Here is a 56,661-nt window from a genome sequence, read left to right on the forward strand (position 1 = left end):
GCGAGGACGACTCCTCCCAGCCTCCGTGCAAGGCCGACCCTCCACCGGCTCCGAGCCAGCCCCCTCTACCGATTCACCCCCATCTGCCTCTATCAGTGCACCCCCGCTGCGGGCTCGGCGGCTTCGCCCGCGGGGTGAGGCGGCGCTATCACCCCCTCGGGCCCCGCCGGAGGCACCGGCCCCGCCGGTCCTGCCCGAGACCTAACCTCCGCGGTGAATGGCCCTCGTCCCGCCGCGACCCTGACGTCCGAGATCTCGCCGTAGACGGCACACCGCACGATGCGGGTGCCTTGGGCCCGCGCCACCCGGTCCGCCCGGGCGCAGGCCGCCGTACCGCCCTCCATCCAGTGGTCCGCCGCCGCGAGCGCCGCCAAGTCGGCGGCGCCGCCCGCATGGTGACGGGTCATCACCGCTTGACTCATCGCGAGGATGACGCTGAAGAAGACGCACAGCACCGCGATCACGCCCACCGCCGAGACGGTCGCCGAGCCCCGGTCCGAAGCGAACGCTCTCCTACGCGAAACCCACCATCCCTCGCTTCCCCTCGTCATCCGCCCGCCCCCACCGTCTCCTCGGCCAGGGCCACGGCCTCGTGCTCCAGGTCGAGGGCCAGCGCGTCGGGGCCCGGCGGCTTCGCCGTGACCCGCACGCGCACCAGGTCGCCCTCGCGCCGAACCGTGACCTGTGCCCCGCTCGGCGCCGTCTGCAGGGCCACCGTCGTCACCGTGCCCGGTGGGTCCTGGCGGGCCGCCGCACGTGCCCCCGCCCGGGCCGCGTCCACGCACTGGATCTGCGCGGACACGGCCATCAGGGCCCAGACCAGTGCCAGCGTGAACGCGACCAGCACGGGCAGCACCATGGCCGCCTCCGCCGTCACGAACCCTTGGTCCCCGCCCATACGCAGGCCCAGGCCCCGGCCCCGTACCGGACGGGCCGCCCGCTCCTCAGAACTGGCCATTGAGCGCTCGCTCCACGATGTCCTGCAGAGCTCCCTTGACCTGCCCGCTGGTCAGCACCTCGTAGAGCAGCGCGGCGAAGCCCACCGCCGCAATCAGCCCCATCGCGTACTCGGAAGTCACCATTCCGGCATCCCTCCGCGCCGCCGAAGCCCTCCGCACCACCCAGGCCGTCGGCATCTCCCACGTCCTGCCCATCAGCGCCTGCACCTTGCCGGCCCGCACTCGTACCCGCATTGCCTTGCTCATTCGAACCCCCGTGTAGATCCGCTCTGTCGACTCGTTCCACGAGTTCGACTCATTCACTTCGTCCAGCCCCGCTGGACCCGTTCCGTTCATCGCTCGCCCTTCATCACGTCTCGCTCGTCATCCACCACCTCCCAACACCCCGCCCGCCAGCCCGATCACCACAGGCAGCACCCCGATCGCGATGAACGCGGGCAGGAAGCACAGCCCCACCGGCGCGGTGACCATGACGGCCGCCCGCCGCGCACGAGTGGTGGCGGTACGTCCCCACTCCGCGCGGGCCTCCGCGGCGAGCCGCCCGACGGGACTCGCCGCCGGTACGCCCGACTCACCCGCCCGCTCCAGCAGCCGGGCCAGTGCCCGGGCGCCGGGCAGCGCGGCCAACCCCCGCCACGCCTCGGCCGGTTCACCGCCGAGCCGCACCTCGGCCGCGCCCCGTGCGAGCCGTTCTCCCACGGGCCCTTCCAGCGCCTCTCCCACGGCCTGAGCCGCCGCCACGGGACTGGCGCCAGCCACGATGCAGGCCGCCAACAGATCGGCGGCAAGCGGCAGTTGCCGCTCGGCCAGTCCCGAGTCGGACTCCTCCGCCGGCGTAGGCCTTCGCTGCCACCGCCTCACCCCGAACCCGGCCACGAGCCCCACGGCGATCCCGGGAACGCCGCCGACGAACACCCAGCAGGCGCTGACGGCGCCCACCACCGGCAGCCACTTCCGCATCGGGGCCCGAACGTCGAAGCGTCGTCCGGTGGGCGTCGGTGCCACGACCAGCACCGCTCCCAGCCGTCTGCGCACCCTCCGCTCCCGCCGCGCCGCCCCCAGGGCCCACACCAGCGACCACAGCCCCGCCATCAGGCACAGGGCCACCCCCAGCCTGTGGACAACCTCCGTACTCATCCCGCCTCCGCCTTCCGTACGATCCGCAGCGCCCACCACAGCCCGACGCCCTCCAGCGCCCCGCCGACCAGCAGACAGCCGAGGCCCGCGCCGGTGTGCAGCACGACGTGCAGCGGATCGGCGCCGAGCGCGGTGCCGAGGAGCAGGCCCAGCAGGGGCAAGCCCGCGAGCAGCACCGCCGTCGACCGCGCCCCCGCCAACTGGGCGCGCAAATCGGCCCGTTGATCCCGCTCCGCACGCAACGCCGCCTCCAGCCGGTCGAGCCCGGCCGCGAGTCCGGCACCCCGGTCCACGGCGACCCGCCAGCACGCGGCGAGGCCCAGCAGTCCCTCGGCGCCCGGCCGCCGTGCCGCATCGGTGAGCGCGCCGGGCACGTCCCCGCCGAACCGCGCCGCCGCCAGCACCACCGCCTGCGCATCGCCGAGCCCGCCCGAGTCACGAGCGGCCCGCAGCAGCGCCTCACCCGGCTGCCGCCCGGCGCGCACCTCACCCGCGAGCGCCCCGCACAACGCGATTACCGCATCAGCCCACCGCTCCCGCGTACGCCGCGCCTGACCGGCCCGCCGAGCCCGCCTCACCAGCGGCACCCCGAGCGCGCCCACGACGAGCGGCACCACGGACGCCCCCAGCAGGGCGATCACCGCTCCGGCGACCAGCGACCACCACTCGCCCCGAAGCCGATGCAGCCGCCGTAGCCACTCCACAGCCGGCGCGACCCGCTCCCGCGCCCTTCGCTCCCACGTCGGCGGTCCGGCCCCCGCCAACCCGCCATCCGCACACAGCAGTTGCGCCCGCCGAGCTCCTGGCCCTTGGCCACTCATCAGCCAGGCCGCCGCCCCGGCACACACCATCGCCGCGCCCACCGACACCTCACCGACCCCCGTCACAAGCCCTCACTCCTCTCACCGAGCAGCCCTCGCAGCCGCTCCCACCCCCGCTCGTACGCGAAGGCCTCCGTGCCCCAGCGCAGTGCCGGCATCGTCACCACCAGCCCCGCCGGGTCCCGCTCCAGCACATGAACTTCGGCGATCCGCCGCCGCCCGGCCCGGTCGCGTACGAGATGGAGCACCACCGAAAGGGCGGCCGCCACCTGGCTGTGCAGGGCGGCCCGGTCGAGCCCCGCCGCCGTGCCCAGCGCCTCCAAGCGGGCGGGCACCCCCGCTGCGGCGTTCGCGTGGACAGTTCCGCATCCGCCCTCGTGGCCGGTGTTCAGCGCGGCCAGCAGATGGACGACTTCGGGCCCGCGCACCTCGCCGACGACCAACCGGTCCGGCCGCATCCGCAGGGCCTGGCGCACCAGGTCCTGAAGGGTGACGAGTCCGGCGCCCTCCTGGTTGGCGGGTCGGGATTCGAGGCGTACGACATGGGGGTGGTCGGGTCGCAGTTCCGCCGAGTCCTCGGCGAGCACGATCCGCTCACCCGGTCCGATCAGCCCCAGCAGGGCACTCAGGAGCGTCGTCTTGCCGCTGCCCGTACCGCCGCTGATCAGGAACGACAGCCGGGCGTCGAGCAGTGCCCGCAGCACTCGGTCGCCGCCCGGGGGTACGGTCCCCGCAGCCACCAGTTCGTCGAGTGTGAACGCCCGCGGACGTACGACCCGCAGCGACAGGCACGTCGAGCCGACCGCGACCGGTGGCAGCACGGCATGCAGACGCGTGCCGTCCGGAAGCCGCGCGTCGACCCAGGGGTGCGCGTCGTCGAGCCGCCGCCCGGCCACGGCCGCGAGGCGCTGCGCGAGCCGTCGTACGGCCGTCGCGTCCGGAAAGAAGACTGCCGTCAGTTCCAGGCCGCCGCCCCGGTCCACCCACACCCGGTCGGGTGCCGAGACCAGCACATCGGTCACCAAGGGATCGGCGAGCAGCGGCTCCAGCGGGCCGGTCCCGACCAACTCGGAGCGCAACCGCTCGGCGGCGCCGAGCACTTCGGCGTCCCCCAGCACCCGCCCCTGGTCCCGCAAGGCCTGCGCCACGCGCGCCGGAGTCGGTTCTGCCCCACTCTCGGCCAGCCACTGCCGCACCCCGTCCAGCAGCTCCCCATCGCCGGGCCGACCCACGCCCGTACGTCCACCGGCCGGCCCCGCAACCCCAGACCGCCCCACTCCCACACGCTCGCCCAACGCCCCAGCATCCACAGGCGAACCCACCCCCGTACGTCCACCGAGCCCTCCGGCACGCACGCGCGTGCCCCCGCTCATACGCCCCCTCCCGCAACCGCGGCCCGCTCCCAGAACGCCGAGCAGAAGCGGGCAAGCGGCCCTCGGGCGTCTGTTCCGGGCGGAGCCCCGCGTTCCTGGGCCACCGGCAGCCCCGCCTCCACGGGGACCTCGCCCGCCAGGGGCAGCCCGAGCAGTCGGGCCACCTCCTTGTCGTCCAGGCCGGGTGCGTACGGCCCTCGTACCGCGACCCGTAGATCGCGCAGGACCATGCCGATCACGGACGCCACCCGTCCTGCCGCCGCGACGGCGCGCAGCTCGGCGGGGACCACGAGGAGCCCGAGGTCCAGCTGGGCGAGAACCTCCGCGCCCCCTTCGTCGATCCGGCGCGGCAGGTCCACGACCACCGTGCCGCCCCGCCGTCGGGCCGCGGCCAGCACCGCCCGCACAGCCTCGGGGGCAATGACGACGGAGTCGCCGCGATCCCAGCTGAGGACCCGCAACGCGTGCAGCTCGGGCAGCGACTCCTCCAGGGCGCCACCGCCGACCCGGCCGCGCGAGGCGGCGAAGGCAGGCCAGCGCAGGCCCTCGGCCGTCTCGCCGCCGAGGAGTACGTCGAGTCCGCCGCCCAGCGGATCCGCGTCCACGAGCAGTGTGCGCCGCCCCTCACGCGCCGAGGTGACCGCGAGCGCGCAGGCGAGCGTGGAGGAACCGGCTCCGCCGCGGCCGCCGATCACGCCGACGGTGAGCGCGGGCGGGCCGACTCCTTCAGCCACGTCGGCGATCCGGTCGACCAGCCATTGTTCGCCATCGGGCAGTAGCAGAACATGGTCGGCGCCGATCTCCACAGCCCGCCGCCACACCCCCGAATCGTCCTGATCCCGCCCTACCAGCACCACTCCGCGCCTGCGCACGGCCCCGCGCACCCGCCGCGCGGCATCATCGCCGACCAGCACCAAGGGCGCCGTCTCCCAGCCGCCTCCGCGCTCCGGCACCCCGTGGTGGACCTCGGGCCTGGCGCCCGCCGCGGCGCACAGCCGCAGCAGGTCGTCCAGCAGCTCCACGTCCTCCGTGACGATCAACGGCCCGCCCTGCCGCCCCTCGGCGGCCGACGGCCGGTCGTATGTGATGGCTCCCGCCACGATCTCCATCCCCCTTCGCTGCTTCCTCGCGAAGCCCCCGCGGCCCCGCGAATCCCGCCCGCGCACAAGAACCGGCAACCGGTCCTCCATATGAACCGCCGATACGAACCGGCCATAGCCGCCGGACAAACCGAACCGGCCATGAACTCGCACCCGGCAGCACGCGCTGGAATCACGGTGCAGCGATCCCGGAAATCGTGTGGATCTTGCTCGATAACTGTGGACAACTCGATGGTTGTGAATATCGCGTTCACCCAAACCGGTGACCCTTGTACGACTTCCACAGAGCAGCGCAGCGACTACACACAGTGACGGATCATGCGTACGCGCGTAGAAACGCCGAAGCCCGCACAACAGGCCCGGCGCTCAGTGAAGGAAAGGAGAAAACCCACCCGGACATGCGACGACCCCCGCCGGGGGGGAGAGCGGGGGTCGTCCCCACGGCCGACTCGGGGGGGGAGGAGCCGGACCGGGTTAGCACGGTCGCGAACGATCCGTGACTTCCATGGTGTACCCGAGAGCCCTCTCAGGCAAACCCACGGGCCTCACCTTACGCCGAATGGTGGGCACCTATGCTCAGGCTCGTGGAAAACCACTCCCTGCCCCGCACCGCGGCCTTCTTTGATCTGGACAAGACGGTCATTGCGAAGTCGAGCACGCTCACGTTCAGCAAGTCGTTCTACCAAGGTGGACTGATCAACCGCCGGGCTGTGTTGCGTACCGCATATGCCCAGTTTGTCTTCCTCGCGGGCGGCGCCGACCACGACCAGATGGAGCGGATGCGCGAGTACCTGTCCGCGCTGTGCCGCGGCTGGAACGTCCAGCAGGTCAAGGAGATCGTCGCCGAGACGCTTCATGACCTGATCGACCCGATCATCTACGACGAGGCGGCGTCTCTCATCGAGGAGCACCACCTCGCCGGCCGCGATGTCGTGATCGTCTCCACGTCGGGAACGGAGGTCGTCGAGCCGATCGGTGAACTGCTCGGCGCGGACCGTGTGGTGGCGACCCGCATGGTCGTGGGCGACGACGGCTGCTTCACGGGCGATGTGGAGTACTACGCGTACGGTCCGACGAAGGCCGAGGCGATCAAGGAGCTGGCCGCGTCCGAGGGGTACGACCTCTCGCGCTGCTACGCCTACAGCGACTCGGCGACCGACATCCCGATGCTCGAAGCCGTCGGCCGTCCCCACGCCGTCAATCCCGACCGTGCGCTGCGCCGCGAGGCCACCATGCGCGCGTGGCCCATACTCGACTTCCACCATCCAGTGCGACTCAAGCAGCGGCTGTCCGTGCCGCCTCGGCCGGCCCTGGTCGCAGCCGCGGCGATAGGCGCGGCAGCGGCCACCGCGGGCCTGGTCTGGTACGCGAGCCGGCGCCGTTCGGTGGTGGGCTGAGCCTGCTGAACGGCCCGTGACGACATGGGTGACCGATTCACTCCTCTTTGCTCCCAAAAGTAAAGAAGCGCAGCAAGGGCTTCCGCTTCCTCCGGTCCAGGAGTACAAAGAAGTTAACGGCCCGCGAGACCAAGGAACATCCGAAAGGATCACCTTTAACCGCAACCAAGGCCCCACGGACCGAGCATGAACACTGGGCACCCACGCGACGTCGACCCGTCGATTACGGGCCAGCCGCACCAGGAGACGGGCAAAGTTCCGACCTGATGGGCAATATCTCGAGGACGCTTGGTAACCCGGTGAACATGCCAGCGGCGGTACGAACTCTCGTACCGCCGCAACCCTGTTCAGGGAGTTTTTCGCCCTCCTAAGAGGCTCATTTCCGAGCCCGGAGCACAAAGGCCTGCACCAAGAGGCCGAATGTCACGCTGCCCCGCGCTGCAGCGCCTCGCACACCGCCGTCGACTCCCGCGCACCCAGCTCAACCGCCTTGCCACAGTGAGCGATCCAGGTCGCCATGCCCTCCGGGGTGCCAGAGACGTAGCCTTCGAAGGCTGCCAGATAGGCCGCGCGACCCTGTTCCGCCTGGCCGACCTCGGCCGGGCAGACGGACTTCGGGTCGAGGCCGCTGCCGACCAGGACGATGCGTTCGGCCGCGCGCGCGACCAAGCCGTTGTGGGAGACGAAGGGGCGCAGGGCGAGGAGTTCGCCGTGCACCACGGCGGCGGTCACCAGGGCGGGGGCGGAGCTGCCCGCGATGATCAGCTGCGCGAGACCGTCGAGACGGCCCTCGACCTCGGCTGCGTTGGGCAGCGGCACTTCGATCAGAGGCTCGTCGACGGGTTCGCCGTCCTGACGTGGCCGCCCGACCTCCTCCCCCTTGTCCGCGGCCGCCACCAGGTGCAGCCGCGCCAGTACCCGAAGGGGCGACTGCCGCCAGATGGACAGGAGTTGGCCCGCCTCGGCGGTCAACCGGAGGGCCGCGCCCACCACCCGGGCCTCGTCGTCACCACTGAAGTCGGTGCGCCGGCGCACCTCTTCGAGGGCCCAGTCGGCGCCGGACAGCGCAGCGGAGCCGCGCGCGCCACGCAGCGCGGCCTCGGAGGTGACCTCGTTGCTGCGGCGCCGCATGATTCGGTGCCCGTACACCCGGTCCACGGCCTTGCGCACGGACTCCACGGATTCGGCGACGCCGGGCAGCGAGCCCAGGGCAGCGAGCGGGTCGGCGTTCGCACCTGTCGTACTCATGAGTACGACCCTACGCACCACTGTGACCATCCCCACGATGGAGTGGTCTTCTTCACGTTTGGCGGCGACCATACGTGGTTCGACCACTAGGCTTACTGAACATGAAAATTGCTTTCGTTGGGAAGGGCGGCAGTGGCAAGACCACCCTGTCCTCGCTCTTCATCCGTCACCTCGCGACCACGGGATCGCCGGTCGTCGCGGTGGACGCCGACATCAACCAGCACCTCGGGCCCGCGCTCGGACTCGACGAGGCGGATGCCGCCGCACTGCCCGCGATGGGCGACCGTCTTCCGCTGATCAAGGACTACCTGCGCGGCTCCAACCCGCGTATCGCCTCCACCGAGACGATGATCAAGACGACACCGCCCGGCGAGGGCTCCCGGCTGCTGCGGGTGGTCGAGAACAATCCGGTGTACGACGCCTGTGCGCGAGCCGTGGAACTCGACGGCGGCGCCGTCCGTTTGATGGTCACCGGCCCGTTCACCGAGGCCGATTTGGGAGTGGCCTGCTACCACTCCAAGACCGGTGCAGTGGAGCTCTGCCTGAACCATCTCGTCGACGGCCAGAGCGAGTACGTCGTCGTCGACATGACGGCGGGCTCGGACTCCTTCGCGTCCGGCATGTTCACCCGCTTCGACATCACGTTCCTCGTCGCCGAGCCGACCCGGAAGGGGGTCTCCGTCTATCGCCAGTACAAGGAGTACGCGCGCGACTTCGGCGTCACCCTGAAGGTCGTCGGCAACAAGGTGCAGGGCCAGGACGACATCGACTTCCTCCGCGCCGAAGTCGGTGACGACCTCCTGGTGACGGTCGGGCACTCGGACTGGGTGCGCGCCATGGAGAAGGGCCGCCCGCCCCGCTTCGAGCACCTGGAGGACGCCAACCGCCGCGCCTTGCAGGCACTCCAGGCTGCCGCGGACGCCACGTACGAACTGCGCGACTGGGAGCACTACACGCGCCAGATGGTGCACTTTCACCTGAAGAACGCGCAGTCCTGGGGCAACGAGCGGACGGGTGCCGACCTGGCCGCCCAGATCGACCCCGCCTTCGTACTGCGTGAGGCCGAGGCCGCCACGGCGTGACGGTTCGCACCGGCGTCCCGGGCGCTACGGCTTGGCCGCCGGGGCGCCCGGGACGCCCGGGACGCCCTTCAAGGCCGGAGCGGGCCGGGCGGAGAGGAACGGCGTCCAGCCCTGCGTCGGGGCCTGGCCGACCTTGAGCGTGCGGAGCTTGGCCAGTGTCTGCGGGTCCTGGGCGTCGAGCCAGTCGGCGAGTTGTCGGAAGGAGACGCAGCGCACCTCAGGCCGGGTGCAGACGCGCTCGATGGTCTCCTCGACGGCGCGCATATAGGTGCCGCCGTTCCAGGACTCGAAGTGGTTGCCGATGATCAGGGGCGCGCGGTTGCCGTGGTAGGCGCGGTCGAAGCCCCTGAGCAGGCCGTCACGCATTTGGTCGCCCCAGTACTCGCGCTTGGCCCGGTTGCCCCGGGACGTGGTGCCCGACTGGTTGACCATGAAGTTGTAGTCCATGGCGAGCGTCTCGAAGTCGCGTCCCGGGAAGGGGACAAGCTGCATCGACAGGTCCCACAGGCCCTGCTTCTTCTTGGGCCAGACCTGGTCGTTGACGCCGCTGGTGTCGTAGCGGAAGCCCAGATCGCGGGCCGCGAGCAGGAAGTTCTCGCGGCCCTCCAGGCATGGCGTGCGGGCGCCGATCAGTTCCTTGTCGTAGTCGAAGGGCAGCGGGGAGGTCTGCCTTGTGCCTGTGTTGGTCTTCCAGGACTTCACGAACGACTTGGCCTGGGCGATCTCGCTCTTCCAGTCCTCGGCCGACCACTCGCCGACGCCGCCGCTGCCGCAGAAGTGGCCGTTGAAGTGGGTGCCGATCTCGTTGCCCTCGAGCCAGGCGCCGCGCAGCTGCTCCACCGTGTCCCTCACGCCCCGCTCGTCATTGAAGCCGATGTCGGAGCGGCCGGGTGAGCGCCGTGGGGGACGATAGAGGTCGCGTTTCTCGTCGGGCAGCAGGTACACGCCGCTGAGGAAGTACGTCATCGTCGCCTTGTTGTCCCGGGCCACCTCGCGGAAGTGGGAGAACAGCTTCTGGCTCTCCTCGCCCGCGCCGTCCCACGAGAACACCACGAACTGCGGCGGTTTCTGACCGGGCCTCAGCCGCTCTGGGCGAGGCAGCTGCGGCTGCGCGCCGGTGAAGGCGGTGGAGCCGTCGCCGATCAGACGGACCGCGCTCTTGGGCACCGGGGCGCCTGCCTCGGCCCTCTTGGGCACCGGGGTGCCCGCCGTCTTCTTCGCGCCGGCGTCGCCGGTCGCACAACCCGCGAGCGCCACCGCGCAGACCGCGGTGACCGTGACGCCCATGGCGATTCTCTGGGTGGCGCCCATCATCCGCCCACCTACTTCCTTCAGATCCGGGAAAACCCGGGCGAACACCGACAGCGCCGCCAAGGTCGCACGGAGATCCGAAGGAACTAGCGCGACAAGCCGATGAATGCACTCATTAACTCGCCAGGGTGATTCACTAGCCCATTTATGCCAGTTTTCCCCACTGATCATTTACTCTCCGTTACCATCTATTTACCGAGAGTTGATAAATTCCGCCGCTGCAACGCCGTGACCCACGACCGCACCCCTAGCAACCGCGTAGCCCCGAAGGAGACGGGAACGACATGTCTGCCTGCACCCCCACCCAAACCGACGACTCTTCGCATCTGCCCGACGACAGGCGGCCGCACAGCCCGCCCTCGCCCCGCCGCCGCGGTCCCCGGATCGCGGCCGCCGACCTGTCCGCCTCGATCGCCGTCTTCCTGATCGCGCTGCCGCTGTCCCTCGGCATCGCCCTGGCGACCGGGGCGCCGTTGCAGGCGGGCCTCGTCGCCGCCGCCGCGGGCGGACTCCTGGTCGGCCGGCTCGGCGGCGCGCCACTTCAGGTGAGCGGGCCTGCCGCCGGGCTCACGGTGGTCACCGCCGACCTCATCCAGCAGTACGGCTGGCGTACGACCTGCGCCATCACCGTGCTCGCCGGGCTCGCCCAACTCGGCCTGGGCTTCCTGCGGGTGGCGCGCTCGGCGCTCGCCGTGAGCCCCGCGATCGTGCACGGCATGCTGGCCGGTATCGGCATCACCATCGCTGTCGCCCAGTTGCACATCGTGCTCGGCGGCTCACCGCACAGCTCCGTCGTCGACAACGTCCGCGAGCTGCCCGCCCAGTTGGCCGAGCCGCATCTGGCGGCGCTGTCGACGAGCGCCCTGACGCTGGCCGTACTGCTGCTGTGGCCGCGCATTCCCGGGCGGACAGGGCGAGTGGTCCGTGTGGTGCCGGCGGCGCTCGCCGCGGTCGCGGCTGCCACAGCCGTGGCAGCGGTCGCCGAGCTGCGTCTGGACCGGGTCGACCTGCCCTCCTGGAGCAGCCACTCCCTCGCCGGGCTGCCCCAAGGGCCCGCACTGGGCATTGCCGCGGCCGTGCTGACTATCGCGCTGGTCGGCAGCGTGGAGTCGCTGCTCTCCGCGGTGGCCGTGGACAAGCTGGCCGCCGCCCGCAAGCAGGGGCCGCGCATCCCGCGCGCGGACCTCGACCGGGAGCTGCGCGGCCAGGGCGCGGCGAACATCGTCTCCGGGGCGCTGGGCGGACTGCCCGTCACGGGCGTCGCGGTGCGCAGCGCGGCCAACGTCCGGACGGGTGCCGTGAGCCGCAACTCCACGATGCTGCACGGCCTGTGGATCGTGGTCGCCGCCCTGCTGCTGGTGCCCGTACTGGACCTGATCCCACTGGCCGCGCTCGCCGCGCTGGTGGCGGCCGTCGGCGTACAGATGGTGTCGCTCACCCACATCCGCACCGTCACCCGCCACCAAGAGGTCCCGGTGTACGCGGCCACGACGATGGGCGTGGTGTTCTTCGGCGTCCTCGAAGGCGTCGGGATCGGCGTCGCCGTGGCGGTGGCGGTCGCGCTGCATCGGCTGACCCGTACGCGCATCACCCACGAGGAGGACCAGAACGGCGTCCACCATGTGCGCGTACGCGGGCAGTTGACGTTTCTCGCCGTGCCGCGGCTCAGCCGCACGCTGCATCTGGTGCCCCAAGAGGCCGATGCCGTCGTGGAGTTGGACGGCTCGTTCATGGACCACGCGGCGTACGAGTCGCTGCACGACTGGCAGAGCTCGCACACCGCGCAGGGCGGATCCGTGGAACTGACCGGGCGGTCAGGCGCCCGGATCACCGAGCCCGCGGGCGCCGCCCACTGCCACTGCCGGCCCTGGACGCCCTGGCGCAACCACCAGTGCGAGCAGCCGTCGCGGACCGCGCCGCCGGACGGGGGTGCCGGCGAACTGGCCAGCGGCATCAGCGCGTTCCAGCGCAACACCGCTCCCCTGGTGCGCGGTGAGCTGGCCCGGCTGGCGCAGGAGGGGCAGCGGCCCTCGCAGCTCTTCCTGACCTGCGCCGACTCCCGGCTGGTCACATCGATGATCACCTCCAGCGGCCCCGGCGACCTCTTCGTCGTACGCAATGTCGGCAATCTCGTGCCGCCGCCCGGTGAGGAGAGCGGGGACGACTCGGTGGCGGCCGCGATCGAGTACGCCGTGGAGGTGCTGCAGGTGAGATCCATCACCGTGTGCGGGCACTCCGGATGCGGGGCGATGCAGGCGTTGCTGCACAGCGAACCCACCGGCGCCCGGACGCCGTTGAAGCGGTGGCTGCGGCACGGGCTGCCGAGTCTGGAGCAGGTGGCCGCGAAGGACCGGCCAGGGGCGCGGATCGCCGGACGGGCGCCCGCCGACGCCATCGAACAGCTCTGTCTGACCAACGTGGTGCAGCAGCTGGAGCATCTGCGGGCGCACGAGTCCGTGGCACGAGCTCTGCGGGAGGGCGCGCTCGAACTGCACGGGATGTACTTCCACGTGGGCGAGGCCCAGGCGTATCTACTCACGGACCCGCCCGAAAGCCAGGAGTCGCCCGACAACCAGCGGACACCGGACGATCCGCAGGCGCCCGGCGACCGGTCCGAGACCGAGCCCAGCGGCATGGTGTTCGACCGGGTAGGGGCGAGAGAGCTGTACGAAGTCGGGGCCTCAACCCACCCCGCAAACAGCCCTTAACCGCCCGCAAACACCCCACCCCGGCCAGGCTCTCCCCACCTGCGAGCCTGAACCGCACGCCTCCCCCGTCCGTGAGAACGTGTGGCCCCCGTACGCGGAGCCACCACCACCGCCCCAACAGGTCTAAACCAATTTCGGCGACGGCCCTTGTCACCAGGGGTCCGCGTCTGATGAGCTGGCCTGGGACACAACGGACACCCTGGGAAAGGGAGATGTCGTGAGCAACGAAAGCCTGGCCAACCTGCTTCGTGAGGAGCGCAGGTTCGCGCCGCCCGCCGACCTGGCCGCGAACGCCAACGTCACTGCGGAGGCGTACGAGCAGGCCAAGGCTGACCGGCTCGGTTTCTGGGCCGAGCAGGCGCGCCGGCTGACCTGGGCCACCGAGCCGACCGAGACGCTGGACTGGTCGAATCCGCCCTTCGCCAAATGGTTCGCGGACGGAAAGCTGAACGTCGCGTACAACTGCGTCGACCGCCACGTGGAGGCCGGACACGGCGACCGTGTCGCGATCCACTTCGAGGGCGAGCCCGGCGACAGCAAGGCCATCACCTACGCCGAGTTGAAGGACGAGGTCTCCCGGGCCGCCAACGCCCTTACGGAGATCGGAGTTGAGAAGGGCGACCGGGTCGCCATCTACCTGCCGATGATTCCCGAGGCCGTCGTCGCGATGCTGGCCTGCGCCCGCATCGGCGCCGCGCACTCGGTCGTCTTCGGCGGCTTCTCGGCCGACGCCATCGCCACCCGTATCGAGGACGCCAGCGCGAAGCTGGTCATCACCGCGGACGGCGGCTACCGCCGCGGCAAGCCCTCCGCGCTCAAGCCCGCCGTCGACGAGGCAGTCGCGCGGGTCGACGGGGTCGACAAGGTGCTCGTGGTGCGCCGTACGGGCCAGGAGGTCGCCTGGACCGAGGGCCGCGACATCTGGTGGCACGAGATCACGCAGAAGCAGTCCGCGGAGCACACGCCCGAGGCGTTCGACGCCGAGCAGCCGCTGTTCATCCTCTACACCTCGGGGACGACGGGTAAGCCGAAGGGCATCCTGCACACCTCCGGCGGCTACCTCACCCAGGCCGCGTACACCCACCACGCCGTCTTCGACCTCAAGCCGGAGACCGACGTCTACTGGTGCACGGCCGACATCGGCTGGGTGACGGGCCACTCGTACATCACGTACGGGCCGCTCGCGAACGGCGCGACGCAGGTGATGTACGAGGGCACGCCGGACACCCCGCACCAGGGCCGCTTCTGGGAGATCATCCAGAAGTACGGCGTGACGATCCTCTACACCGCGCCCACCGTGATCCGCATGTTCATGAAGTGGGGCGACGACATCCCCGCGAAGTTCGACCTGTCCAGCCTTCGCGTACTGGGGTCGGTGGGCGAGCCGATCAACCCCGAGGCGTGGATCTGGTACCGCAAGCACATCGGCGCCGACAAGTGCCCGGTCGTGGACACCTGGTGGCAGACCGAGACCGGCTCGATGATGATCTCGCCGCTGCCGGGCGTGACGGAGGCCAAGCCCGGCTCCGCGCAGCGCGCGCTGCCCGGCATCTCCGCGACGGTCGTCGACGACGAGGCGAACGAAGTGCCGGACGGAGGTGGCGGCTATCTCGTCCTCACCGAGCCGTGGCCGTCCATGCTGCGCACTATCTGGGGCGATGACCAGCGCTTCCTCGACACGTACTGGTCGCGGTTCGAGGGCAGGTACTTCGCCGGTGACGGCGCCAAGAAGGACGAGGACGGCGACATCTGGCTGCTCGGCCGGGTCGATGACGTGATGCTCGTGTCCGGGCACAACATCTCCACCACCGAGGTCGAGTCGGCGCTGGTCTCGCACCCCTCCGTCGCCGAGGCGGCGGTCGTGGGCGCGGCGGACGAGACCACCGGCCAGGCGATCGTGGCCTTCGTGATCCTGCGGGGCTCGGCGGCGGAGACCGCGGACCTGGTGGGCGAGCTGCGCAGCCATGTCAGCAAGGCCCTCGGCCCGATCGCGAAGCCGAAGCGGATCCTTCCGGTGGCCGAGCTGCCCAAGACACGCTCCGGCAAGATCATGCGCCGTCTGCTGCGCGACGTCGCCGAGAACCGCGAGCTCGGTGATGTCACCACGCTCACCGACTCCACGGTGATGGACCTGATCCAGACGAAGCTCCCGTCGGCGGCCAGCGAGGACTGACAGCCCTGCGTACGACGAGAAGGGCACCCGGCAGCGCGCCGGGTGCCTTTTTCTTCATCACCGTTTTCTTCCGTACCGTGAAGATCGCCGGATAAGTCCGATCGCATCTTAGGTAGGCTAAGGAAAGCGTCAACAACGCGATAAGAAGCCTGAGGTGCGCCGGGAAGTCTGGTCGGCATGTGCTTTGCCCTGCCTACCCGACCGGAGGTCGACTCACGTGCCCGCGCCCGCACCCGCTCCCACCGCCAGCAAAGACCGCAAAGTCCTCGGACGGCTCTCGCTCCCCGAGCGGAACTTCGTCGCGGACGCCCTGCGCACCGAAACCGTCGGCGGCGTGCTCCTGCTCCTCGCCGCGATCGCCGCGCTGATCTGGGCGAACAGCGGCCTGAAGGAGAGTTACGAGTCGGTCCGTGACTTCCACCTCGGGCCCGCCTCGCTCGGCCTTGACCTCTCGATCGGGCACTGGGCCGCCGACGGACTGCTCGCGGTCTTCTTCTTCGTCGCCGGTATCGAGCTCAAGCGCGAGCTGGTCGCCGGTGATCTCAGGGACCCCAGGGCCGCCGCGCTTCCGGTCGTCGCCGCGCTCTGCGGCATGGCCGTGCCCGCGCTCGTCTACACGCTGGTCAGCGCCACCGGCGGAGGCTCGCTCGCCGGCTGGGCCGTGCCGACCGCGACCGACATCGCCTTCGCGCTCGCCGTCCTCGCCGTCATCGGTACGTCCCTGCCGAGCGCCCTGCGCGCCTTCCTGCTCACCCTCGCGGTAGTCGACGACCTCTTCGCGATCCTGATCATCGCGGTCTTCTTCACCGACGACCTGGACTTCGCGGCCCTCGGCGGCGCCGTCGTAGGCCTCGCCGTCTTCTGGCTGCTGCTCAGGAAGGGCGTACGCGGCTGGTACGTGTACGTCCCGCTCGCCCTGGTCATCTGGGGGCTGATGTACAACAGCGGCATCCACGCCACCATCGCCGGTGTCGCCATGGGTCTGATGCTCCGCTGCACCACGCAGGAAAACGAGGCGCACTCCCCCGGCGAGCACATCGAGCATCTCGTGCGTCCCTTGTCGGCGGGCCTCGCCGTGCCGCTGTTCGCCCTGTTCAGCGCGGGGGTCGCGGTGTCGGGCGACGCGATCGGAGAGGTGTTCACGCGGCCGGAGACGCTGGGTGTCGTGCTCGGGCTGGTCGTCGGCAAGGCGGTCGGCATCTTCGGCGGTACGTGGCTGACGGCCCGCTTCACCCGGGCGGAGCTCTCCGAGGAACTGGCCTGGCCGGACGTCTTCGCGGTGGCCTCCCTCGCGGGCATCGGCTTCACCGTCTCGCTGCTCATCGGCGAGCTCGCCTTCGAGGGCGACGAGGTACTCACCGACGAGGTCAAGGCCGCGGTCCTGACGGGCTCGCTGATCGCGGCCGTCCTGGCGGGGACGCTGCTGAAGATACGGAACGCCAAGTACCGCAAGCTCTGCGAGGCCGAGGAGCTGGACGAGGACCTCGACGGCATCCCCGACATCTACGAGCAGGACAACCCGGAGTACCACCTGCGGATGGCCGGAATCTACGAGCGGAAGGCCGCCGAGCACCGGAGGCTTGCCGAAGTGATGGCCGGGGCAAGCGAGGAGAACGACGGTCCGGCATGATCTGACACGCACGCAAAACGCCCAGGAGCCGAAGAGCCCCAGGGCCCAAATGAACGTCCCAAGAGAACAGGGAGTACGCGATGAGCGCACCCGACGGCAGCCCGGTCGGCGCCGAACGCAGCATCGGCCAGCTGTTCGCCTCGGCGACGACCGAGATGTCCGCACTGGTGCACGACGAGATCGCGCTGGCGAAGGCCCAGCTCAAGCGCGACGTCAAGCGCGGTGCGGTGGGTGGCGGCGCGTTCGCGGCGGCCGGGGCGGTGCTGATCTTCTCCCTGCCGATGCTGAGCTTCGCCCTGGCGTACGGGATCCGCACCTGGAGCGACTGGAACCTCGCCGTCTGCTTCCTGCTGTCGTTCGCCGCGAACGTGCTGGTCGCGGGCGTACTCGCCCTGATCGGCGTCGTCTTCGCGAAGAAGGCCAAGCAGGGCAAGGGGCCGCAGAAGACCGCGGCCTCGGTCAAGGAGACCGCGTCCGTCCTGCAGAACGCGAAGCCGCACCCGCGGGCCGAACCGGTCGGTGAGGGCGTCAAGGCTGTGGCACGCTCGTCCTCATGACGGGCTCCTCCATCCCTGCGGGGCAATCACCCTCGGCGCTCTCCACCTCGGTCGTACGGCTCGACGTGCCCGGCGGGAAAGAGGTGCGTCACCGGGATGTCGCCGCCAACGGCGCGCGTTTCCACATCGCCGAGATGGGCGACGGGCCACTGGTCCTGCTGCTGCATGGCTTCCCGCAGTTCTGGTGGACCTGGCGGCATCAGCTGGTCGCGCTCGCCGACGCGGGCTTCCGCGCGGTCGCGATGGACCTGCGGGGCGTCGGCGGCAGCGACCGTACGCCGCGCGGCTACGACCCGGCGAACCTCGCGCTGGACATCACCGGGGTCGTACGTTCCCTCGGCGAGCCCGACGCGGCCCTGGTCGGGCATGACCTCGGCGGCTATCTGGCGTGGACGGCGGCCGTGATGCGCCCCAAGCTGGTGCGCCGGCTCGCGGTGGCCTCGATGCCGCATCCCCGGCGCTGGCGCTCGGCGATGCTCTCGGACATGAAGCAGACCAGGGCGGGCTCGTACATCTGGGGCTTTCAGCGGCCCTGGATCCCGGAGCGCCAACTCGTCGCCGATGAGGGCGCCCTGGTGGGCCGTCTCGTACGGGACTGGTCCGGGCCGCGGCTGCCGGACGACGAGGCCGTGGAGATGTACCAGCAGGCGATGCGCATCCCGTCGACGGCGCACTGCTCGGTCGAGCCGTACCGCTGGATGGTGCGCTCGCTGGCGCGGCCGGACGGCATCCAGTTCAACCGTCGGATGAAGCGACCGGTGCGGGTACCGACGCTGCATCTGCACGGCTCACTCGATCCGGTGATGCGGACGCGCAGCGCGGCGGGCTCCGGGGAGTACGTCGAAGCGCCGTACCGCTGGCGGCTGTTCGACGGTCTGGGGCACTTTCCGCACGAGGAGGACCCGGTGGCGTTCTCCACCGAACTCATCAACTGGCTCAAGGACCCCGAGCCGGATCGCTGAGGCCCGCACAGAACGCTCGAGCCGGGCCACCTGAGGCCCACACGGGCACCCTCGAGACGGACCACCTGAGGCCCTCACGGGAACACTTGTCCTACGAACTGCCAATGCCTCGCGCATAGGCCAATTGGGGGCCATGGGGGCGGTTATCGACCTTGGGGCAGGGGCAGACGTCGGGGTATGGGCTGGACGCACGACTACAGTGACGCAGCACGCAATCGCCGCTCGGCCGGTGGCCTGAGCTCCCACCAGAGGGGCGCCCCGCAGATGCAGGGCACGGACCCCCGGCTGGGCATCCCGCGCATTCTGAGGCGCCGGGCCCGCTGGGTCTCGGCGCGCCTGCGCCACCCCCGCGGCTGAAGCCGCCCCCAAAACGCTCGGTCACAGGGCGCAGCTGTCGCTGTCCACCTCCTGGTTGGCGGTGCGGCCCTGGGCGATGTCCTCCTGGACCTCGTCCGCGGTGAGCGCGTACCCCGTCTCCGGGTCGTCGAGGGACTTCGCGAAGACCACTCCGTACACCTTGCCGTCCGGGGTGAGCAGCGGCCCACCTGAGTTGCCCTGGCGCACGGTCGCGTAGAGCGAGTAGACGTCGCGGCGCACGGTGCCCCGGTGGTAGATGTCCGGGCCGTTGGCCGTGATCCGGCCGCGTACGCGCGCCGCGTTGACGGTGTACGAGCCGTTCTCCGGGAAGCCCGCGACGATCGCGCTCTCGCCGCTCGCGGCGTCCTGGGACGTGAACTGAAGGGCGGGGGCGCGCAGATCGGGCACGTCGAGTACGGCGATGTCGCGCTCCCAGTCGTAGAGCACCACCTTCCCGGCGTACCGCTTGCCCTCGCCGCCTATCTGGACGTACGGCTCGTCGACGCCACCCACCACGTGCGCGTTCGTCATCACGCGGCGCTGGCCGAAGACGAAGCCGGTGCCTTCGAGGACCTTGCCGCAGCTCTCGGCGGTGCCGGTGACCTTGACGATGGAACGCTGGGCGCGGACGGCGACCGCGCTGTTGGCCAGGGCCGGGTCGGGGGCCTCCACTTCCTTGATGGGCTCGTCCGAGAACGGGCTGAAGACCTGCGGGAAGCCGTTCTGCGCGAGGACCGAGGAGAAGTCGGTGAACCAGGTGTCGGCCTGGTTGGGCAGGACCTCCGACACGCCCAGCAGCACCTTGGAGTTACGGACCTCCTTGCCGACCGTAGGCATCGCCGTCGTCTGGGCCAGCATCGAACCGATCAGCCAGGCGACCAGCAGCATCGCCACCACGTTGACGAGGGCGCCGCCCGTGGCGTCCAGGGCGCGGGCCGGGGACCAGGTGATGTACCGGCGCAGCTTGTTGCCGAGGTGAGTGGTGAGGGCCTGGCCGACGGAGGCACAGACGATCACGACGACCACCGCGACAACGGCGGCGGCGGTGCCCACCTCGGCGTCCTCGGTCAGGGCGTCCCAGATGACGGGCAGCAGATAGACGGCGACGAGACCGCCGCCCAGGAAGCCGATCACCGACAGGATGCCGACGACGAACCCCTGGCGATAGCCCACGATCGCAAACCACACGGCGGCGACCAGCAGCAGGATGTCCAGCACGTTCACGCACGCCACCCTGTCATGAGCGCCAGTCGAGCGGGACCTGCTTCTCCCGGTCCCAAGGTCGTTCCCAGCCCGAGTAGTGCAGGAGCCGGTCGATGACGCCGGCCGTGAAGCCCCAGACCAGGGCCGATTCGACCAGGAATGCCGGGCCTGCGTGGCCGCGCGGGTGGATGGCCGTGGCCCGGTTGGCCGGGTCCGTGAGATCCGCCACGGGGACCGTGAACACCCGGGCCGTCTCGTTCGGATCGACGACACCCACCGGCGTACGTTCGCGCCACCAGCCCAGCACCGGGGTGACCACGAAGCCGCTCACCGGGATGTAGAGCGCGGGCAGCACGCCGAAGAGCTGGACGCCGCGCGGGTCGAGCCCGGTCTCCTCCTCGGCCTCGCGGAGAGCGGCCCGCAGCAGCCCGTCGGCCTTCGGGTCGCCGTCCTCGGGGTCGAGGGCGCCACCGGGGAACGACGGCTGCCCCGCATGCGATCTGAGCGAATGGGCTCGCTCCATGAGCAGCAGCTCGGGGCCGCGCTCCCCCTCGCCGAACAGGATCAGTACGGCGGACTGGCGGCCCGCGCCGTTCGCCGGCGGCAGGAAGCGGCTCAGCTGGAGCGGCTCCACCGTCTCCACGGCGTGCACCACCGGGTCCAGCCAGCCGGGCAGGCCGTCCTTGCTCAAGCCCAGTCGGCCGTTGTGCATATCGCTCGCGTGCGTCATCGACACCCCCGTTCTGCTGATCTCAACGCCCTTGGCCCGCCTGATCGTTCCGTCATCCCGCATCCGCTCAAGACGCGCTCGGCACGGGCGCCCCCAGCGGCGGCGCGGGGAGGCCGCCCGCGTCCAGGTATGCCTGCGGGGGCTTGAGGCGCTGGCCCGGGAAGCCGCCCTTCTCGTACTTGAGGAGCTTCCTGGCCTTCTCCGGGTCCGTCTCGCCCTCTCCGTACGCCGGGCAGAGCGGGGCGATGGGGCAGGCGCCGCAGGCGGGTTTGCGGGCGTGGCAGATACGGCGGCCGTGCCAGATCACGTGGTGGGAGAGGTCCGTCCAGTCGCTCTTGGGGAAGAGCGCGCCGACGGCCGCCTCGATCTTGTCCGGCTCCTTCTCGTCGGTCCACTGCCAGCGGCGTACGAGCCTCTGGAAGTGGGTGTCCACGGTGATTCCGGGCCGCCCGAAGGCGTTGCCGAGCACCACGAAGGCGGTCTTCCGGCCCACGCCGGGGAGCTTGACGAGGTCCTCCAGACGTCCGGGGACCTCGCCCCCGAAGTCGTCCCGCAGGACCTTGGAGAGCCCTATCACCGACTTGGTCTTGGCCCGGAAGAAGCCCGTCGGCCTGAGGATCTCCTCGACCTCCTCGGGGTTGGCCGCGGCCAGGTCCTCCGGGGTGGGGTACTTGGCGAAGAGCGCCGGAGTCGTCTGGTTCACCCGCAGGTCGGTCGTCTGGGCCGACAGCACGGTGGCGATCACGAGCTGGAAGGGGTTCTCGAAGTCCAGCTCCGGGTGGGCGTACGGGTAGATCTCGGCGAGCTCGCGGTTGATACGGCGGGCGCGGCGGACGAGGGCGGCACGGGACTCGTTCCGGGGAGGCTTGGTGGTGGTCTTCGTGGGGGCGGCCTTCTTGGCGGGGGCCTTGGTCGCCGTCCGGGCAGCGTTCTTGGCGGGCGCGGCCTTCTTCGTAGAAGTGGTCGCTTTCTTCGTGGTAGCCGTCGTCCTCTTTGCGACCCCCGACGCCCCTTCGACCGGTGCCGGATTTGTCACCTTTGCCGTTTTATTCGTTCCGTCGGGGCTCTGTTCGCCCACAGCGGAATCGCGACGTGCAGCCACCCGTCCAGCCCCCTTGACCTGTGCTCTCACCGGCGATTTGGACACCCGGCCAGCCTAAAGCCCACCACCGACATCCGCCCCGCCCCTCCGGGATCGGCCCTCAATTGGCCCCCTGCCGCACTGCCCGGGACGTGCGTGCGGCAGACTTGTGACTGATCACACTGTTTGGACCGTCCGGCAATATGGGGAGCACCGTCCCCTGATACACGGGGGAGCAAGATCCCCTGAGCAGGTCGACAAGGAGAGAACTCGTGGACGACGTTCTGCGGCGCGCCCCGCTCTTCGCGGCGCTCGATGACGAGCAGGCCGCGGAGCTCCGCGCCTCCATGAGTGAGGTGACCCTCGCGCGCGGCGACGCGCTCTTCCACGAGGGTGACCCGGGTGACCGCCTGTACGTGGTCACCGAGGGCAAGGTCAAGCTCCACCGCACGTCCCCCGACGGCCGCGAGAACATGCTCGCCGTCCTCGGTCCCGGCGAGCTCATCGGCGAGCTGTCGCTGTTCGACCCGGGCCCGCGCACGGCGACCGCCAGCGCGCTGACCGAGGTCAAGCTGCTGGGCCTGGGCCACGGCGACCTCCAGCCGTGGCTGAACGCGCGCCCCGAGGTGGCCGCCGCCCTGCTGCGCGCCGTCGCCCGGCGCCTGCGCAAGACGAACGACCAGATGTCCGACCTGGTCTTCTCGGACGTGCCGGGCCGCGTGGCCCGCGCGCTCCTGGACCTCTCCCGCCGATTCGGCGTGCAGTCCGAGGAGGGCATCCATGTCGTGCACGACCTGACCCAGGAGGAGCTGGCCCAGCTGGTCGGCGCCTCCCGTGAGACGGTCAACAAGGCGCTCGCCGACTTCGCCGGCCGTGGGTGGCTCCGGCTGGAGGCACGTGCGGTGATTCTGCTGGATGTGGAGCGGCTGGCGAAGCGGTCGCGCTGACGCTGGGTCTTGGCCGTACGTTAATGGGGTCCCGCCTTTGGAGGGCGGGGCCCCTTGTTGTCGCCCGCCGGGGGGCGTCCCGGGATGGTTCTCGCCCCCGCCGCCCCTACCCGTCCCCTCCCTGGGGCTGCGCCCCGGGCCCCCGCCAGGGGGTAGGGGGTGACAGGCGTGTCGCGGCTGCGGGTGCGTTGTGGCTGGGCGCGCCCACGCGGCGGAGCCGCAAATCGATACAGCCCCGCGCCCCTGAAAGACCTGGAGGCGGGCCTAGATAAGCCCGTGCTCCCGCAGATAGTCCACCTGCGCCCGCACCGACAGCTCCGCCGCCGGCCAAAGCGAGCGGTCCACGTCGGCGTATACGTGCGCCACTACCTCGCTCGGAGTGCGGTAGCCGTTCTCGACCGCTGTTTCGACCTGGGCCAGGCGGTGGGCGCGGTGGGCGAGGTAGTACTCGACTGCGCCCTGGGCGTCGTCCAGGACGGGGCCGTGGCCCGGCAGCACCGTGTGTACGCCGTCGTCGACCGTCAGGGACCTCAGTCGTCGCAGGGAGTCCAGGTAGTCGCCGAGGCGGCCGTCGGGGTGGGCGACAACCGTCGTGCCTCGGCCCAGGATCGTGTCGCCGGTCAGGACGGCGCGGTCGGCAGGCAGATGGAAGCAGAGCGAGTCGGCGGTGTGACCGGGGGTCGGTACGACGCGCAGCTCCAGGCCGCCCGTCCTGATCACGTCGCCGGCCGCGAGGCCCTCGTCGCCGAGCCGCAGCGCGGGGTCGAGCGCCCGGACCTTCGTGCCGGTCAGCTCCGCGAACCGCGTGGCGCCCTCGGCATGGTCGGGGTGCCCGTGCGTCAGCAGGGTCAGCGCGACCCGCTTGCCCGCCTTCTCCGCCGTATCGACGACATGGCGCAGGTGTACGTCGTCCAGGGGCCCCGGGTCGATCACCACCGCGAGCTCGGAGTCCGGCTCGGCGAGGATCCACGTGTTCGTCCCGTCGAGCGTCATCGGGGACGCGTTCGGGGCGAGGACGTTGATCGCACGCTCAGTGGCGGGGCCGTCGAGAACCCCGCCCCGTGGCTGGCCGGGAAGGGCTGCTGCGTCCGTCATGCGGGGGCTCCACCGGTCGGGATGTGCTTGGTGAACTCGTCGTGTCCCGGCCAGGAGAGCACCAGCTCGCCGTCTTCCAGGCGGGCCTTGGCCAGGACGGGGGCCAGGTCGCGCCCGGGTGCGGCGGCGAGGGCCTCGGCGGCAGTGGCGTACGAGCGGAGCTGACGCAGGGTCGCGATGGTGGGCGGCATCATCAGGAGGTCGCCCTTGTCGTACGCGTCCGCCGCCTCCCCCGGGCGGATCCAGACGGTGCTGTCGGCCTCCGTGGACGCGTTGCGGGTGCGCTGGCCCTCCGGGAGGGCGGCCACGAAGAACCACGTGTCGTAGCGGCGCGGCTCGAACTCCGGGGTGATCCAGCGCGTCCACGCCCCCAGGAGATCGGATCGCAGCACAAGCCCCCTGCGCTCCAGGAACTCGGCGAACGAGACGTCCCGGGCGACCAGGGCCTCACGGTCCGCCTCCCAGTCGTCGCCCATGGTGTCGCCGACCACGCTGTCCGGAGTGGGGCCGGCCAGCAGCACGCCCGCCTCCTCGTACGTCTCGCGCACCGCCGCGCAGACGATCGCCTGGGCGGAGGTCTCGTCGACGCCGAGCCGGGACGCCCACCACGCGCGCGTGGGACCCGTCCAGCGGATCTGCCGCTCGTCGTCCCTGGGGTCCACACCGCCCCCGGGATACGCGTACGCGCCTCCGGCGAAGGCCATGGAGGCGCGTCTGCGCAGCATATGTACGGCGGGAGTGCCGTCGGTGTCCTTGAGCAGCATGACGGTGGCCGCCCGCTTGGGGGTGACCGGTGTGAGCCTGCCCTCCGCGAGCGCTCGGATACGGTCCGGCCACTCCGGTGGGTACCACTGCCCATTCGCCATGCGCGGAGGCTATCCCGTAGGGAGCTGATGTTCGAGAGGCAACAATCGGCTGCTACAAGGGTCGCCCCGGACGAACCAATGCCCCTGGGGAGCCCCATCGTCGACTGACCGGCGCCCAGGAGGGCCCGACCGCCCCGGAGGACCCGATTTACGCCTCCGTCAGCTCCACCTGGATCTCGACCTCCACCGGCGAGTCCAGCGGCAGCACCGCCACCCCGACGGCGCTCCGCGCGTGTACGCCCTTGTCGCCCAGGACCGCGCCCAGCAGCTCACTCGCGCCGTTCACGACGGCGGGCTGGCCCGTGAAGTCGGCGGCCGAGGCCACGAAGCCGACGACCTTCACCACGCGCGCGACACGGTCGAGGTCACCCGCGACCGACTTGACCGCGGCCAGGGCGTTCAGCGCACAGGTGGCGGCCAGCTCCTTGGCCACCTCCGGAGTGACCTCCGCACCCACCTTGCCGGTGGCGGCAAGCTTGCCGTCCACCATGGGGAGCTGGCCGGAGGTGTAGACGTACACCCCGGACTGCACAGCAGGCTGGTACGCGGCCAGCGGCGGCACGACCTCGGGCAGGGTCAGCCCGAGTTCGGCCAGCTTGGCCTCGACGGCGCTCATGCCTGCTTCTCGCGCTTCAGGTAGGCCACCAGCTGCTCGGGGTTCGGCCCGGGCACCACCTGGACGAGCTCCCAGCCGTCCTCGCCCCAGGTGTCCAGAATCTGCTTCGTGGCGTGGACGAGCAGAGGCACAGTCGCATATTCCCACTTGGTCATGTGGCCGACTGTATCCGCTGCCACGCACGGCCTCCCGCGCGCCTTGCACCCGGCCTCCCGCACGCCTTACGGCCGGCCTCCCGCGCACGTTTTCCACAGCCTCCGCCCACCCGTTGTCCACAGCCTCCTGCGTAGCCCGGCCGCCGACTGGTTAGGCTCGAAGATGTGAGCAGGCTCCAGGTCGTCAGCGGCAAGGGCGGTACCGGCAAGACGACGGTCGCCGCAGCCCTCGCGCTCGCCCTCGCGACGGAGGGTAAGCGCACCCTCCTGGTCGAGGTCGAGGGCAGGCAGGGCATCGCGCAACTCTTCGAGACGGAGGCGCTGCCCTATGAGGAACGGAAGATCGCCGTCGCTCCCGGGGGCGGGGAGGTGTTCGCCCTCGCCATCGACCCCGAGCTGGCGCTTCTCGACTACCTCCAGATGTTCTACAAACTGGGGGGCGCCGGACGCGCCCTGAAGAAGCTCGGCGCCATCGACTTCGCGACGACGATCGCGCCCGGCCTCAGGGACGTACTCCTCACCGGGAAGGCGTGTGAGGCAGTCCGCAGAAAGGACAAGACCGGGCGGTTCGTGTACGACTACGTCATCATGGACGCCCCGCCGACGGGCCGCATCACCCGCTTCCTGAATGTGAACGACGAGGTGGCGGGCCTCGCCAAAATAGGCCCGATACACAATCAGGCGCAGGCCGTCATGCGGGTCCTCAAGTCCCGTGAGACCGCCGTGCACTTGGTGGCCCTCCTGGAGGAGATGCCCGTCCAGGAGACCGTCGACGGCATCTCCGAACTGCGTGCCGCGAAGCTGCCGGTGGGGCGGATCATCGTGAACATGGTGCGGCCCGCGATCCTCGACGAGGCCGACCTGGACCTCACGCGCGAGGCGCCGCGTACGGCCATCGCCAAGTCGCTGTCCGCGGCCGGACTCGGCGGCGCCCGCCGCGGCGGGGTCGCCGAGCGGCTCGTGGAACCGCTGCTCACCCAGGCCGAGGAGTACGCCGAGCGGTACGCACTGGAGCGCGAGCAGCGGGCCGTACTCCAGGCGTTGGGCCTCCCGCTGCACGAACTCCCGCTGCTCGCCGAGGGACTGGACCTCGCGGGCCTGTACGAACTCGCCACCGAACTGCGCCGGCAGGGGATCTCATGAGCTTGGACCCGGTTCGCGTCCTGGACGTCGACCCGCTGCTCGACGACCCGAAGACCCGCATCGTGGTCTGCTGCGGGGCGGGCGGCGTCGGCAAGACCACCACCGCGGCGGCCCTCGGACTGCGTGCCGCCGAGCGAGGCCGGAAGGTGGTCGTCCTCACCATCGACCCGGCGCGCAGGCTCGCCCAGTCGATGGGCATCGACGCGCTCGGCAACACCCCGCGCCGGGTGAAGGGCATCGACGACTCCGCGGACGGCGAACTGCACGCGATGATGCTCGACATGAAGCGCACCTTCGACGAGATCGTCGAGGCGCACGCGGACCCCGAGCGGGCCGCCGCGATCCTGAACAACCCCTTCTACCAGTCGCTCTCGGCGGGCTTCGCGGGCACGCAGGAGTACATGGCGATGGAGAAGCTGGGCCAGCTGCGGGCCCGCGACGAATGGGACCTGATCATCGTCGACACGCCTCCCTCCCGCTCGGCGCTCGACTTCCTGGACGCCCCGAAGCGGCTCGGGTCCTTCCTGGACGGCAGGCTGATCCGGCTGCTGACCGCGCCGGCGAAGCTGGGCGGCCGAGCCGGGATGAAGTTCCTGAACGTCGGGATGTCGATGATGACCGGCACCCTGGGCAAGCTGCTCGGCGGCCAGCTCCTCAAGGACGTCCAGACGTTCGTGGCCGCGATGGACACCACCTTCGGTGGTTTCCGTACCCGCGCGGACGCCACGTACAAGCTCCTCCAGGCGCCCGGCACGGCCTTCCTGGTGGTGGCGGCCCCGGAGCGCGACGCGCTGCGCGAGGCCGCGTACTTCGTGGAGCGGCTGGCCGCCGAGGACATGCCGCTCGCGGGTCTGGTGCTGAACCGGGTGCACGACAGCGGCGCCGCCCAGCTGTCCGCCGAGCGGGCGCTCGCCGCCGCGGAAAATCTTGCGGAAGCCCGCATTGTCGATCAGGAGGGTGGGAAAGCTGGACTTCGTAACTCTCCCGACACGTACGGCAGTTCAGAATCGCCCGCTTCCGCCGTTCCCGAGGCTCCCGCACCCGACGCAGGCTCCCCCGCCGCGGACCGGATCGACGCCGAAGGAGCAGGGACGGCCCGAACCGTCGACCAACTCACCGCGGGCCTGCTGAGGTTGCACGCCGAGCGCATGCGGCTGCTCTTCCGCGAGCAGCGCACGCGTGACCGCTTCACCTCGCTCCACCCCGAGGTGGCGGTGGCAGAAGTGGCCGCGTTGCCCGGCGATGTGCACGACCTCGCCGGCCTGCGGGACATCGGGGACCGGCTCGCGGCCGGTGTGTAGCCGGCCGGAGCTGCGTGAGCCTCTCGGGGTCGCGTGGCCCCCTGCTGCGTACGGGACCGCGCGGCCCTGGTCGCAGACAGCGTCGTATACGGCCCGTACAGCAGTCGTATACGGCTGTGTACGGTGCTTGTAGGTGCGCGCGACCGCGGCGGTTCGTGTGACGTGACCGCGGCGAGCGGTCAGCCCACCGCCGCGTAGTGCTCGTACACCTCTTCCTCGTCGAGGGGCAGAATGCCCGCCCCCCGCTCGTATTCCGTACGCGCTGTCTCGAGCAGCCTGCGCCAGGAGGTGACGGTTGGCCGCCTGCGCAGCAGTGCGCGGCGCTCCCGCTCCGTCATCCCTCCCCACACGCCGAACTCGACGCGATTGTCCAGCGCATCGGCCAGACATTCCGTGCGCACCGGACATCCGGTGCACACTGCCTTCGCCCTGTTCTGCGCTGCTCCTTGAACGAACAGTTCGTCCGGATCGGTAGTGCGACAGGCCGCCTGCGCACTCCAGTCGGTTACCCAGCCCATACCGGCGCCGTCCTCTCCCGAATCGAGGCTCCCCCACGGCGGCAGCGGCATATTCACCGCCGCCAGTTGAGGACGTTACGGAAGGTGGGCACAGTCAACCAGCCCCTGCGGGCCCAATCTTGAATGGCCCGAATGGACTATGGGTACGCGACAGATCACCCAACGGAGTGAGCCGACGGCATACGTAACCTTCCCGGCAAACCAGGACAGTTGAGCTGCGTCACAACGGACGCCAAGTGACACATGAGGCGGATTCGGGCACGAGCCCAACAAAAAAGTTGGGAAACGACTGGAACGATTCGGGGTCGCCAGCCGTATTGATACGTAGCCCTGCTGCTGTGACAGTTGTGAGCAGCTTAGGCCAAGGCCTATACGCGTGTCCGGCGAATGAGAACGTAGGCTGCCCTCATGGCAAACAAACGCTCGGGTGGCGGCCTGTCTCCGATTCAGCAGGCCGCCAAGTTCCTAGGTGTCAGCGTGCTCGCGGGAGCCGTCGCGGCGGGCATCGCGCTGCCCGCGGCCGGCGCGCTGGGGCTGGCGGCCAAGGGCTCGGTCGAGGGTTTCGACGAGATCCCCGCCAACCTCAAGCGTCCGCCGCTGAGTCAGCGCACCACGATCCTGGACAACCAGGGCGGGCAGATCGCCACGGTCTACTCGCGCGACCGCACCGTGGTCGAACTCAAGGACATCTCGCCGTACATGCAGCAGGCGATCGTCGCGATCGAGGACTCCCGCTTCTACAAGCACGGCGCGGTGGACCTCAAGGGCGTCCTGCGCGCGCTCAACCGGAACGCGCAGAGCGGCGAAGTGGCCCAGGGCGCCTCCACGCTCACGCAGCAGTACGTGAAGAACGTCTTTGTGGAGGAGGCCGGCGACGACCCGACGCTTGTCGCCCAGGCCACGCAGCAGACCCTCGGCCGCAAGATCAAGGAACTGAAGTACGCGATCCAGGTCGAGGAAGAGCTGGGCAAGAAGAAGATCCTCGAGAACTACCTGAACATCACGTTCTTCGGCCAGCAGGCCTACGGTGTCGAGGCCGCGTCCCAGCGCTACTTCTCCACGTCCGCCAAGGACCTGAAGCTGGAGCAGGCCGCGCTGCTCGCCGGCATCGTCCAGTCACCGACCCGCTACGACCCGGTCAGCGACGAACAAGAGGCGATACAGCGGCGCAATGTGGTGCTCCAGCGCATGGCCGACCTGGGCAACGTCTCCCAGGCGGAGGCCGACGCGGCCAAGGAGAAGCCACTCGGGCTGAAGGTCAGCAAGCCGAACAACGGGTGTATTACGGCGGTCAAGGGCTCGGCCTTCTTCTGTGACTACGTACGCGAACTGGTGCTCAACGACCAGGTCTTCGGCAAGACCAAGAAAGCCCGAGCGAAGGTTTGGAACCAGGGCGGCCTGACGATCCGTACGACGCTCGACCCGCAGGCACAGGACTCGGTGCAGGCTTCGATCAAGAGCCACGTCAAGCAGTCGGACAAGGTCGCCACGGCGACCACGCTGGTCGAGCCGGGCACCGGCAAGATCCTCGGCATGGGCCAGTCGAAGCCGTACGGCTACGGCAAGAACGAAACCGAGATCAACTACTCGGTCGAAAAGAGCATGGGCGGCTCGAACTTCGGCTTCCCGACCGGTTCGACCTTCAAGCCGTTCCTGGCCGCGGCCGCCCTCGAGGAGGGCACCCCGCCGATCCAGGAGTACCCGGCGCCGTACGAGATGCCGTACCCGGAGACGGTGCAGACCTGTGATGGGAGTCCGTGGCGGAACACTGACGGCGCCAAGGTGGAGAACGAGGACGAGTCCGAGGTGGGCCCGTACCGCCTGAAGGAGGCGATGGCGAAATCCGTCAACACCTACTTCGTGCAGATGCTCGAGGACATCGGCATGTGCCCGGTGTCCAAGACCCTCGACAAGCTGGGCGTGGTGCAGGGCAACGGCAAGAAGCTGCCCATCGTGCCGTCCTCCCTCACCCTCGGCTCCACCGGTATCTCCCCGCTGACGATGGCGAGCGCGTACGCGACCTTCGCCAACCGCGGTACGTACTGCACACCGATCGCCATCGAGTCGATCGACCGGAGGATAGGCGGCCAGACCAAGTCGCTTCAGGTGCCCAAGTCGACCTGCAGCCGGGCGATGTCCGAGACCACAGCGGACACCATCAACACGCTGCTGAGCGGCGTGGTCGACTCCGGTACGGGACAGCAGGCCGGCCTCACCGACCGTGCCAACGCGGGTAAGACGGGTACGACCGACGAGCGCAGGAACGCCTGGTTCGTCGGCTACACGCCGAACATGTCCGGCGCCGTCTGGGTCGGCAGCGCCACCCAGGCCGTCAAGATGTCGAACATCACGATCGGCGGCGTCTGGCACGAGAAGGTCTATGGCGGCCAGGTGCCCGGCCCGATCTGGAAGGACGCCATGACCGGCGCCCTCGAGGGCAAGGAATCCCCCGGCTTCAACCTCGTCAACATCCCCGACGCCCCTCCCGAGGACAGGGACCGGGACCGGGACGACGATGACAACGGCGACGACCCCGGAAACGGGAACGGCGGGAACGACAACGGCGGCATCGGTGACATCCCCATCCCCGACCCGTCCTTCTCGATCCCGGAGGGCTTCATCCAAGGGCAGAGCAACGGAGGGAATGGCAACGGCGGGCGCTTCCCGTAAGCCCCTGGTTCCGTAACTCCCTTTGGTTCTACGACGGTGGGGGCGCCCCTTGGAGCAAGGGGCGCCCCCACCGTCGTATCCGTGTATGGCCGTGCAGGCCTCGGGCCTCAGCCCGCGAGCTGCTTCTTGACCAGCGCGGCGACGCGGCCGCCCTCGGCCAGGCCCGCCACCTTCGGGTTCACGATCTTCATGACCTGGCCCATGGCGCGCGGGCCCTCGGCGCCGGCCGCCTTCGCCTCCTCGACCGCCTGGGCGACGATCTGCTGGAGCTCGTCGTCGGACAGCTGCTTGGGCAGGTACTCGGCGAGAACCTCGCCCTCCGCCTTCTCCCGCTCGGCCGACTCGGCGCGACCGCCCTGCGCGAAAGCCTCGGCGGCTTCGCGGCGCTTCTTCGCCTCACGGGTGATCACCTTCGTGATCTCCTCGTCGGAGAGCTCGCGCTTCTCCTTGCCCGCGACCTCCTCCTTCGTGATCGCGGCGAGGGTCAGCCGGAGCGTCGAGGAGCGGAGCTCGTCGCGCTCCTTGATCGCGGCGTTGAGGTCTTCCTGCAGCTTCGACTTGAGCTTGGTCATGGGGTCGATTGTCGCAGGTGTGGTCCGACAACGGCCTGTTGATTTCCCACGGCACGCCTTCGGTTGCCCAAGGCGTGCCGTGCGGCTTCGTGCATACGGGTCGTCTGACACGATGGGCGTATGCGCGCGCGATACGGAGTACCCCTGGGAATCACGGCGGCCGGCGCCGCCGGTCTGCTCTACTCAGTGGGTTTCGAGGCCCGTTCCTTCCGGCTGCGGCGAGTGACGGTCCCGGTGCTGCCGCCCGGGATGCGCCCGCTCCGCGTCCTCCAGGTCTCCGACATCCACATGGTGAGCGGCCAGCGCAAGAAGCAGCGCTGGCTGCGCTGGCTGGCCGGGCTGCGCCCCGACTTCGTCATCAACACCGGCGACAACCTGTCCGACCCGGAGGGCGTGCCGGAGGTACTGGACGCGCTGGGGCCACTGATGGAGTTCCCGGGCGCGTACGTCTTCGGCTCGAACGACTACTACGGGCCCAAACTCCGCAACCCCGCCCGCTACTTGTTCGAGAAGGCGCAGGGACGACACGGGCTGAACGGCAACGCGCCCGTCGTCGGCGCGATCCACAACCCGTGGGAGGACCTGCGCGACGGGTTCGACTCGGCGGGCTGGCTGAACCTGACGAATGTCCGGGGTTCGTTGAAGATCGACGGTCTGGAGATCGAGCTGACCGGCCTCGACGACCCGCACATCAAGCGCGACCGGTACGCGCGCGTGGCCGGCGGCCCCTCCGACTCGGCCGACTTCTCGATGGGCATCGTGCACGCCCCGTACCTGCGTGTCCTCGACGCCTTCACCGCGGACGGCTACCCCCTGACCCTGGCCGGCCACACCCACGGCGGCCAGCTCTGCCTCCCCTTCTACGGCGCCTTCGTCACCAACTGCGACCTGGACACGGACCGGGTGAAGGGCCTGTCCACGCATACGTCCGCCGGGCGGACGGCGTACCTGCACGTCTCGGCGGGCTGCGGCACGAACCGCTATACGCCGGTACGGTTCGCATGCCCGCCGGAGGCGACGTTGCTGACGCTTACGGGGAGGGAGTAAAAGGGGTAACGGAATTGGTGGATTGAGGGAGCCTCCCTCGGCTGGTTCAACCCACATCGCCCCTTTTATCCGGCGAACTTAGCGTGAGGGCATGACCGCCCTCATGCCGGCCCGCATACCGGCGCCCATACCTGCGGACATGCCGGACATCCCCCGCATAGCCGCCGAGGCAGCCGCCACCAAGGTCCCCGTGGTCCCGGCGTATGCGGTGCTACCGCGAGTACGCCGCCCCCTGGCCGCCGCCTCCCGCGCACTCATCGCGTTGACGGCGGCGGCGGGCGTCACGATCACGCTGTTCGCGGGCAGCCCGCTACGAGCACTGACCCACTTCACGATCCAGAGCGGCATCCTGGCGGCGGCGGTGTTCGCCCTCTCCTCCGGGCGCGCATGGACGGCCCGCCGCCCACTCCCGCCATCGCTCACCACCGGCACACTGTTGTACGTCACTGCCGCGGGCGTGTTCCACCACGTGATCCTCGCGAACGGCTCGCCGGCCGGCGGCGTCGACCCGCTCACCGGCTGGCAGGCCCTCTCGAACCAGCTCCTCCACACGGCGCTCCCTCTCGCGGCAGCACTGGACTGGCTCCTGCTGACCCGCCCCGCCCCACTACGCCCACACCACGCGGCGGTCTGGCTCCTCTTCCTCGTCGCACACCTGACCTTCACCATGGCCCACGGCGCCCTCCTCCCGCCGAATGACCCGACCGGCTCCCCGTACTCCTTCCTGGACCCAACTCACCACGGCTACATCGGAGCCCTCAGCAACGCCACCATCCTCACCCTCACCTGTTACACCCTCGCCCTTCTCCTCATCGCCGTCGACCACATCCGCCCGGGCCCACGCCGCAGACCCTCGAAAACCGGATTTCGCCTCCAGCCACCGGTGGGCTAAAGTAAACGACGTCGCCACGACACAGCCCACTTGAGGTGGCCTGCTCAAAGCGACACCGGGGTGTAGCGCAGCTTGGCAGCGCGCTTCGTTCGGGACGAAGAGGTCGTGGGTTCAAATCCCGCCACCCCGACAGTGAAGTACCAGGTCAGGGGCCTGATCCAGTGAGTGGATCAGGCCCCTGAGTGGTTTCTGGAGGTCGTTGGGAGAGTTCGGCGTCACGGTCGGGACGCCGGCCCGCCTGGAAAGCGAGGGGCCGGTCCAGCCAGGTTGCCCTGGGATTTGCGGGCTGGTGGTGCAGTAGGGAGAGGGGACAACAGAGACTCAAAGCGAAGAGGTCTCTGCTGCGCCCGACGGCACCGGCACCCGTTCCGTCAACTCCCGGCTGAAATCAGCGCGTTGGCACCCGCCGGCACAACACTGCGGCCCGTTTCATGCGCGTAGAGCGGCGTGCGGTCGCGGAGCGCCGCGTGGACCGCCATCTGGGCGTCCCGGCGGCGCTGCGCGGGGCCGTCAGGGAGGTGGAGGACGCCGGCGTTGCCGCGGGAACCGCGCTGGATCTCGGCGGTGCGGGGGATGCGCAGCGCCTCGTAGCGAGCCAGTCGCTCCGCGATCGCGGGCAGCGGGGCTCCGGCCAGAAGCGCGGCCAGGTCCATCGCGTCCTCGATGGCCTGGTTGGCTCCCTGTGCCATGAACGGGAGCATGGGGTGGGCCGCGTCGCCGAGCAGGGTGATGCGGTCCGTGGACCAGGTGCGCAGGGATGGGCGGTCGTGCAGTGCCCACTGGTGGGTCGACTCGACCGCGGCGACGACGTCCGCGACGAGCCCGGTCCAGGTGCCGAAGACCGCGCGCAATTCGTCGGGGTCGCCCGCCCGGGACCAGGATTCGCGCGGTGGGGTACCGGTGGTCAGCGGCACGGTCGCGGCGTAGCTGAGGTACGCGCCTGATGCGACGGGGTAGCAGACGAAGTGGCCGCCAGGCCCCAGCCACAGGCGCACCAGGCGTTCGCGGGCCGCGGGCGGCAGCGCGTCCACGGGAACCAGGCCGCGGTAGATTCCCAGGCCGGAGAAGACCGGCTCGTCGCGGCGCAGCGTCTCGCGAACCGTGGAGTGGATGCCGTCCGCGCCGATCACCACGTCGGCCTCGCGGACCGTGCCGTCGCCGAAGGTGAGCCGCACTCCCTCGCCGTCCGGCCGTTCCTCCGCCGCGCTCAGCCGTCGGCCGAGGCCGAGGCTGTTCCGGTCGATCAGGGAGAGCAGGGCCTCCTGCAGGTGCGCCCTGTGGATCGTCAGATACGGCGCCGCGAACATGCGCTCGCACTCCGTGCCGAGTGGTGTGCGCGCGATGGGGCGTCCGTTCCAGCCGCGTACCTCCATCGCCTCGATGCGTACCGCGTGCTCCTCCAGAGCCGTACCGAGGCCCAGACGCAGCAGAGGGCGAATCGCGTTGGGCGACAGCTGGACGCCCGCGCCGACCTCGGCCAGCTCGCGGGTCTGCTCGTACACCACGTACGGCGTGTCGGCCGCGGTCAGCGCGCCCGCGAGCGTCAGTCCACCGATGCCCGCGCCGATGACGGCGATGTTCGGCTGCTCCGGATCCCGGGGTCGCGGCTCGGCTCCGTCTTCCCCGCCCAACTTGCCCAACTGGCCCACCTGCACGTCTGGGACCGCCTTTCGCGTCTTCGCCGTCACGTCCGTACACCGCCACGATGTGTGCACGACGTGGGCGCACTGTCATCGGTCGTGAGCCGAGCATGTGCGGCGTGCAGCGGCACGGCAACGCCCTGCCCGGTGAGGGCTGACAACTGTCGCCGCTTGCGTGACGGACGTCATCGATCCGCCCGTCGCCCCTCCTGCGGCACCGTCGGACGGCCGTAACTTCCCTACGGACACAGCCCGTTACGCACACATCCTGGAGGCAGCCCGTGACACGGGAACGACGAGTGGAGCGCCCGCGGTGACCGCGGTGGCCGTCGAGGGCCTGCTCAAGAAGTACGGGGACCACGAGGCCGTGCGCGGTGTGGACTTCACCGTCGAGGAGGGGGAGATCTTCGCCCTGCTCGGACCGAACGGCGCCGGCAAGACCACCACCATGGAGATCCTGGAGGGCTTCCGGAAGCGGGACGGCGGCGAAGTCCGCGTCCTCGGCCGCGACCCCGGCGACAAGGCCGACGGGCGGTGGCTGCGCGGGCAGATCGGGCTCGTACTGCAGGACATCGCCGTCGAGCCGTATCTGTCGGTGCGGGAGACCGTCGCCCGCAACGCGGGCTACTACCCGGCCCCGCGCGACGTCGACGAGGTCATCGACCTCGTGGGCCTGGAAGAGAAGCGGAGCGCGAAGGTCAAGGACCTGTCCGGTGGGCAGAAGCGGCGCCTCGATCTCGCCCTGGGCATGGTCGGGGATCCCCGGCTGCTGTTCCTGGACGAGCCGACCACCGGCTTCGACCCGGGAGCGCGGCGCGGCGCCTGGGAGGTCGTGCGGAATCTGCGCGACGCCGGTACGACCATCCTGCTGACCACGCACTACATGGACGAGGCGCAGGCGCTCGCAGACTCCGTCGCCGTCATCGCGGGCGGAGAGATCGTCGCCTCGGGCACCCCGGACACGCTCGGCGGGCGGGACAGCGCGCTCGCCCGGATCCGGTTCGTGCTGCCGTCCGGCGCCTCGATCGCCGACGTGCCGATCCCGGTCACCGACGCCGAGGACGGTCTCGTCACCGCCGAGGCGAAGGAACCGACCGCAGCCCTGCACCGGCTCACCTCCTGGGCCCTCGACCGGGGGACGCCGCTGGAGCGGCTCACCGTCGAGGCACCGACCCTGGAGGACGTCTACCTCGGGCTGACCAGTTCGTACGTACAGCAGGACGCCTCGACCCCGTCCACCGGGCGGCAGCGCCGAGGTCTCCGATCCGGACGGAGCCGCCGATGACCAGCACCCTGCCCCCCACGACCACCGCGACCGACCGGCGCCGCGACCGCCCCGGCCGCGAACGGCCGGACGAGCGAGGGTCGTTCGCCCTGCTCTTCCATCAGATCCGATACGAGCAGCTGTCGTTCTGGCGCAACCCGCAGTCGATGGTGTTCACCTTCGTGCTGCCGATCGTGATCATCTCGATCTTCGGTGCCGTGTTCGGCGGCGGCGAGGGCGAGGAGTTCTTCTTCGGCCTGAGCGGCATGCAGTACTACACGCCGACGATCGCGGCGGTGTCCGTACTGGGCGCCTGCTACGGCCAGTTGGCGATCGTGCTCGCCATGCGCCGGCAGACCGGCGTCCTCAAGCGGCTGCACGCGACCCCGCTGCCCGCCTGGGTGTACTTCGCGGGCCTGCTGGTGCACTGCGTGGTCGTGAGCGTCGTCGACGTGGCGCTGGTGATCGGCATCGGGAACCTGTACGGCGTGGCGCTGCCCACCGGCTGGGCCGCCCTCGCGCTCACCCTGGTCCTCGGCGCGGCCAGCTTCTGCGCGCTCGGCGTCGGGGTCGCCTCGCTCATCCGCAACTCCGAGGCGGCGCCCGCGGTCGTGCAGTTCATCCAGTTCCCGCTGGTGTTCATCTCCGGCAGCTACTTCCCGATCCACGCGGACACGCTGAACAAGATCGCCGGGCTGCTGCCGGTGAAGCCGTTCAACGACGCCATGATGGCGCCGTTCAGGAACGACCCGGGCTTCCAGTGGAAGGAGCTGGCGGTGCTCGCCGTCTGGGGTGTCATCGGCGCCCTGATCGCGGTGCGCAGCTTCCGCTGGGATCCGCGGCCGGAGTAACGAGCAGCCGCGCGAGAGAACCGAACGCATCGAGGGGGCCTCTGGGTGAGGCCCCCTTGGCGTGGTTGCCCGCAGCGGTCGCTTGGTGTGGGTGCCCGCACAGGACGCCAGGCGGGGGTGCCCGCAGCGGTCGCCTGGCAGGGGTGCCCGGCACGGGTACTTGACGTGGATGCCCGGGACTTCGGCGTGCCTCCAGAAGTGATCTGGGACGGGACCGTGATTCTCATGACGTACGTACGGCGCCGACTGCCCGGGCCGTGTGTGGCGGTTCCGGTCGGCGTCGGCCCTCCCCCATGGGCGCCGGGGCAAGAAGAGGCCCGGCCGGAAGGGGGAGTCCGGCCGGGCCTCTGGGGAGGGCACCCGCGGTGCTGCGGGTCGGGGTCAGCCGACGGGTACCAGGGGCGTCTCCGGTGTCGTCACCGGGAAGACATGGGAGAGCCACGCGTAGGTGCGCAGCTCCTCCAGCAGGCTCAGGCCCAGGCGGTTGTGGAGCATGTGGGCGTGGGAGAAGAGGATCATGCCGGGGTGGGTCGGCGAGTCGCGCCGGATGTCCACGGTGTGGGCTGCCAGGGCCTCGTACCAGGCTGCGAACGGGCCGTGCGCGTCGGGCGTGACGCTCACCGTGGCCGGGTCCTGGCCGACGTGGGTGATGCGGTCGAGGACGTCGGCCGGGTGGCCGGCGTCGGACGCCCAGGCCCGCCAGGCGTCCAGGCCGCGCGCGAAGTAGTGGGCGCGTTCGGCCGGGCCGCCGAGGGCGACGGCCGCGGAGAGCGTGCCGCGCAGGGCGAGCCGTGCCCGCCTGGCCTCTTCGGTGGTGGTGGGGGTGAGACGCAGGACGAGTTCGCTGGAGAGGTGGAAGAGCGACTCGGCGGCGGGCATGAGGGCCCGGCCGCCGTAGCGCTCGTGCTCGGGGTCGTAGTCGGCGCGGTGGACTCCGGGCGGGAGCAGTGCTTGGACGGTGGCGTTGACGCCGGTCTCCCCCGCGGCGGCGAGGCGGGCGGCGCTCGCCTGGTACGCCTCCGGGGCCATGGGCGTTTCTCCTGGCTGGAGTTGGCCCGCCTCGGTGAGCCGGTCGCGTAGGACCGTTTCGACGTGCGCGTACACGGCGGGAGTCAAGTCCCGTATGCGTAGGCGCAGATGAGGCCCTGACTGCCAGTAGCGGATGAAGAACCACTCGGTGCCGGGCGGAAGTTCACGGACCGTGGGACCGATGACATCGGTGAGGACGCGGTCATGTGCGCTGCGGGCGGTCGTGGCCAGGTGAAGGTGCCAGGCGCTCCAGCGGCGGGGTGTCGTGGTGGCTGCCATGTGGATTTCCTTTGGTTTTTGGTCGTTCGAGGGCAGGGAACGCTGTTCACAGCCGCAGGTCGAGCACGGCGCCGCCCGTTTCGCGCGCCACCCCCACCACCGCCGACAGGACGATCGTCTCGTCCTCGCCGAGTTCGATGACCTCCTTGGTCGGGATCTCCTTGAACGCTCGTACAGGCCGGGCGAAGAGCCCTGCGGCCGCTGCGGCGAGGCACAGTCCGTGGACGGCCCAGCCGCAGGCGTGCTGGGCGGCGCCCCAGCCGGTGGCGCCGAAACGGGCGAACAACTCGCGGGGGCGTACGGAGAAGAAGACCGTGAGGGGAGCCTTGGCGATGCCGCAGCCGTTGACGGGTGACAGGCCGTATCCGTAGTTCGCCTCCAGGCCGGCGGGAGCGGTCCGGTCGGCCCGCACGAGGTGGGCAGCTCCGTCGTGGACGCGGTGGACTCCCGCCGTGTACCCGTCGATGTGCTGGGCCACGGCGGTCACCGTGACGGCGTCGAAGGCGGCGGCCAGCGCCGGGTGCGGCGGAGGGACGCGGAGCCAGGCGAGCGCCGCCTCCAGGTCGCCGGCCGGAAGGGGGGCGCGGTGTGGTGCCGAGTCCATGCCATGCAGGGCGCGCGGCATCCGGCCGGAGTGGCGCCGCCACAGGAGTTCGGCCCAGTCGGGCGCGACCCCGTGCGCGGGCAGGCCGGCCGGCACGGCCGTTGTGAGCGGTGTGGCTGAAGTCCCGTACGTCTGACTCCTGTTGACGCGGATGACGTCCGCCAGCGCTGGGTCACCGTCCGGAACCGGCGGTTCGGCCGCGGCCGCCCCGGCCGTGCGGCCACCGGCCCGGGGCTCGCCCGTGTCGATCAGCCACGGCAGCGACCACTCCCAGGTGCGGTCGATGCCCATCTCGCGCAGCAGTGCGTGCGCGCCGGCGTCGCCGGGCAGGGTGAGCCTCGCGGGCACCCCGAAGAGTTCCAGGCCGAGGCTCAAGGCCCGTAGCACCATGCCGAGTTCGATGGCGACCAGCGACCCGCGGAACCACTGGTACGCGGGCGGGATCGCGGTGTAGCGGCCGGTGAGGGCAATGCGGGTGGGCGAGTCGGTGCCGTGGCCGGTGAGAGCGTGCCGTGTCGGTTCCAGGAGCCGCCAGGCGGCAAAGTCGCCGCTCGTGAAGGCGTGGACGGGGAAGAGGCAGCGCGGTGAGGCATAGGCGCGGTGTTCGTTGTACGGGTTCTCCGGTTCGCGGCGCAGGGGCGCGAAGGTCGCAGTCAGCGCGTGCGGCAGGGCGTCCGGGTCCGCCGCCGCACCGGGCCCGTACGCCGGGATTCCCGGATACGGGAGGGCGGAGAGGCGTTCCGTGGTGCCCAGGGGGAGAGCGGTGCTCGGGCCCTCCGGGCGCGGCGGTGCGGGGGGCACGTGGGTGTCCGGTGGGGGTGTCTCCTGCCAGGTCCACGGCGGTGGTTCGGGGCGGGCGTCGCCTGTGCCGTAGGCGTACCAGAGCGGCTCGCGAGCGATGCTGTTGTCGCCCTCGGGCCCCGGCAGGTCGACCGGGGCACGGCGGGTCCACTCCGTGGCCGGGGCGGTCACGGGAACGGGTGGGGGTCGTAGGGGATCGCCCGGTGCTCCTGGTCCGTGCCGCGCAGGGCGGCTTGGAGGCGGGGCAGTCCGTCCAGGCGCTGCTGGGCGTGGCCGAAGCACATCGGCACGATGCCGGGGACTACGGCACGGGCGACCGCGATGCCCGCATCGGCGTGCTCGCGGCTGGTCTGGTCGACGACGACGATGCGGTCGAGGCCCGCGTCGGCGAAGAGCGAGGCGATGTACTGGAGGGCGCCGCGCACATCGCCGCCCGCGGCGCGTTCGAGCCGGCCGGGCCAGTCGGGGAACGCCTCCTCCAGGGTGACCGGGGGCCCGCCGAGTCCGGCGAGGGCGCGGTCACGGGTCTCGGGCAGCGAGGAGAACCGTACGTGGTCCTCCAGTTCCTCGACCAGCCACGGGTTCTCGACCATCGGCTCGACCTGCTCGCGGGTCCAGTCGACCGGGTTGGTCACCAGCTGGGCGACCTCGCGCAGGGCGCCCCGGATCGCGGACTGGGGGTCGGCCCCAGAGCCGGCCGAGGAGAAGGTCGCCGGGAAGGGGTTCTTCTCGTTGACGGCGATGACCCACACCACCGGCAGGGCGATGTCGCGGGTGGCGACGAGGAGATGGACGTCGAAGCCACGGGAGCGGATCAACTCGATCATGGCGCGGCTGGTGGGGTCGGTGAGGGTGGAGACGGGGATGTGCGGGAGCGGTGCGGCCCGGTACCAGGAGGTCAGGAACGCGTCTCGCTCGGCGAGTTCGAAGAGCGAGTGCAGCGCGGCCTCTTCGTAGTTGGCCCCGACCGCGCAGCCGCTGGAGCAGTCGAAGAAGTAGTGGCGCCGGTTCGCAGCCCCGGCGACACGCGCCGCGCGACGGTCCCTGCGGAAGGCGTACTCGTACTGGTAGAAGGCGTGGTCCGCCGGGACGAGCAGCGGGCTGCCGTCGGCGAGGTCGTGGCCCCAGGCCCAGTCCATCGAGGTGTCCGCCGTGAAGGGGGTGGCCCGGCTGGTGGGGTGGGCGAGCTGCTCGGCGGTGTAGCGGCCGAGGGTGCCCGGATCGACGGCGTGGCCGGCGACTTCGCGATACGACCGGTGTGTCACGAGAGGGATGTCGTACGGGTATCCGCCCAGGCGTTCGTACGCCTCCAGGATGGCGACCGGTTCGGTCTCCTCGAAGGTACGTGCCCTGCCGTGGCCCATCGCCGGGGCGTCCGCGACGACGGCCATGCTCATCGCGAACGGGGCGTGGGACTCGCGCAGGATCGCGCGGACCGGGCCGAAACGGTCGTCGAGGAGCCTGTCCCTCAGGAAGCCGGGCACGACGAGGCGGCTCGCGGCGGTGCGGGTGGCGTCGCCGGGGGCGGCGGGGTGGGAGCGGAGGGGACGCGGGGCCGGGGGCTCGGTGCCGCTGACCAGGTCCTGGGCCGCCGGGCCGCACACCGGGCAGTGGAAGCTGCGGGCGATGCGGTGGCGCCGGGTGCCGCGCACGGCCACCGAGTACGCCTCGCCCGGCGCGAGGGGGTGGTCCGCCAGGTGCTCCAGGGCGGTCCGCAGCAGTTCGGGCAGCAGTGGCGCGGGGGCGGCCGGGACGCGGGTGGCCTGGGTGAGGTCGCCCACGAGCGGGTGGTCGAGAACGGTGCGCTCGCGCACCTCGGCGCAGGCGGCACAGCCGGAGTCGGTGCCAGGGACCCACAGCGGGCCGACCATGACCTCGTCGTCGTACACCCGCACCGAGAGGTGTGGGCCGCCGTCCGCCGCGTCGATGTGGGCGCGTTCCCAGGTGAGGTCCCAGCCGAGGTTGACCGAGACGGCGGCGCCGGTGGCGCGGGCCAGCGGGGCGAGGGCGGGTAGCCAGTCGCCGTGGGCCGTGGTGGGCAGTGCGGGGCCGGGACGCACCAGGTCCTTCGTGGTCAGGTCAGTCGTCGGCATCGGCGGGCTCCTGAGTCGGGAGGGCGATCACGGGGCCGTACCAGAAGGGGAGTTCACCGAGTACGGGATCCGAACGGCGGGCGTGCCCCTCGTAGTCGGCGAGCGCGGTGAGCTGCTTCCTCAGTGCGGTGCGCGTGGCGGTGTCGGTGGTCAGCAGGGCGTCGGTGGAGAGCGGGTCGACCGCGCCGGCGGTCTGGGCCGCGGCGAGGGCCGTGGACAGTCCGGCGTACGTCGCGTCGGCGGGGGTCGGGCCCCAGCCGGCCCCCAGCCGCTGCCCGTCGAGGGTGACCTCGGCGAGCAGCCAGTCGACTCCGTCGGCCCGGGTGAGAGTGAACGCGGGCTCGGCCGGGGCGAGGTGCGTGCGCAGGTCGGCGAGGATGCGTTCGCCCTCGGCGTGCAGCGGGGGCTCGTCGCCTACGGCAGGCCGCAACTGGTCTGCCCATTCGGCGAGTTGCCGCAGGGCGCCGTCCATGAGCCAGTGTTCGCGCGTGAGTCCCGCGGCCGTGACGCCGGGCGCCTCGGGGAGGCGGGCGCGGAGGGCGGCCAGGGCGATGGCGATGGTCGCCGTCTCCTGGTGTCCGGCCCAGGCGGTGACGGTGCCCGTACGGTCCGCGCGGTGCTCCGCCGCGCGCAGGGCGAGGGGCATCTGCGGCAGGTGCTCGCCCTGCGTCGTGGCGAACAGGCCGGTCCAGCGGGCGGTGACGGCTCCGGCCGCGGCGAGCGCGTCCTCCCCTTCGGGCAGCGACTCGGCGGGAGCGTCGTCGAGCCTGACGGCGACCGCTTCGGTCACGGGGGCGCCCATGACGGTCACGCGGTCGGCGGTCAGGTCCGGCCCGTGCACGACATGGGCCTCACCGGGCTCCGCGACACCCGTGAGGGTGTCGGTCAGGAGCTGCGCGGCGAGGGCCGCCGCGAGGGAGTGGGCGACCGGCCCGACGGCGGGCTCGACACGCTCGGCCTCCGCCCAGGCGAGGGCACGGTCCCGGAAGACGGTCCAGACGTCGGGCCCCACACCGACGGGCCCGACGAGCCCGACCCCGGGTCCGAGCAGCACAGGCACGTGCACCGTCCCCGCCTGCTCGACCCAGGTCTCGTCACCGGACAGGAACTCGATGACGGCTCGCGGGGCACGGGAGTCCGCCGCGGCCGGATCGCCGAGGGGAATCACGGCCTCGGTACCGCGCACCGCCGGGTCGCCGGCGGGAATCAAGGCCGCATCCACCTGCACCGCCGGGTCGCCGGCGGGAATCACGGCCTCCGTGCCACTCACCGCCGGACCGCCGACGGGAATCAAGGCATCGGTATCGCACACCGCCGGATCGCCGGCGGGAATCGTGGTTGCTTCCGCGTACACCGCCGGGTCGCCGGCGGGAATCAACGCCGCGTCCGCATACATCGCCGGGTCGCAGACGGGGATCAGGCCCGGCGGCACGACGGGTGCCGAGGCGTCGCCCGTAGGCGTGGACGTCGACGTCACGTGGGTCACCCCGGCCCGGCGCAGGCCGCGCTGGGCGGGGGTCGTCGCCGTGGCCGGGCCGCGCAGTTCCACGCGTGTGCTGCGCAGGCGGGCGAACGCCGCGTACGGGTCGTCGAGGCGGGCGGCCAGACGGGCCAGGGTGTCGGCGTGGCGGGCGCGCAGCTCGGGCGGGGGCTCCGGCTCGGTGAACGCGGCCAGGTCGAGCAGCAGACCGTTCTCCCGGAGCTTGGCGACCAGGTGTCGTACGGCCGGGCGGGCCCGCTCCGTGCCGAACCCGGCGACCAGCGAGTCCTCCGTCGTACCGGCCTCCAGGAGCGGCACACAGCCGTCGGCCACCGCGTACAGGATGTCCGAGCCGCGCAGTACGAACTGCCCACGCGTCCCGCTGAAGTAGACGCCGCCGGGAACCGGTGCGTAGTGCAGACCGGGCCGGGTCCGCAGCAGTGGACCTGTGGCCGGAGCCGCTGTCCCTGTCCCTGTCGCGACGCTGGTGTCCACGTCGGTCACCGTCATGACCGCCCTCCTTCCGCTTTCGTGTTGTTCGCCGGGTCGTACGTGAACCGGCCGCCGGGCCCTCGCCCGACCTCGAGCACCCATTCCGTGGCGTGCGTGCCGTCGGTGACGCCGGGCAGTGCCTCCTCCAGGTAGCCCGCGCCCTCCCCGCGCCGCTCCAGCATCCGCGGCAGGACCCGTACGGCCAGGGCGCTGGACAGGTCGACGTACTGCGGCTTCTGCTGGAGCCGCTTGGACTGGACGTCCGGGGCGCCGACCGACAGCGGGCCCTCGTCGTCGGGCGTGGACTTGATGACAACTTCCTCCGGGACCCCGTGCCGGGCCCGCCAGGCCGTCAGGGCGAGCAGCCGCTCGTGTTCGTCGGGGCCGGCGGCCACGGCTGCGTCCAGTTCGGCCCCGCCGTACCAGCGGCGGCGGCCGATGATGACGTCGCCGACCGCCATGCGCGGCGCGACCCGGGTCTCCCGGTTGTCCCAAGGGGTGGCCGCATGCCAGGAGTTGGGGAGGCTGTTGAAGAGCCGGCCGCTGATCACCAGGCCGGAGGCCACCGACAGCGGCGGCGGGAAAAGGCCGGGGTGACCGGTGCCCAGGGGCAGGACCCGCAGGGGCGCGCCGTCCGCGTCCTCCACGCGCAGCGTGTCCGTCTCCGGGTCGTGCGCCAGGCGCAGCGCGAACCAGTCCTCGGGGGTGAGGCCGCCCGGCAGGATCGGCGTGTGCGCGTTGACGTTGAGGCGGTGCAGACCGAGGTCCTCGGTGACGCGGGCGCCGTCATGGCCGTAGAAACGGTTGAGGTGGGCGGCCAGGCGGGGCAGGGCCTCGCCGCCCTGGCGGCGGTCGGCCTCCAGGAACCGCGCGTACAGCATTCCGTGTCCTGGCAGGCCGTCGTTGAGGACGAGCCGGTCGCCGGCCTGCTGGAGCAGCACCCCGTAGATCAGCGGGTCCTGGCGGAAGCGGTCGGGCAGCGAGCGGGTCAGGCCGGCCACGTCCGCCGCGGTGAGGGCGAGGGTATCCTCGCCTGCCTGGGCCGTCTTCGTGAGGAGCGCGTGCACCTCCTCGGACAGTTCGCGGCGCAGCAGGTACATGCGTTCCAGGGAGCCGTCGTCCGGTCCGATGCCGGTCAGCGCCGCGGCATCGGCGGGCTCCTGCGGTCCGTACACGGCGGCCATGGCGGCGGCCCGTCGGGAGACCTCGCCGACGATGTGCGCCGCGTGCTCGGCCAGCGGCACGTTCGCCCCGGCCCCGAACCGCTCGACGAACGCGGCGGTCATCAGGACCCGTACGTCGTGCAGCCAGTCGAAGACCGACAGGAGTTCCACCGCGGGGCCGACATCGGCCAGCGGTGCGTGCCAGTCGGCTGCCGCCACCTTCAGCGGCGGCATGACGTAGTCCTCCTCGACGGTGATGTGGGCCGGGCGGCCGACCGCCTGGCTGAACCGGCCGAGGTCCGCGCGCAGTTCGGCCAGCGCCGCGCCCCGCTGCGCCGCCGGTGCCCGCACCACGCGGGGCAGGCCCGCACGGACCCGGTCCGCCGTCTCGCGTACCTCGGTGGGCATCTCGGCGGTGAGCAGGTCGTCGTAGCCGGCGGCCGTGGCGCTGTCCTCGGACTGGCGATACGTGCACAGCACGCCCTGCCGCAGCGCCTGCCGCACCCGGTGGTCGGCGTCCTGCGGGGAACAGCCGGCCCGTTCGGCGACGTGCGCGACGACGGCCGGGAACCGGCGCGGTCCCATGGACAGCGCGTCGAGCAGGTCGCCGACGGGCCCGTCGAGCGGGAGCGCGAGGCGCCGCATGCCCTGCTCGGTGAAGTTCAGGAAGAACAGCTTGCCCGCCTCCGGGTCCGGCGCGGAGGTCGGCGGGACACCCACCCACAGCTCGGACAGGTCCGTCCCGGGGGCGGTGGGCAGTCCGCCGAGCACGTAGTTGAGCATGACCCGGTCCAGGCCCGGTACGGCCTGGGCGCCGGTGAACGGCACCTCGCCGGGCCGTACCGCCTCGGGGTCACCGGCGGGGGCCGGCTCTGCGATGCCCACCGCGGTGAACCGGGAGAGCGGGCTCGTACGGACCATCGCCCGGGTCACGTACTGGATCAGGCCGCGTTCGGACTTGCGGGTCCGGGCGGACACTTTGCCGGGTCCCTCGACCGCGGCCCGATAACGCTCGGCCTCCTGATGCACCTCCGGGGCGACGAGCGCCAGTGAGCGCAGCAGGTCGTCGTCGCCCAGCAGGCGTGCCAGGACGGCCCGTTCACGGTCGGACGCGGCCGGATGTCCCTCGACGACGGCGGCACGCAGCCGCTCCCGCTCCTCGTAGGCGGTCAGCCAGCCCGTCACCGCGGGCGTGGGTGCCTCCGGTGTTCTGCGCGGAGCCCGGCCGTTGTGGATGGCGCGACGCAGCGCAATCAGCTCGCGGCGCTCGGCGTCCGACTCGACGGCGCCGATGCGTTCGTACAGCTCCTGCGAGCAGATCTCGGCCGCCTTCGCCAACTCTGCTTCGGCACGGGTGAGTTCATCGAGCAGGCGGCGTAGTTCCGGGTCGGCGAGGCGGCTTCTGCGCAGCGGGTTGACGCGCAGGAACCACTGGGGCTCGGGGCTGGTCATCGCAGGGCTCCCGTCGGTTCGGCGGACTGGGGGGCAGCGGACCTCAGGCGGTCCCGCCAGCTGGTGCCAAGCACCTCGTCGACGGTCTCGGCGAGCGCGAAGCACATGTAGTAGCGCTGCATCGGCGGGACGGTGAGCAGGGGCAGCTGCTGGTAGAAGAGGTTCGTCAGCAGCCGGTACGCGGCGAAGAACGGCGACGGGGTGCTGATCGCGCCGGAACCGTGCACGGTGCGGTGGAAGTCGGTGTCCGGCTGCTCGCCGCGCGGCACCACCGTCGGCGCCCCGGGCGGGCCCATCTCGCTGCGGTCGACGCCGTCGACGACGGAGTCGAGCAGGTCCGGGGTGAGGGTGCCCGCGGCGACGGCGCTGTCCAGGGCCCCGGCGGAGTACGCGAACGCGGTGCGCCACTGGGCGGCGGCCGGTGACACCTCGCCACTCAGCCGCTGCTCGACGACCTCGCGGATGCGGGGCGCGTCCTTGGCGAGTCGTTCTCGGAAGGCGGGGCGCATGTCCTTCGTCGGCGCCGCCCAGGCGAGGAACGCCTCCACGTGCGAGCGGGGTGAGAACACCCCGTAGGCCGGGCCGAGAGCGTGGGTGTCGACGAGCGCGGCGAACGCCTCCGCGAGGCGCACCGTCGCGCTGCCGGGCTCCGCGGCCATACCCTCGATCATCGACAGCACCGGCGCCGCGAAGGCGCCGTACACAGCGTCACGCAGAGGGTCGAGGCGCGGCTCGCGAGAGCGCAGAGCGGGGTCGTCCGGGCCGACCTGCTCGATCGCGCCGTGCTCGCGCAACGGCAGATACGGCGGCTGCACCCCTTCCAGCCGCCCGAACTCCCGGGCCTGCTGGAGATACGCCTCCTCGGTCAGGGCCCGGCTCGGATCGAGCGGGCCCGCGTCGAGGCCGGCCGCGACGGACGGCCAGTCGACGGCACCCTCCGGCGCCCCGGCCACGACCGGGGCGAGCACCTCCACGTGCGGCCCGTGCAGCCAGCCACGGCGCACCCGCACACCGGGTACGCCCCGCTCGCTCAGCGCACGCGCGACCGGGACCACGTGCCGGGCGAGCCAGCCCGGCGTGACCGGCATCCGAGTGTGGAGTCGCACCCCCGTCAGGCCGGCGGAATCCGGCCTTACGGCGATGCGCTCCGGAGCGTCAACGCCCATGTCCTTCGCCCTTCCGAGATATATCCGATACGAGACAGAATCGAAAACGTGCACCCATCATTGGCTGCGGGAATTCGCGACGGAAGAAAAGAGGGCCGGCGCCTTACATACGTCACTGTTTCCGTGACACCCGTGCGCCGCGTTTTACGAATGGCGGACCTCTCCGGCCACGACCTCTTTGACCACGTCCTGTCCGAAACCCACCCCTGGGCGCGTGTTGGTCGTTGTACTCTCCGCCAATGACGCCTAGTACGACGCCATCCCCCTCATCCGCCGAAGACGCCGAGTGCCTCGCGCTGACGCGCACGCTGCGCCGCAGGGGCACCCTTGTGCTCTCCGTGTTCGCCCTGGTGTGGGCCTTCGCGGGGGCCTCCGGAACCGGCTCTGCCACGGACCTCGTACCCGTGGCGACAGAGATCGTGGCCGTGCTGCTCACCGGCGCGGCCTTCTACCTCGGCTACCGCAAGGGCGCCGCGCCCTCCCCCCGGACCGTGGACCTGCCGCCGAACTGGGCACGCGGCGTGGGCATCGTCAACAGCGTCGAGCTGCTGGCCATCTTCGCCGTGATCGCCGCGGCCAACGCCTCCGGCCGTCCCGGGCTCATCCCCGTGGGCATCGCGCTCGTCGTGGGCCTGCACTTCTTCCCGCTGGCGCGGCTGTACGACCAGTGGCAGTACCGGTGGACGGCCGTGCTGCTGAGCGTCGTCGCGGTCGTCGGCCTCGTGCTCTACGCCGCCGGGCTCTCGGACGAGAGCGTGCGAGTCGTGGTGGGCCTGGGCTCCGCGGTCGGGCTGTGGGCCTCCGCCTACCACCTGGCCGTACGCGGCTGATCCGCCGGCCCACGGCGGAAATCAGTGGCCGCCCGCCCCTGCCGGAAACGAACGCAAGGATGTGGCCGCCCATCCACGGCCCGAACGAACGCAAGGATGTGCCCGCCGGCCGAAGCCGGACAGGCGCATCCTTGTGCGTTCACCGTGCTGTTGTCAGGCGCTGACGCCGTCTCAGCAGGCCGAGCAGGTGCTGGAGGAGGAGGACGAGGTGCCGATCGAGCCGCTGGAGGCACCCATCTCCGGCAGCGCCACGCCGTCGGCGACCTCAAGGGTCTCCAGCTCGTCCGCGTCGAAGCCGTCGAACGCCGCGTCGTCGGTGTTCTTGATGTCGTTGGCAGCCATTCCGCATTCTCCTCATGGTCGAATTTCGAGGATTTCCCCGAAATGGGGAATCCTTCCTGGATCAATTCCTGCGACCTTCCGGATTTCTTTCTCTTCCGTCCGGCTGCGATATTCATCTTGCTCGACCGGACACCCCCGCGCCAGACTTTCCGACCGCCGACTGACATTTATCACGGCCCGAATGACGTTTCTTCGTCGCCGGATCCGCCGGCCGGAACGGCCCATTCAGGGCTGTTGACCATATGCCATTCGCTTCCGGGGTCCGTGGGGATGCCGGCGTCCGGTCCCGGTGTGCCGAGCAGGAAATCGCCGACGGAGGACTCCTGGAGGTAGTCCAGGCCGAGGACGCGCGCGGACAGGTCCGCGTCGCCGTTGCCGAGGCCGCAGGGCGCCAGTCCCATCGCCGTGGCCACCAGATACATGGTCTGGTAGAGCACGCCGGTGTGGCGCAGCGTCGTCGCGTACGCCATGGCCCGGTACTTCCACGCCATGCGCTGGAAGCGCGAGGTCACCGTGAACAGCACGTCGGGGTGCACGTCGAAGCCCACCGCCCGTGACGCCACGCCGAGCAGCGACTGCCGGCCGGCCGCCGACTCGCTGACGAGCACGAGGCGGTGTGCGTACGAGTCGTAGTGGTAGATGCCGGGTGCGAGTCCGTCGCAGCGCAGCACCGTGACGTACAGCTCCAGTTCGTAGAGCGAGCCGCCGCTCGGGTAGGGCCGTGAGACGACCTCGTCGCGGTCGGGTTCGCCGGGACCGGGTGTGTGGTGGACCCGGATGCGCTGGACCCGGTACAGGAACTCGCCCAGTTCCCGTGCTGTCAGGGGCCGTTCGCCGAAGGTGCGGTGGGAGCGGCGGGTCTCGATGGCGGTGGTCAGGGACGGGTCGCGGGCGTCGATGTGTTCGCGCCGGGGCCGGTGCAGTTCGACCGTGCGACCGTCCGGAGCGGGTTTCACCGCCGGCCGCGGGGCGATCTCGCCTCGGTAGGGGTAGACAGCACCGAAGACACCGTCGTAGCGGCCGGAGCGGACGCGCGAGTGGAACAGCAGGTCGTGGAAGTCCCACTGCCGCAGGGTCGGTTCCGTGTCCGAGGCGAACGTGCCGTCCGGCGCGGCGAGTTCGGCGAAACCCACGCCGACGAGGTGGGCCAGGACGCCGAGGGTCTCCCCCTCGCTCAGGCCGGTGCCCTCGCCGGCCCGGGCCGCACGGTCCGGCTGCCCCAGGGCGGTGACGAGCTCGCGGGTGGCGCGGTCGGCGAGCACGGCGCGGAACTTCACGAGCGGCGACTCCAGGACGAGCACACCCTCGTGCGTGCGGCAGAACGCGAACCGCGACAGGCGTACCCGCGCCTCGGCGGGCACGTCCACGGTCCGGTACCCGGCGTCCCGCGCGACCGGCTCCAGCCGGACCAACTCGCGGCGCGACGACGGCTCTTCATGTGTCAGCACACTGTGCGCGAGGAGATGCCCGGCTCGCTCCACGAATGCGTCGACGCGTTCCCGCCCGGCGTCGTCAAGGCCCTCGTACAGTTCCTCGCGCGGCAGCGGGCCCTCGGTCAGCCGGTGCAGGACGGTGCGCAGGGCGCCGCGCACGGGGCGCAGGGCCAGGGAGGTGACCGGCCCGCTCAGCAGGGCGGTGTCCGTGGCGGCGTCGAACGTGACCTGTACGTCGGTGCGCAGGGCTCGGGCCGCGCGCGTGGGTGGATTCTTCGTGGGCGTGGGAATCATCGGGCCTCCAGTGCGAATTGGCGTGGACGGGCTTGTGTCCTCCACTCTGGCGGCCGCTACACCCTCGGCTCCCGCTCCGGGCACGCCGAATGACAGTCACCATTCCCACTCGTGACCAGGGTCATGGAATTCGTGACACATGCCAGGCCCGGACCGTATTCGCTCGGACATTCCTCCCCCAAAGCGCATGCTCGGAACACGAATTCAGCAGCTCATCCTCAAGGGACAAGGACTTTCCTCGTGTTCACTCGTCGTCACGCGATACGTCTCGGTCTGACCACCGGCGCCGTCGGAGCGGTCGGCGCGGCGGGCGGGGTCTTCCACACCCTCGCGTCGGGGCAGCCGGCCACGGCGGCGCCGTCGGACACGACCCCCGTCGCCGCCTCGGCTGCCGGGGCCGTGGAGCCGTTCACCGTGCCGCTGACCGTGCCACCGGTCCTGGCTCCGTACCGCAGGACGGGCAGGGCCGACTACTACCGGATCACGATGCGTCGCAGCAGCGTGGAGATCCTGCCGGGTACGCGCACGGACGTCCTCACGTACAACGGCTCGTTCCCGGGTCCCACCCTCCACGCCCGCACCGGCCGGACCACGGTGGTCCAGCAGGTCAACGCCCTCGACCAGCCGACGTCGGTGCACCTGCACGGCGGCAACAACCCCGTGGCGCACGACGGCGGCATGATGGACACCATCGCGCCGGGACGCAGCCGCACTTACGTGTACGAGAACAAGCAGCCCGGCGCCACCCTGTGGACGCACGACCACGCGCACCACATGGAGTCCGAGCACGTCTACCGCGGGCTCTCCGGCGTCTACCTGCTGCGCGACGCCGCCGAGGCCCGGCTCGGCCTGCCGTCCGGGAAGTACGACATCCCGCTGGTGCTGCGGGACGCACGGTTCGACGAGAACGCCGCAATGGTCTACACGATGGACGACTCGGAGAACCGCACAACGATCCTGGTCAACGGCAGACCCTGGCCGTATCTCAAGGTCGAGGGCCGCAAGTACCGCTTCCGGCTGGTCAACTCGTGCAACCTGCGCATCTTCGTCCTGGCGCTGTCCGACGGCTCGGCCACGCAGCACCCCGTACAGCAGATCGGCTCGGACGGCGGCCTGCTGCCGGCACCGGCCGAGACACCCGTGCTCGTTCTGTCGCCCGGTGAACGGATCGACTTCGTCGTCGACTTCTCGAAGTACTCGCCCGGCACCAAGCTCGTCCTCGCCAACATGCTCGGCCCCGGTCCGACCGAACTGGTCGGCCAAGTCATGCGGTTCGACGTGGGCGAGCGGACCGCCGACGACAGCCGGGTGCCGGACACCCTCACCACGCTGCCGGCGCTGCCGAAGCCGACGGTGGAGCGCGCCTTCGACCTCACGATGGACGAGCCGGGCAGCGGGAGCCACCAGGCGTACATCAACGGCAGGACGTTCGACCCGGACCGTATCGACACGCACATCGAGTGGGGCACCACCGAGGTGTGGACGGTCACCAACAAGAGCGCCACCATCCCGCACAACTTCCATACGCACCTGGTGCAGTTCCGCATTCTGGAGCGCGACGGACAGCCCCCTTTTCCGGCCGAGGCCGGTTTGAAGGACACGGTGCTGCTCTTTCCGGGACAGACGGCGAAGATCCAGCTCACCTTCGATTCGCACCGCGGCGTCTATCCCTATCACTGCCATCTGATCGACCACAGCGCCATGGGCATGATGGCGCAAATGAAGATCACCTGAATCAACTCCCTTACTCAACCCACCTTCTGAATACCCACGAATCGAACGAGAGGAGGATTTCCATGAACTCCCACACCAATCCGCGCCCTTACGCGCGCCTCGTACTCGCCACGCTGGCGCGGGATCCGGACCGTGTCGTCCTGCACCGCCACGACGCGACGGTGACGGCAGGTGAGCTGCGCGCGTCCGTCCTGGGCAGCGCCGCCCTGCTTCGCTCCCACGGCGTCAGCCCCGGCACCACCGTCGCGATCCTGACCGGACCCAACCACCCGCTGATGCTCAGCGCCCGGTACGCGGTCCATCTGCTGGGCGCCACCTCCGTCTACGTACGCTCGATGAACCCGCGCACGGACACGGAGACGTTCTCGCTGTCCACCCAGGCCGGGCTGCTGCGCGACCTGGACGTGTCGCTGCTGCTCGTGGACGACGCGGACGAGGACAGCGCGGCGCGCGGCCGCTGGCTGACCCGGCGGCGTCCCGGGCTGACCGTGCTCCCGATCCCGCGCACGGCGGACGGGCACGAGACCGTGCCGGACGCGCCGCCACCCCGCCCCGGCGACCTGGCCGTCGTCGACTTCACCAGTGGCAGCACCGGCCGGCCCAAGATGGTGGCGCAGCGCCACGACACCCGCGAACACCTCGTGGGACGGCTCGCCTCCGGGCTCGACCCGCGCGGTCCCGCGACACTGCTGTCGGTCACCCCGATCAGCCACACGACGGCGCCCATGGCCGACGCGGTGCTGTGCGGGGGCGGGACGGTGGTGCTCCACGACGAGTTCGACGCCGACGCCACCCTGGAGGCCATCGCCCGACTCCGGGTGACAGACGTGTACTTGGCGGTACCGCACCTCTACCGGCTGCTCGACCACCCGCTCGTCACGTCGTACGACCTCTCGTCCCTGCGCCGCGTCACCTACAGCGGCACCCCCGCCGCTCCGGACCGGGTCCGGCAGGCGGTACGGGTCTTCGGCGACGTGCTGATCCAGGTGTACGGAACCACCGAGGCGGGCGGCATCAGCAGCCTCACGCCGCTGGACCACCGGGAGCCCGAACTCCTCGGATCGGCCGGCCGGCCCTTCCCCTGGGTGCGGGTCGAAATCCGCGCCGCGGACTCGGGCACCGCGCTCGGCCGGGGCCAGAGCGGCGAGATCTGGGTCAACTCCCCCACGGTGTCGGCGGGTTACCTCGACGACGTGGATCTCACCGAGACCACGTTCCGGGACGACTGGCTGCGCACCGGCGACCTCGGGCACTGGGACCGCTACGGCTATCTCCGCCTCGACGGCCGGGTCGGGGACGTCATCAAGCACGGCGGCCTCAAGCTGGATCCGCGGGCCATCGAGGCCGCGTTGCTGCAGCATCCGCAGGTGCGGCAAGCGGCGGTGTTCGGTGTGCGGGACGAGGACCTCGTGGAGCAGGTGCACGCGGCCGTCGAGCTGCACTCGGGCACCGGGCACACCTCCTGTGACCTGCGTGGTTACGTCGCGGCCACGCTCACGCCCGAGCACACCCCGGTCAGCGTCTCGGTATGGCCGCAGCTGCCGCTCACCCCGTCCGGGAAACCCGACCGCGCACGGCTGCGCAGTGTGGCCGTACCTCTGCGGTCCCACCCTCCAGATTCCGCGCGCACGGCGCCACGACCCGCCGAGGCGCGCGGCACGGGCCCGCCCTAGGGCCTGTCCGGACAAGGTGCGCCGCCCGGCGCATCCATCCGCGCAACAGAAAGGGCGCTCCATGACCGGATTCGGCCATTTCGCCAGGTCGCTGCGGTTGCGGCGGTTGTACCGCCACAGCACGGCCGGCCTGATGATCACCCCTCTCGACCACTCGATCAGTGACGGGCCCGTGGTGCCCAAGGGCACGACCCTCGACCAGCTCGCCGGGCAGCTCGCGGCCGGCGGCGCGGACGCGGTGGTCGTGCACAAGGGCAGCGTCCGCCACATCAGCCCGGAGCGGTTCGCCACGATGTCGCTGATCATCCATCTCAACGCGTCCACCAGCCGGGCGCTCGACCCCAACGCCAAGTACGTGGTGACCCAGGTCGAGGAGGCGTTGCGGCTCGGCGCGGACGCGGTCAGCGTCCACCTCAACCTGGGCTCGGACGACGAGCGGCAGCAGATCGGCGACCTCGGACGGATCGCCGACACCTGCGACCGGTGGAACCTGCCGCTGCTCGCCATGGTGTATCCGCGCGGCCCGCGGATCACCGACCCGCGCGACCCGGACATGGTGGCGCACGCCGTCACCGTCGCCTCCGACCTGGGCGCGGACCTGGTCAAGACGGTCTTCCTCGGCTCGACCGCGGAGATGCTCGACCTGACCGCCGCCTGTCCGGTGCCCGTACTCGTCGCGGGCGGTCCCGCGATGGCCACCGAGGAGGACGTGCTCGCGTACGTCCGTGACGCCCTGGCGGGCGGCGCGGGCGGCGTGGCCATGGGCCGCAACATCTTCCAGGCCGCCGATCCCCGGCGGCTCGCCGCGAAGGTGGCCCGCCTGATCCACCACTTCCCGGAGCAGCACTTCGGACCGGTCCCGTTCCCGGCCGGCGCCGCTCCGGACGCCCGACTGACCCCCGATCATCTCTCGGACCTGACAGGAGAACCGCATCATGACGGACGCCAAACTGTGCTGGCTTGACATCCGCGGCGCCGGAAACGCCACCGCCGCCGTCGTCGAAGAGGCCATGCACCAACGCATCGACGGGATCGTCGCCGCCGACCCGGCCGCCTTCGAGGGCCTTCCGCCCACCGTCCGCAAAGTCCTGCTCTACGAGGCCGGCCTCGACGCCGTCCCCGCGGACCTGGGCGCCGCCGACCTGGTGGTCGTCCCGGGCGGCAAGGAGCAGCGGGCGGCGCTCCAGGAGGCCCACCCGGACATCGAGTTCGGCCGGTACGTGGAGATCGTCGACGCCGACACGCTGGAGGACGCCTGCCTCGCGGCGCGCCTGGAGCCGTGGAGCGTCCTCGACTTCCGCGACCCCACCAAGATCCCGCTGGAGATCGTGATCGCGGCGGCCACCGGCGCGCCCGGCTCGATCATCACCACCGCGTCCAACACCGAGGAGGCCGAGATCATCTACGGCGTCCTGGAACTGGGCTCGGACGGGGTGCTGATGCGGGCGAACACCGTCGGCGACGCCACGGCGCTGCGCACGGCGGCGACCGCGCGCGGCGGCGAGCTCGACCTGGTGGAACTGACCGTCGTGGACACCACCCACATCGGCATGGGCGAGCGGGCCTGCGTCGACACGACGACCCACTTCCGCAAGGACGAGGGCATCCTCGTCGGTTCGCACTCCAAGGGCATGGTCCTGTGCGTCAGCGAGACCCACCCGCTGCCGTACATGCCGACCCGCCCGTTCCGGGTCAACGCCGGGGCCCTGCACTCGTACACGGTGTCGGAGCAGGGGCGCACCCACTACCTCAGTGAACTCCACGCCGGCAGCAAGGTGCTGGCGGTCGACGTCAAGGGCCGTACCCGGCCGGTCGCCGTCGGCCGGGTCAAGATAGAGACCCGCCCGCTGATCTCCATCGACGCAGTGGCCCCGAACGGGCAGACGGTCAACCTGATCCTGCAGGACGACTGGCACGTCCGGGTCCTCGGCCCCGGCTCCGCGGTGCTCAACTCCACGGAGCTGAAGCCGGGCGACACGATCCTCGGGCACCTTCCGACGGCGGACCGTCATGTCGGTTACCCGATCGACGAGTTCTGCCTGGAGAAGTAGCCCCGGCACGCAGTACGTCACCATCCACCGCAGAGCCCGGGCTGCCCATGCGGCCCGCAGCCCCATGTTCACGCCCCGCCCCGGCACCTTCCGTGCCGGGGCCGGCGCGTTCCCACCCCTGTCTCCGGGCGCACCGACTCCTCTCACAGCAGACCGTGTTCCCCGGCGATACGCGCCGCGTCGAAGCGGTTGCGTCCGCCCAGCTTCTTGATGGCGGCCGACGTCAGGTTCCGTACGGTGCCCGCCGCCAGATACAGCTCCCCCGCGATCTCCTTCACCGTCGCCCCTCCCGCGGTCAGCCGCAGGACGTCCACTTCGCGTGTGCTCAGCGACGACTCC

Annotated in this window: 49 protein-coding genes and 1 tRNA gene (1 of these 50 only partly in view); 22 read left to right on the forward strand and 28 right to left on the reverse strand. The window is 70.9% G+C overall.

The genetic code is table 11. The annotated features are described in order from the left end of the window. Positions 1-92: 92 nt before the first annotated feature. The 7 genes from ACYVO6_RS07450 to ssd form a co-directional block, all read right to left on the reverse strand. Complete coding sequence (locus ACYVO6_RS07450; RefSeq protein WP_461058528.1) at positions 93-551, reverse strand: Rv3654c family TadE-like protein; 459 nt, start codon at positions 549-551, stop codon at positions 93-95. Next, entirely contained in the window at positions 548-958 is a 411-nt protein-coding gene (locus ACYVO6_RS07455; RefSeq protein ID WP_461058530.1) for a TadE family type IV pilus minor pilin, read from the reverse strand. The genes ACYVO6_RS07450 and ACYVO6_RS07455 overlap by 4 nt, the downstream gene beginning before the upstream one ends. Further along, on the reverse strand, positions 945-1,205 hold the full coding sequence (locus ACYVO6_RS07460) for a DUF4244 domain-containing protein (RefSeq protein WP_461058532.1): 261 nt from the start codon (positions 1,203-1,205) through the stop codon (positions 945-947). Before ACYVO6_RS07460 ends, ACYVO6_RS07455 begins: the two co-directional genes overlap by 14 nt. Before the next feature lie 117 nt (positions 1,206-1,322). After that, the gene (locus ACYVO6_RS07465; protein WP_461058534.1) at positions 1,323-2,096 is read right to left on the reverse strand and encodes a type II secretion system F family protein; all 774 of its coding nucleotides are present in this window, start codon (positions 2,094-2,096) and stop codon (positions 1,323-1,325) included. Further along, a complete protein-coding gene (locus ACYVO6_RS07470; protein WP_461059320.1) occupies positions 2,093-2,947 on the reverse strand; it encodes a type II secretion system F family protein in 855 nt (284 codons plus the stop codon). The genes ACYVO6_RS07465 and ACYVO6_RS07470 overlap by 4 nt, the downstream gene beginning before the upstream one ends. 32 nt (positions 2,948-2,979) lie before the next feature. Further along, positions 2,980-4,290, reverse strand: a complete 1,311-nt coding sequence (locus ACYVO6_RS07475) for a TadA family conjugal transfer-associated ATPase (RefSeq protein WP_461058536.1) — start codon at positions 4,288-4,290, stop codon at positions 2,980-2,982. Beyond that, positions 4,287-5,390 (reverse strand): septum site-determining protein Ssd, encoded by a 1,104-nt coding sequence (gene ssd, locus ACYVO6_RS07480; RefSeq protein WP_461058537.1) that lies wholly within the window; start codon positions 5,388-5,390, stop codon positions 4,287-4,289. The genes ACYVO6_RS07475 and ssd overlap by 4 nt, the downstream gene beginning before the upstream one ends. Before the next feature lie 572 nt (positions 5,391-5,962). Here ssd and ACYVO6_RS07485 point away from each other — a divergent pair. After that, positions 5,963-6,787 (forward strand): HAD family hydrolase, encoded by an 825-nt coding sequence (locus ACYVO6_RS07485; RefSeq protein WP_461058539.1) that lies wholly within the window; start codon positions 5,963-5,965, stop codon positions 6,785-6,787. 423 nt (positions 6,788-7,210) lie between these two features. On the opposite strand, the gene ACYVO6_RS07490 is transcribed toward ACYVO6_RS07485, so the two are convergent. Beyond that, positions 7,211-8,035, reverse strand: coding sequence for a Fic family protein (locus ACYVO6_RS07490; RefSeq protein ID WP_461058541.1), 825 nt, complete (start codon positions 8,033-8,035; stop codon positions 7,211-7,213). Positions 8,036-8,136: 101 nt separating this feature from the next. On the opposite strand from ACYVO6_RS07490, the gene ACYVO6_RS07495 reads away from it, so the two are divergent. Next, positions 8,137-9,117, forward strand: coding sequence for an ATP-binding protein (locus ACYVO6_RS07495; protein WP_461058543.1), 981 nt, complete (start codon positions 8,137-8,139; stop codon positions 9,115-9,117). Positions 9,118-9,141: 24 nt separating this feature from the next. On the opposite strand, the gene ACYVO6_RS07500 is transcribed toward ACYVO6_RS07495, so the two are convergent. Beyond that, entirely contained in the window at positions 9,142-10,428 is a 1,287-nt protein-coding gene (locus ACYVO6_RS07500) for a polysaccharide deacetylase family protein (protein ID WP_461059322.1), read from the reverse strand. Between the two features lie 284 nt (positions 10,429-10,712). On the opposite strand from ACYVO6_RS07500, the gene ACYVO6_RS07505 reads away from it, so the two are divergent. The 6 genes from ACYVO6_RS07505 (at position 10,713) to ACYVO6_RS07530 (ending at position 18,815) form a co-directional block, all read left to right on the forward strand. Further along, positions 10,713-13,136 carry a bifunctional SulP family inorganic anion transporter/carbonic anhydrase gene (locus tag ACYVO6_RS07505; RefSeq protein ID WP_461058545.1) on the forward strand — a complete coding sequence of 808 codons (2,424 nt, stop codon included), beginning with the start codon at positions 10,713-10,715 and terminating at the stop codon, positions 13,134-13,136. 175 nt (positions 13,137-13,311) lie between these two features. Further along, the gene (gene acs / locus ACYVO6_RS07510) at positions 13,312-15,309 is read left to right on the forward strand and encodes an acetate--CoA ligase (protein WP_461059324.1); all 1,998 of its coding nucleotides are present in this window, start codon (positions 13,312-13,314) and stop codon (positions 15,307-15,309) included. A gap of 217 nt (positions 15,310-15,526) precedes the next feature. Then, entirely contained in the window at positions 15,527-16,939 is a 1,413-nt protein-coding gene (nhaA, locus tag ACYVO6_RS07515; RefSeq protein ID WP_461058547.1) for a Na+/H+ antiporter NhaA, read from the forward strand. Between the two features lie 80 nt (positions 16,940-17,019). Beyond that, positions 17,020-17,496, forward strand: a complete 477-nt coding sequence (locus ACYVO6_RS07520; RefSeq protein ID WP_461058549.1) for a phage holin family protein — start codon at positions 17,020-17,022, stop codon at positions 17,494-17,496. Next, positions 17,493-18,458: an alpha/beta fold hydrolase gene (locus ACYVO6_RS07525; RefSeq protein ID WP_461058551.1), complete on the forward strand. Its 966-nt coding sequence runs from the start codon at positions 17,493-17,495 to the stop codon at positions 18,456-18,458. The genes ACYVO6_RS07520 and ACYVO6_RS07525 overlap by 4 nt, the downstream gene beginning before the upstream one ends. A gap of 177 nt (positions 18,459-18,635) precedes the next feature. After that, positions 18,636-18,815: a hypothetical protein gene (locus ACYVO6_RS07530; RefSeq protein ID WP_078491910.1), complete on the forward strand. Its 180-nt coding sequence runs from the start codon at positions 18,636-18,638 to the stop codon at positions 18,813-18,815. Positions 18,816-18,836: 21 nt separating this feature from the next. Here ACYVO6_RS07530 and ACYVO6_RS07535 read toward each other — a convergent pair whose 3' ends face one another. From ACYVO6_RS07535 to nth, 3 genes are all read right to left on the reverse strand, one after another. Further along, positions 18,837-20,039 (reverse strand): MarP family serine protease, encoded by a 1,203-nt coding sequence (locus ACYVO6_RS07535; protein ID WP_461058553.1) that lies wholly within the window; start codon positions 20,037-20,039, stop codon positions 18,837-18,839. Between the two features lie 13 nt (positions 20,040-20,052). Then, a complete protein-coding gene (locus ACYVO6_RS07540) occupies positions 20,053-20,748 on the reverse strand; it encodes an NUDIX hydrolase (protein WP_461058555.1) in 696 nt (231 codons plus the stop codon). Positions 20,749-20,815: 67 nt separating this feature from the next. Next, on the reverse strand, positions 20,816-21,784 hold the full coding sequence (gene nth / locus ACYVO6_RS07545) for an endonuclease III (RefSeq protein ID WP_461058557.1): 969 nt from the start codon (positions 21,782-21,784) through the stop codon (positions 20,816-20,818). A gap of 317 nt (positions 21,785-22,101) precedes the next feature. Between nth and ACYVO6_RS07550 the strand changes: the two genes are divergently transcribed. Next, positions 22,102-22,776: a Crp/Fnr family transcriptional regulator gene (locus ACYVO6_RS07550; RefSeq protein WP_016642758.1), complete on the forward strand. Its 675-nt coding sequence runs from the start codon at positions 22,102-22,104 to the stop codon at positions 22,774-22,776. Between the two features lie 264 nt (positions 22,777-23,040). Here ACYVO6_RS07550 and ACYVO6_RS07555 read toward each other — a convergent pair whose 3' ends face one another. The 4 genes from ACYVO6_RS07555 to ACYVO6_RS07570 form a co-directional block, all read right to left on the reverse strand. After that, entirely contained in the window at positions 23,041-23,871 is an 831-nt protein-coding gene (locus tag ACYVO6_RS07555; RefSeq protein ID WP_461058559.1) for an MBL fold metallo-hydrolase, read from the reverse strand. Further along, entirely contained in the window at positions 23,868-24,737 is an 870-nt protein-coding gene (locus ACYVO6_RS07560) for an NUDIX hydrolase (RefSeq protein ID WP_461058561.1), read from the reverse strand. Before ACYVO6_RS07560 ends, ACYVO6_RS07555 begins: the two co-directional genes overlap by 4 nt. 148 nt (positions 24,738-24,885) lie before the next feature. Further along, entirely contained in the window at positions 24,886-25,353 is a 468-nt protein-coding gene (locus tag ACYVO6_RS07565) for a RidA family protein (protein WP_461058563.1), read from the reverse strand. Further along, entirely contained in the window at positions 25,350-25,508 is a 159-nt protein-coding gene (locus ACYVO6_RS07570) for a DUF4177 domain-containing protein (RefSeq protein ID WP_009189813.1), read from the reverse strand. Before ACYVO6_RS07570 ends, ACYVO6_RS07565 begins: the two co-directional genes overlap by 4 nt. 165 nt (positions 25,509-25,673) lie before the next feature. Between ACYVO6_RS07570 and ACYVO6_RS07575 the strand changes: the two genes are divergently transcribed. Together ACYVO6_RS07575 and ACYVO6_RS07580 are read left to right on the forward strand one after the other, a co-directional pair. Beyond that, positions 25,674-26,651 carry an ArsA family ATPase gene (locus ACYVO6_RS07575; protein WP_461058566.1) on the forward strand — a complete coding sequence of 326 codons (978 nt, stop codon included), beginning with the start codon at positions 25,674-25,676 and terminating at the stop codon, positions 26,649-26,651. Beyond that, the gene (locus ACYVO6_RS07580) at positions 26,648-27,952 is read left to right on the forward strand and encodes an ArsA family ATPase (protein ID WP_461058568.1); all 1,305 of its coding nucleotides are present in this window, start codon (positions 26,648-26,650) and stop codon (positions 27,950-27,952) included. Before ACYVO6_RS07575 ends, ACYVO6_RS07580 begins: the two co-directional genes overlap by 4 nt. Positions 27,953-28,131: 179 nt before the next feature. Here ACYVO6_RS07580 and wblA read toward each other — a convergent pair whose 3' ends face one another. Beyond that, a complete protein-coding gene (gene wblA, locus ACYVO6_RS07585; protein WP_033321758.1) occupies positions 28,132-28,470 on the reverse strand; it encodes a transcriptional regulator WblA in 339 nt (112 codons plus the stop codon). Between the two features lie 408 nt (positions 28,471-28,878). Here wblA and ACYVO6_RS07590 point away from each other — a divergent pair, with 408 nt between their 5' ends. Next, positions 28,879-31,140, forward strand: coding sequence for a transglycosylase domain-containing protein (locus ACYVO6_RS07590; protein ID WP_461058570.1), 2,262 nt, complete (start codon positions 28,879-28,881; stop codon positions 31,138-31,140). A 107-nt stretch (positions 31,141-31,247) separates the two neighbouring features. On the opposite strand, the gene ACYVO6_RS07595 is transcribed toward ACYVO6_RS07590, so the two are convergent. Further along, positions 31,248-31,712: a GatB/YqeY domain-containing protein gene (locus ACYVO6_RS07595; RefSeq protein ID WP_461058572.1), complete on the reverse strand. Its 465-nt coding sequence runs from the start codon at positions 31,710-31,712 to the stop codon at positions 31,248-31,250. 120 nt (positions 31,713-31,832) lie between these two features. Here ACYVO6_RS07595 and ACYVO6_RS07600 point away from each other — a divergent pair, with 120 nt between their 5' ends. From ACYVO6_RS07600 to ACYVO6_RS07610, 3 genes are all read left to right on the forward strand, one after another. Then, the gene (locus ACYVO6_RS07600; RefSeq protein ID WP_461058574.1) at positions 31,833-32,759 is read left to right on the forward strand and encodes a metallophosphoesterase; all 927 of its coding nucleotides are present in this window, start codon (positions 31,833-31,835) and stop codon (positions 32,757-32,759) included. Positions 32,760-32,850: 91 nt separating this feature from the next. Next, positions 32,851-33,651 (forward strand): Pr6Pr family membrane protein, encoded by an 801-nt coding sequence (locus tag ACYVO6_RS07605; protein ID WP_461058576.1) that lies wholly within the window; start codon positions 32,851-32,853, stop codon positions 33,649-33,651. Between the two features lie 56 nt (positions 33,652-33,707). Next, positions 33,708-33,781 (forward strand) — tRNA-Pro (locus tag ACYVO6_RS07610). A 241-nt stretch (positions 33,782-34,022) separates the two neighbouring features. On the opposite strand, the gene ACYVO6_RS07615 is transcribed toward ACYVO6_RS07610, so the two are convergent. Further along, entirely contained in the window at positions 34,023-35,339 is a 1,317-nt protein-coding gene (locus ACYVO6_RS07615; protein WP_461058578.1) for an FAD-dependent monooxygenase, read from the reverse strand. 265 nt (positions 35,340-35,604) lie between these two features. On the opposite strand from ACYVO6_RS07615, the gene ACYVO6_RS07620 reads away from it, so the two are divergent. Next, positions 35,605-36,576, forward strand: a complete 972-nt coding sequence (locus ACYVO6_RS07620; RefSeq protein WP_461058581.1) for an ABC transporter ATP-binding protein — start codon at positions 35,605-35,607, stop codon at positions 36,574-36,576. Continuing rightward, on the forward strand, positions 36,573-37,406 hold the full coding sequence (locus tag ACYVO6_RS07625; RefSeq protein ID WP_461058583.1) for an ABC transporter permease: 834 nt from the start codon (positions 36,573-36,575) through the stop codon (positions 37,404-37,406). Before ACYVO6_RS07620 ends, ACYVO6_RS07625 begins: the two co-directional genes overlap by 4 nt. A gap of 381 nt (positions 37,407-37,787) precedes the next feature. Here the strand turns inward: ACYVO6_RS07625 and ACYVO6_RS07630 are convergent, their stop codons facing one another. The 6 genes from ACYVO6_RS07630 to ACYVO6_RS07655 are packed head-to-tail and all read right to left on the reverse strand — an operon-like array spanning position 37,788 to position 47,965. Further along, positions 37,788-38,714, reverse strand: a complete 927-nt coding sequence (locus tag ACYVO6_RS07630; protein ID WP_461058585.1) for a thiopeptide-type bacteriocin biosynthesis protein — start codon at positions 38,712-38,714, stop codon at positions 37,788-37,790. Between the two features lie 46 nt (positions 38,715-38,760). Further along, on the reverse strand, positions 38,761-40,290 hold the full coding sequence (locus tag ACYVO6_RS07635; protein WP_461058587.1) for a hypothetical protein: 1,530 nt from the start codon (positions 40,288-40,290) through the stop codon (positions 38,761-38,763). After that, a complete protein-coding gene (locus ACYVO6_RS07640; protein ID WP_461058589.1) occupies positions 40,287-42,212 on the reverse strand; it encodes a TOMM precursor leader peptide-binding protein in 1,926 nt (641 codons plus the stop codon). The genes ACYVO6_RS07635 and ACYVO6_RS07640 overlap by 4 nt, the downstream gene beginning before the upstream one ends. Then, the gene (locus ACYVO6_RS07645; protein ID WP_461058591.1) at positions 42,199-44,202 is read right to left on the reverse strand and encodes a hypothetical protein; all 2,004 of its coding nucleotides are present in this window, start codon (positions 44,200-44,202) and stop codon (positions 42,199-42,201) included. Before ACYVO6_RS07645 ends, ACYVO6_RS07640 begins: the two co-directional genes overlap by 14 nt. Beyond that, entirely contained in the window at positions 44,199-46,799 is a 2,601-nt protein-coding gene (locus ACYVO6_RS07650; RefSeq protein ID WP_461058593.1) for a lantibiotic dehydratase, read from the reverse strand. Before ACYVO6_RS07650 ends, ACYVO6_RS07645 begins: the two co-directional genes overlap by 4 nt. Then, the gene (locus ACYVO6_RS07655) at positions 46,796-47,965 is read right to left on the reverse strand and encodes a hypothetical protein (RefSeq protein WP_461058595.1); all 1,170 of its coding nucleotides are present in this window, start codon (positions 47,963-47,965) and stop codon (positions 46,796-46,798) included. Before ACYVO6_RS07655 ends, ACYVO6_RS07650 begins: the two co-directional genes overlap by 4 nt. 239 nt (positions 47,966-48,204) lie before the next feature. Here ACYVO6_RS07655 and ACYVO6_RS07660 point away from each other — a divergent pair, with 239 nt between their 5' ends. Then, entirely contained in the window at positions 48,205-48,795 is a 591-nt protein-coding gene (locus ACYVO6_RS07660; RefSeq protein ID WP_461058597.1) for a DUF7010 family protein, read from the forward strand. A 171-nt stretch (positions 48,796-48,966) separates the two neighbouring features. On the opposite strand, the gene ACYVO6_RS07665 is transcribed toward ACYVO6_RS07660, so the two are convergent. Then, entirely contained in the window at positions 48,967-49,137 is a 171-nt protein-coding gene (locus tag ACYVO6_RS07665; RefSeq protein WP_461058599.1) for a thiazolylpeptide-type bacteriocin, read from the reverse strand. 170 nt (positions 49,138-49,307) lie between these two features. After that, positions 49,308-50,864, reverse strand: a complete 1,557-nt coding sequence (locus ACYVO6_RS07670) for a SagB/ThcOx family dehydrogenase (RefSeq protein WP_461058601.1) — start codon at positions 50,862-50,864, stop codon at positions 49,308-49,310. Between the two features lie 240 nt (positions 50,865-51,104). On the opposite strand from ACYVO6_RS07670, the gene ACYVO6_RS07675 reads away from it, so the two are divergent. The 4 genes from ACYVO6_RS07675 to ACYVO6_RS07690 all read left to right on the forward strand — a co-directional run bounded on the left by ACYVO6_RS07675 (position 51,105) and on the right by ACYVO6_RS07690 (position 56,322). Next, a complete protein-coding gene (locus ACYVO6_RS07675) occupies positions 51,105-52,598 on the forward strand; it encodes a multicopper oxidase family protein (RefSeq protein WP_461058603.1) in 1,494 nt (497 codons plus the stop codon). A gap of 62 nt (positions 52,599-52,660) precedes the next feature. Then, a complete protein-coding gene (locus ACYVO6_RS07680; RefSeq protein ID WP_461058605.1) occupies positions 52,661-54,271 on the forward strand; it encodes a class I adenylate-forming enzyme family protein in 1,611 nt (536 codons plus the stop codon). Positions 54,272-54,332: 61 nt separating this feature from the next. Beyond that, entirely contained in the window at positions 54,333-55,235 is a 903-nt protein-coding gene (locus ACYVO6_RS07685) for a 2-amino-3,7-dideoxy-D-threo-hept-6-ulosonate synthase (protein ID WP_461058607.1), read from the forward strand. Continuing rightward, positions 55,207-56,322, forward strand: coding sequence for a 3-dehydroquinate synthase II family protein (locus tag ACYVO6_RS07690; protein WP_461058609.1), 1,116 nt, complete (start codon positions 55,207-55,209; stop codon positions 56,320-56,322). Before ACYVO6_RS07685 ends, ACYVO6_RS07690 begins: the two co-directional genes overlap by 29 nt. A gap of 143 nt (positions 56,323-56,465) precedes the next feature. On the opposite strand, the gene ACYVO6_RS07695 is transcribed toward ACYVO6_RS07690, so the two are convergent. Continuing rightward, positions 56,466-56,661 carry the final stretch of a response regulator transcription factor gene (locus ACYVO6_RS07695; RefSeq protein ID WP_461058611.1) on the reverse strand. Its footprint extends 410 nt past the window's final position, so only the last 196 of its 606 coding nucleotides appear in the window; its start codon lies off the right edge, out of view; it ends in the stop codon at positions 56,466-56,468.

It is taken from the genome of Streptomyces pseudoechinosporeus, from assembly GCF_054783935.1.

Excerpts from the sequence above, each read along its gene's own strand:
- ACYVO6_RS07450 (WP_461058528.1), bottom strand. The coding sequence starts at position 551 with ATGACGAGGGGAAGCGAGGGATGGTGGGTTTCGCGTAGGAGAGCGTTC.
- ACYVO6_RS07455 (WP_461058530.1), bottom strand. The coding sequence starts at position 958 with ATGGCCAGTTCTGAGGAGCGGGCGGCCCGTCCGGTACGGGGCCGGGGC.
- ACYVO6_RS07460 (WP_461058532.1), bottom strand. The coding sequence starts at position 1,205 with ATGAGCAAGGCAATGCGGGTACGAGTGCGGGCCGGCAAGGTGCAGGCG.
- ACYVO6_RS07465 (WP_461058534.1), bottom strand. The coding sequence starts at position 2,096 with ATGAGTACGGAGGTTGTCCACAGGCTGGGGGTGGCCCTGTGCCTGATG.
- ACYVO6_RS07470 (WP_461059320.1), bottom strand. The coding sequence starts at position 2,947 with ATGGTGTGTGCCGGGGCGGCGGCCTGGCTGATGAGTGGCCAAGGGCCA.
- ACYVO6_RS07475 (WP_461058536.1), bottom strand. The coding sequence starts at position 4,290 with ATGAGCGGGGGCACGCGCGTGCGTGCCGGAGGGCTCGGTGGACGTACG.
- ACYVO6_RS07485 (WP_461058539.1), top strand. The coding sequence starts at position 5,963 with ATGCTCAGGCTCGTGGAAAACCACTCCCTGCCCCGCACCGCGGCCTTC.
- ACYVO6_RS07490 (WP_461058541.1), bottom strand. The coding sequence starts at position 8,035 with ATGAGTACGACAGGTGCGAACGCCGACCCGCTCGCTGCCCTGGGCTCG.
- ACYVO6_RS07495 (WP_461058543.1), top strand. The coding sequence starts at position 8,137 with ATGAAAATTGCTTTCGTTGGGAAGGGCGGCAGTGGCAAGACCACCCTG.
- ACYVO6_RS07500 (WP_461059322.1), bottom strand. The coding sequence starts at position 10,428 with ATGGGCGCCACCCAGAGAATCGCCATGGGCGTCACGGTCACCGCGGTC.
- ACYVO6_RS07505 (WP_461058545.1), top strand. The coding sequence starts at position 10,713 with ATGTCTGCCTGCACCCCCACCCAAACCGACGACTCTTCGCATCTGCCC.
- ACYVO6_RS07520 (WP_461058549.1), top strand. The coding sequence starts at position 17,020 with ATGAGCGCACCCGACGGCAGCCCGGTCGGCGCCGAACGCAGCATCGGC.
- ACYVO6_RS07525 (WP_461058551.1), top strand. The coding sequence starts at position 17,493 with ATGACGGGCTCCTCCATCCCTGCGGGGCAATCACCCTCGGCGCTCTCC.
- ACYVO6_RS07530 (WP_078491910.1), top strand. The coding sequence starts at position 18,636 with ATGGGCTGGACGCACGACTACAGTGACGCAGCACGCAATCGCCGCTCG.
- ACYVO6_RS07540 (WP_461058555.1), bottom strand. The coding sequence starts at position 20,748 with ATGACGCACGCGAGCGATATGCACAACGGCCGACTGGGCTTGAGCAAG.
- ACYVO6_RS07555 (WP_461058559.1), bottom strand. The coding sequence starts at position 23,871 with ATGACGGACGCAGCAGCCCTTCCCGGCCAGCCACGGGGCGGGGTTCTC.
- ACYVO6_RS07560 (WP_461058561.1), bottom strand. The coding sequence starts at position 24,737 with ATGGCGAATGGGCAGTGGTACCCACCGGAGTGGCCGGACCGTATCCGA.
- ACYVO6_RS07565 (WP_461058563.1), bottom strand. The coding sequence starts at position 25,353 with ATGAGCGCCGTCGAGGCCAAGCTGGCCGAACTCGGGCTGACCCTGCCC.
- ACYVO6_RS07570 (WP_009189813.1), bottom strand. The coding sequence starts at position 25,508 with ATGACCAAGTGGGAATATGCGACTGTGCCTCTGCTCGTCCACGCCACG.
- ACYVO6_RS07580 (WP_461058568.1), top strand. The coding sequence starts at position 26,648 with ATGAGCTTGGACCCGGTTCGCGTCCTGGACGTCGACCCGCTGCTCGAC.
- wblA (WP_033321758.1), bottom strand. The coding sequence starts at position 28,470 with ATGGGCTGGGTAACCGACTGGAGTGCGCAGGCGGCCTGTCGCACTACC.
- ACYVO6_RS07590 (WP_461058570.1), top strand. The coding sequence starts at position 28,879 with ATGGCAAACAAACGCTCGGGTGGCGGCCTGTCTCCGATTCAGCAGGCC.
- ACYVO6_RS07595 (WP_461058572.1), bottom strand. The coding sequence starts at position 31,712 with ATGACCAAGCTCAAGTCGAAGCTGCAGGAAGACCTCAACGCCGCGATC.
- ACYVO6_RS07600 (WP_461058574.1), top strand. The coding sequence starts at position 31,833 with ATGCGCGCGCGATACGGAGTACCCCTGGGAATCACGGCGGCCGGCGCC.
- ACYVO6_RS07605 (WP_461058576.1), top strand. The coding sequence starts at position 32,851 with ATGACCGCCCTCATGCCGGCCCGCATACCGGCGCCCATACCTGCGGAC.
- ACYVO6_RS07625 (WP_461058583.1), top strand. The coding sequence starts at position 36,573 with ATGACCAGCACCCTGCCCCCCACGACCACCGCGACCGACCGGCGCCGC.
- ACYVO6_RS07630 (WP_461058585.1), bottom strand. The coding sequence starts at position 38,714 with ATGGCAGCCACCACGACACCCCGCCGCTGGAGCGCCTGGCACCTTCAC.
- ACYVO6_RS07640 (WP_461058589.1), bottom strand. The coding sequence starts at position 42,212 with ATGCCGACGACTGACCTGACCACGAAGGACCTGGTGCGTCCCGGCCCC.
- ACYVO6_RS07645 (WP_461058591.1), bottom strand. The coding sequence starts at position 44,202 with ATGACGGTGACCGACGTGGACACCAGCGTCGCGACAGGGACAGGGACA.
- ACYVO6_RS07650 (WP_461058593.1), bottom strand. The coding sequence starts at position 46,799 with ATGACCAGCCCCGAGCCCCAGTGGTTCCTGCGCGTCAACCCGCTGCGC.
- ACYVO6_RS07655 (WP_461058595.1), bottom strand. The coding sequence starts at position 47,965 with ATGGGCGTTGACGCTCCGGAGCGCATCGCCGTAAGGCCGGATTCCGCC.
- ACYVO6_RS07660 (WP_461058597.1), top strand. The coding sequence starts at position 48,205 with ATGACGCCTAGTACGACGCCATCCCCCTCATCCGCCGAAGACGCCGAG.
- ACYVO6_RS07665 (WP_461058599.1), bottom strand. The coding sequence starts at position 49,137 with ATGGCTGCCAACGACATCAAGAACACCGACGACGCGGCGTTCGACGGC.
- ACYVO6_RS07670 (WP_461058601.1), bottom strand. The coding sequence starts at position 50,864 with ATGATTCCCACGCCCACGAAGAATCCACCCACGCGCGCGGCCCGAGCC.
- ACYVO6_RS07680 (WP_461058605.1), top strand. The coding sequence starts at position 52,661 with ATGAACTCCCACACCAATCCGCGCCCTTACGCGCGCCTCGTACTCGCC.
- ACYVO6_RS07685 (WP_461058607.1), top strand. The coding sequence starts at position 54,333 with ATGACCGGATTCGGCCATTTCGCCAGGTCGCTGCGGTTGCGGCGGTTG.
- ACYVO6_RS07690 (WP_461058609.1), top strand. The coding sequence starts at position 55,207 with ATGACGGACGCCAAACTGTGCTGGCTTGACATCCGCGGCGCCGGAAAC.